The sequence below is a fragment of the Mesorhizobium sp. M0217 genome, assembly GCF_040321955.1.
In the GTDB taxonomy this organism is placed as follows: Bacteria; Pseudomonadota; Alphaproteobacteria; order Rhizobiales; family Rhizobiaceae; genus Mesorhizobium.
In genome coordinates this window covers 161,552-217,240 of sequence record NZ_JAMYSN010000007.1, presented here as the reverse complement: position 1 = coordinate 217,240, position 55,689 = coordinate 161,552, and the positions used below count along the sequence as shown (strand labels likewise).

General features: G+C 63.7%; 55 protein-coding genes and 1 tRNA gene (2 of these 56 only partly in view). 37 read left to right on the top strand and 19 right to left on the bottom strand.

From position 1 onward, the window contains the following. From NKJ18_RS14825 to NKJ18_RS14790, 8 genes are all read left to right on the top strand, one after another. Positions 1 to 98, top strand: partial view of an arginase family protein gene (locus NKJ18_RS14825; RefSeq protein WP_352519342.1) — the end only. 739 nt of this gene lie to the left of the window's left edge; 98 of the gene's 837 nt are visible here — the last part of the coding sequence; its start codon lies off the left edge, out of view; the stop codon is at positions 96 to 98. Beyond that, complete coding sequence (gene hisF / locus NKJ18_RS14820; protein ID WP_352758556.1) at positions 95 to 901, top strand: imidazole glycerol phosphate synthase subunit HisF; 807 nt, start codon at positions 95 to 97, stop codon at positions 899 to 901. Before NKJ18_RS14825 ends, hisF begins: the two co-directional genes overlap by 4 nt. Before the next feature lie 8 nt (positions 902 to 909). Further along, complete coding sequence (locus NKJ18_RS14815) at positions 910 to 1,233, top strand: phosphoribosyl-ATP diphosphatase (protein ID WP_023681408.1); 324 nt, start codon at positions 910 to 912, stop codon at positions 1,231 to 1,233. Positions 1,234 to 1,365: 132 nt separating this feature from the next. Beyond that, positions 1,366 to 2,325, top strand: a complete 960-nt coding sequence (gene coaA, locus NKJ18_RS14810) for a type I pantothenate kinase (RefSeq protein ID WP_023672313.1) — start codon at positions 1,366 to 1,368, stop codon at positions 2,323 to 2,325. A 146-nt stretch (positions 2,326 to 2,471) separates the two neighbouring features. Then, entirely contained in the window at positions 2,472 to 3,422 is a 951-nt protein-coding gene (locus tag NKJ18_RS14805) for a glycosyltransferase family 2 protein (RefSeq protein ID WP_352758534.1), read from the top strand. Continuing rightward, a complete protein-coding gene (locus tag NKJ18_RS14800; protein WP_352758532.1) occupies positions 3,422 to 4,192 on the top strand; it encodes a class I SAM-dependent methyltransferase in 771 nt (256 codons plus the stop codon). The genes NKJ18_RS14805 and NKJ18_RS14800 overlap by 1 nt, the downstream gene beginning before the upstream one ends. After that, complete coding sequence (locus tag NKJ18_RS14795; RefSeq protein ID WP_352758530.1) at positions 4,158 to 4,616, top strand: GtrA family protein; 459 nt, start codon at positions 4,158 to 4,160, stop codon at positions 4,614 to 4,616. The genes NKJ18_RS14800 and NKJ18_RS14795 overlap by 35 nt, the downstream gene beginning before the upstream one ends. Further along, entirely contained in the window at positions 4,613 to 6,226 is a 1,614-nt protein-coding gene (locus NKJ18_RS14790; RefSeq protein WP_352758528.1) for a hypothetical protein, read from the top strand. The genes NKJ18_RS14795 and NKJ18_RS14790 overlap by 4 nt, the downstream gene beginning before the upstream one ends. On the opposite strand, the gene NKJ18_RS14785 is transcribed toward NKJ18_RS14790, so the two are convergent. The 3 genes from NKJ18_RS14785 to NKJ18_RS14775 all read right to left on the bottom strand — a co-directional run bounded on the left by NKJ18_RS14785 (position 6,189) and on the right by NKJ18_RS14775 (position 9,111). Next, positions 6,189 to 6,821 (bottom strand): alpha-ketoglutarate-dependent dioxygenase AlkB family protein, encoded by a 633-nt coding sequence (locus NKJ18_RS14785; RefSeq protein WP_352758526.1) that lies wholly within the window; start codon positions 6,819 to 6,821, stop codon positions 6,189 to 6,191. The two genes, NKJ18_RS14790 and NKJ18_RS14785, sit on opposite strands and share 38 nt — an antisense overlap. Before the next feature lie 158 nt (positions 6,822 to 6,979). Next, positions 6,980 to 7,414 (bottom strand): alternative ribosome rescue aminoacyl-tRNA hydrolase ArfB, encoded by a 435-nt coding sequence (gene arfB / locus NKJ18_RS14780; protein ID WP_352758525.1) that lies wholly within the window; start codon positions 7,412 to 7,414, stop codon positions 6,980 to 6,982. Positions 7,415 to 7,500: 86 nt separating this feature from the next. Further along, positions 7,501 to 9,111 (bottom strand): phosphoenolpyruvate carboxykinase, encoded by a 1,611-nt coding sequence (locus NKJ18_RS14775; protein WP_352758523.1) that lies wholly within the window; start codon positions 9,109 to 9,111, stop codon positions 7,501 to 7,503. 346 nt (positions 9,112 to 9,457) lie between these two features. On the opposite strand from NKJ18_RS14775, the gene NKJ18_RS14770 reads away from it, so the two are divergent. The 13 genes from NKJ18_RS14770 (at position 9,458) to NKJ18_RS14710 (ending at position 27,590) form a co-directional block, all read left to right on the top strand. Beyond that, entirely contained in the window at positions 9,458 to 10,159 is a 702-nt protein-coding gene (locus NKJ18_RS14770) for a response regulator transcription factor (protein WP_010912942.1), read from the top strand. Between the two features lie 84 nt (positions 10,160 to 10,243). Beyond that, positions 10,244 to 12,025, top strand: coding sequence for a sensor histidine kinase (locus tag NKJ18_RS14765; protein ID WP_023672307.1), 1,782 nt, complete (start codon positions 10,244 to 10,246; stop codon positions 12,023 to 12,025). 12 nt (positions 12,026 to 12,037) lie between these two features. Then, the gene (locus NKJ18_RS14760) at positions 12,038 to 12,499 is read left to right on the top strand and encodes an HPr kinase/phosphorylase (protein ID WP_352758522.1); all 462 of its coding nucleotides are present in this window, start codon (positions 12,038 to 12,040) and stop codon (positions 12,497 to 12,499) included. Between the two features lie 164 nt (positions 12,500 to 12,663). Next, positions 12,664 to 13,065, top strand: a complete 402-nt coding sequence (locus NKJ18_RS14755) for a PTS sugar transporter subunit IIA (RefSeq protein WP_023672304.1) — start codon at positions 12,664 to 12,666, stop codon at positions 13,063 to 13,065. Then, positions 13,062 to 13,352 carry an HPr family phosphocarrier protein gene (locus tag NKJ18_RS14750; protein ID WP_023672303.1) on the top strand — a complete coding sequence of 97 codons (291 nt, stop codon included), beginning with the start codon at positions 13,062 to 13,064 and terminating at the stop codon, positions 13,350 to 13,352. The genes NKJ18_RS14755 and NKJ18_RS14750 overlap by 4 nt, the downstream gene beginning before the upstream one ends. 207 nt (positions 13,353 to 13,559) lie before the next feature. Further along, positions 13,560 to 14,960: an adenosylhomocysteinase gene (gene ahcY / locus NKJ18_RS14745; protein ID WP_352758521.1), complete on the top strand. Its 1,401-nt coding sequence runs from the start codon at positions 13,560 to 13,562 to the stop codon at positions 14,958 to 14,960. Positions 14,961 to 15,268: 308 nt separating this feature from the next. Then, positions 15,269 to 17,833 carry a sensor histidine kinase gene (locus tag NKJ18_RS14740; RefSeq protein ID WP_023672300.1) on the top strand — a complete coding sequence of 855 codons (2,565 nt, stop codon included), beginning with the start codon at positions 15,269 to 15,271 and terminating at the stop codon, positions 17,831 to 17,833. A gap of 8 nt (positions 17,834 to 17,841) precedes the next feature. Beyond that, positions 17,842 to 19,353 (top strand): tRNA (adenosine(37)-N6)-threonylcarbamoyltransferase complex ATPase subunit type 1 TsaE, encoded by a 1,512-nt coding sequence (tsaE, locus tag NKJ18_RS14735; protein ID WP_023672299.1) that lies wholly within the window; start codon positions 17,842 to 17,844, stop codon positions 19,351 to 19,353. A gap of 14 nt (positions 19,354 to 19,367) precedes the next feature. After that, complete coding sequence (locus tag NKJ18_RS14730) at positions 19,368 to 20,072, top strand: nucleotidyltransferase family protein (RefSeq protein ID WP_027049083.1); 705 nt, start codon at positions 19,368 to 19,370, stop codon at positions 20,070 to 20,072. Next, positions 20,069 to 23,206, top strand: a complete 3,138-nt coding sequence (addB, locus tag NKJ18_RS14725; RefSeq protein WP_352758519.1) for a double-strand break repair protein AddB — start codon at positions 20,069 to 20,071, stop codon at positions 23,204 to 23,206. Before NKJ18_RS14730 ends, addB begins: the two co-directional genes overlap by 4 nt. Next, positions 23,203 to 26,721, top strand: a complete 3,519-nt coding sequence (addA, locus tag NKJ18_RS14720) for a double-strand break repair helicase AddA (protein WP_023744913.1) — start codon at positions 23,203 to 23,205, stop codon at positions 26,719 to 26,721. The genes addB and addA overlap by 4 nt, the downstream gene beginning before the upstream one ends. 73 nt (positions 26,722 to 26,794) lie before the next feature. Continuing rightward, positions 26,795 to 27,118: a thioredoxin gene (trxA, locus tag NKJ18_RS14715; RefSeq protein WP_023672297.1), complete on the top strand. Its 324-nt coding sequence runs from the start codon at positions 26,795 to 26,797 to the stop codon at positions 27,116 to 27,118. A gap of 190 nt (positions 27,119 to 27,308) precedes the next feature. After that, positions 27,309 to 27,590, top strand: coding sequence for a cupin domain-containing protein (locus tag NKJ18_RS14710; RefSeq protein ID WP_023672296.1), 282 nt, complete (start codon positions 27,309 to 27,311; stop codon positions 27,588 to 27,590). 438 nt (positions 27,591 to 28,028) lie between these two features. On the opposite strand, the gene NKJ18_RS14705 is transcribed toward NKJ18_RS14710, so the two are convergent. The 6 genes from NKJ18_RS14705 to NKJ18_RS14680 form a co-directional block, all read right to left on the bottom strand. Beyond that, a complete protein-coding gene (locus NKJ18_RS14705; protein WP_023681395.1) occupies positions 28,029 to 28,448 on the bottom strand; it encodes a VOC family protein in 420 nt (139 codons plus the stop codon). Positions 28,449 to 28,474: 26 nt separating this feature from the next. Next, positions 28,475 to 29,800, bottom strand: a complete 1,326-nt coding sequence (locus NKJ18_RS14700; protein WP_352758517.1) for a bifunctional folylpolyglutamate synthase/dihydrofolate synthase — start codon at positions 29,798 to 29,800, stop codon at positions 28,475 to 28,477. Positions 29,801 to 29,862: 62 nt separating this feature from the next. Then, entirely contained in the window at positions 29,863 to 30,789 is a 927-nt protein-coding gene (accD, locus tag NKJ18_RS14695; protein ID WP_352758515.1) for an acetyl-CoA carboxylase, carboxyltransferase subunit beta, read from the bottom strand. Between the two features lie 101 nt (positions 30,790 to 30,890). Then, entirely contained in the window at positions 30,891 to 31,730 is an 840-nt protein-coding gene (trpA, locus tag NKJ18_RS14690; RefSeq protein ID WP_023710427.1) for a tryptophan synthase subunit alpha, read from the bottom strand. A gap of 2 nt (positions 31,731 to 31,732) precedes the next feature. Then, on the bottom strand, positions 31,733 to 32,983 hold the full coding sequence (trpB, locus tag NKJ18_RS14685; protein ID WP_352758513.1) for a tryptophan synthase subunit beta: 1,251 nt from the start codon (positions 32,981 to 32,983) through the stop codon (positions 31,733 to 31,735). Between the two features lie 90 nt (positions 32,984 to 33,073). Continuing rightward, a complete protein-coding gene (locus NKJ18_RS14680) occupies positions 33,074 to 33,733 on the bottom strand; it encodes a phosphoribosylanthranilate isomerase (protein WP_023681392.1) in 660 nt (219 codons plus the stop codon). A 109-nt stretch (positions 33,734 to 33,842) separates the two neighbouring features. Between NKJ18_RS14680 and NKJ18_RS14675 the strand changes: the two genes are divergently transcribed. Beyond that, complete coding sequence (locus NKJ18_RS14675) at positions 33,843 to 34,061, top strand: hypothetical protein (RefSeq protein WP_023672288.1); 219 nt, start codon at positions 33,843 to 33,845, stop codon at positions 34,059 to 34,061. A gap of 18 nt (positions 34,062 to 34,079) precedes the next feature. Here NKJ18_RS14675 and NKJ18_RS14670 read toward each other — a convergent pair whose 3' ends face one another. The 4 genes from NKJ18_RS14670 to NKJ18_RS14655 all read right to left on the bottom strand — a co-directional run bounded on the left by NKJ18_RS14670 (position 34,080) and on the right by NKJ18_RS14655 (position 37,559). Then, a complete protein-coding gene (locus tag NKJ18_RS14670) occupies positions 34,080 to 34,838 on the bottom strand; it encodes a M48 family metallopeptidase (protein ID WP_023693065.1) in 759 nt (252 codons plus the stop codon). Between the two features lie 198 nt (positions 34,839 to 35,036). Continuing rightward, positions 35,037 to 35,522 carry a DUF2852 domain-containing protein gene (locus NKJ18_RS14665; protein WP_023672286.1) on the bottom strand — a complete coding sequence of 162 codons (486 nt, stop codon included), beginning with the start codon at positions 35,520 to 35,522 and terminating at the stop codon, positions 35,037 to 35,039. Between the two features lie 117 nt (positions 35,523 to 35,639). After that, a complete protein-coding gene (locus NKJ18_RS14660) occupies positions 35,640 to 36,782 on the bottom strand; it encodes a benzoate/H(+) symporter BenE family transporter (RefSeq protein ID WP_352758511.1) in 1,143 nt (380 codons plus the stop codon). A gap of 6 nt (positions 36,783 to 36,788) precedes the next feature. Then, the gene (locus NKJ18_RS14655) at positions 36,789 to 37,559 is read right to left on the bottom strand and encodes an alpha/beta hydrolase (protein ID WP_352758510.1); all 771 of its coding nucleotides are present in this window, start codon (positions 37,557 to 37,559) and stop codon (positions 36,789 to 36,791) included. 247 nt (positions 37,560 to 37,806) lie between these two features. On the opposite strand from NKJ18_RS14655, the gene infC reads away from it, so the two are divergent. The 8 genes from infC to NKJ18_RS14615 all read left to right on the top strand — a co-directional run bounded on the left by infC (position 37,807) and on the right by NKJ18_RS14615 (position 44,909). Beyond that, positions 37,807 to 38,343 carry a translation initiation factor IF-3 gene (gene infC, locus NKJ18_RS14650; protein WP_023744911.1) on the top strand — a complete coding sequence of 179 codons (537 nt, stop codon included), beginning with the start codon at positions 37,807 to 37,809 and terminating at the stop codon, positions 38,341 to 38,343. A gap of 132 nt (positions 38,344 to 38,475) precedes the next feature. Continuing rightward, the gene (locus NKJ18_RS14645; protein WP_023755491.1) at positions 38,476 to 39,114 is read left to right on the top strand and encodes a methyltransferase family protein; all 639 of its coding nucleotides are present in this window, start codon (positions 38,476 to 38,478) and stop codon (positions 39,112 to 39,114) included. 184 nt (positions 39,115 to 39,298) lie between these two features. Continuing rightward, a complete protein-coding gene (gene rpmI / locus NKJ18_RS14640; protein WP_006201248.1) occupies positions 39,299 to 39,502 on the top strand; it encodes a 50S ribosomal protein L35 in 204 nt (67 codons plus the stop codon). A gap of 39 nt (positions 39,503 to 39,541) precedes the next feature. Continuing rightward, positions 39,542 to 39,943 carry a 50S ribosomal protein L20 gene (rplT, locus tag NKJ18_RS14635; protein WP_023672281.1) on the top strand — a complete coding sequence of 134 codons (402 nt, stop codon included), beginning with the start codon at positions 39,542 to 39,544 and terminating at the stop codon, positions 39,941 to 39,943. 251 nt (positions 39,944 to 40,194) lie between these two features. After that, positions 40,195 to 41,292 carry a phenylalanine--tRNA ligase subunit alpha gene (gene pheS, locus NKJ18_RS14630; RefSeq protein ID WP_023696008.1) on the top strand — a complete coding sequence of 366 codons (1,098 nt, stop codon included), beginning with the start codon at positions 40,195 to 40,197 and terminating at the stop codon, positions 41,290 to 41,292. Next, positions 41,289 to 41,735 (top strand): GFA family protein, encoded by a 447-nt coding sequence (locus NKJ18_RS14625; protein WP_023696009.1) that lies wholly within the window; start codon positions 41,289 to 41,291, stop codon positions 41,733 to 41,735. The genes pheS and NKJ18_RS14625 overlap by 4 nt, the downstream gene beginning before the upstream one ends. Positions 41,736 to 41,737: 2 nt before the next feature. Further along, positions 41,738 to 44,146: a phenylalanine--tRNA ligase subunit beta gene (pheT, locus tag NKJ18_RS14620; protein ID WP_352758508.1), complete on the top strand. Its 2,409-nt coding sequence runs from the start codon at positions 41,738 to 41,740 to the stop codon at positions 44,144 to 44,146. A 160-nt stretch (positions 44,147 to 44,306) separates the two neighbouring features. Next, positions 44,307 to 44,909, top strand: coding sequence for a nucleotidyltransferase family protein (locus NKJ18_RS14615; RefSeq protein ID WP_023672277.1), 603 nt, complete (start codon positions 44,307 to 44,309; stop codon positions 44,907 to 44,909). Between the two features lie 148 nt (positions 44,910 to 45,057). On the opposite strand, the gene NKJ18_RS14610 is transcribed toward NKJ18_RS14615, so the two are convergent. Further along, positions 45,058 to 46,053, bottom strand: a complete 996-nt coding sequence (locus tag NKJ18_RS14610) for an aldo/keto reductase (RefSeq protein WP_023732738.1) — start codon at positions 46,051 to 46,053, stop codon at positions 45,058 to 45,060. Positions 46,054 to 46,149: 96 nt separating this feature from the next. Between NKJ18_RS14610 and NKJ18_RS14605 the strand changes: the two genes are divergently transcribed. The 4 genes from NKJ18_RS14605 (at position 46,150) to NKJ18_RS14590 (ending at position 49,479) form a co-directional block, all read left to right on the top strand. Continuing rightward, entirely contained in the window at positions 46,150 to 47,040 is an 891-nt protein-coding gene (locus NKJ18_RS14605; RefSeq protein WP_023687444.1) for a LysR family transcriptional regulator, read from the top strand. 151 nt (positions 47,041 to 47,191) lie between these two features. Next, the gene (locus NKJ18_RS14600; protein ID WP_352758507.1) at positions 47,192 to 47,770 is read left to right on the top strand and encodes a cytochrome b; all 579 of its coding nucleotides are present in this window, start codon (positions 47,192 to 47,194) and stop codon (positions 47,768 to 47,770) included. 68 nt (positions 47,771 to 47,838) lie between these two features. Then, entirely contained in the window at positions 47,839 to 48,414 is a 576-nt protein-coding gene (locus NKJ18_RS14595) for a YceI family protein (protein WP_023681381.1), read from the top strand. A 78-nt stretch (positions 48,415 to 48,492) separates the two neighbouring features. Beyond that, a complete protein-coding gene (locus NKJ18_RS14590; protein WP_023732740.1) occupies positions 48,493 to 49,479 on the top strand; it encodes a Gfo/Idh/MocA family protein in 987 nt (328 codons plus the stop codon). An 84-nt stretch (positions 49,480 to 49,563) separates the two neighbouring features. Here the strand turns inward: NKJ18_RS14590 and NKJ18_RS14585 are convergent, their stop codons facing one another. Together NKJ18_RS14585 and NKJ18_RS14580 are read right to left on the bottom strand one after the other, a co-directional pair. Continuing rightward, entirely contained in the window at positions 49,564 to 50,412 is an 849-nt protein-coding gene (locus NKJ18_RS14585; protein WP_245260738.1) for an alpha/beta fold hydrolase, read from the bottom strand. A 53-nt stretch (positions 50,413 to 50,465) separates the two neighbouring features. Next, positions 50,466 to 50,831 (bottom strand): VOC family protein, encoded by a 366-nt coding sequence (locus NKJ18_RS14580; RefSeq protein WP_352758505.1) that lies wholly within the window; start codon positions 50,829 to 50,831, stop codon positions 50,466 to 50,468. A gap of 147 nt (positions 50,832 to 50,978) precedes the next feature. On the opposite strand from NKJ18_RS14580, the gene NKJ18_RS14575 reads away from it, so the two are divergent. Together NKJ18_RS14575 and NKJ18_RS14570 are read left to right on the top strand one after the other, a co-directional pair. Next, the gene (locus NKJ18_RS14575) at positions 50,979 to 51,287 is read left to right on the top strand and encodes a hypothetical protein (protein WP_352518988.1); all 309 of its coding nucleotides are present in this window, start codon (positions 50,979 to 50,981) and stop codon (positions 51,285 to 51,287) included. Between the two features lie 32 nt (positions 51,288 to 51,319). After that, the gene (locus tag NKJ18_RS14570) at positions 51,320 to 52,210 is read left to right on the top strand and encodes a sigma-70 family RNA polymerase sigma factor (RefSeq protein ID WP_023728830.1); all 891 of its coding nucleotides are present in this window, start codon (positions 51,320 to 51,322) and stop codon (positions 52,208 to 52,210) included. Between the two features lie 30 nt (positions 52,211 to 52,240). Here the strand turns inward: NKJ18_RS14570 and NKJ18_RS14565 are convergent, their stop codons facing one another. Then, entirely contained in the window at positions 52,241 to 52,969 is a 729-nt protein-coding gene (locus NKJ18_RS14565) for a GntR family transcriptional regulator (protein WP_352758503.1), read from the bottom strand. Between the two features lie 147 nt (positions 52,970 to 53,116). Here NKJ18_RS14565 and NKJ18_RS14560 point away from each other — a divergent pair, with 147 nt between their 5' ends. After that, positions 53,117 to 53,659 carry an autotransporter gene (locus NKJ18_RS14560; RefSeq protein WP_352758501.1) on the top strand — a complete coding sequence of 181 codons (543 nt, stop codon included), beginning with the start codon at positions 53,117 to 53,119 and terminating at the stop codon, positions 53,657 to 53,659. 311 nt (positions 53,660 to 53,970) lie between these two features. On the opposite strand, the gene NKJ18_RS14555 is transcribed toward NKJ18_RS14560, so the two are convergent. Beyond that, a tRNA-Arg gene (locus NKJ18_RS14555) sits at positions 53,971 to 54,047 on the bottom strand. Positions 54,048 to 54,242: 195 nt separating this feature from the next. Continuing rightward, positions 54,243 to 55,689: the 3' portion of an ATP-binding protein gene (locus tag NKJ18_RS14550; RefSeq protein ID WP_023728827.1), read on the bottom strand. Its footprint extends 86 nt past the window's final position; the window shows 1,447 of its 1,533 coding nt (coding positions 87-1,533); its start codon lies beyond the right edge, outside the window — the gene reads right to left on this strand; it ends in the stop codon at positions 54,243 to 54,245.

Below are 55,689 nucleotides of genomic sequence, written 5' to 3'. Positions count from 1 at the left end.
TTTCCGCCTATGATCCGGCGTTCGATGCGCAGGCCGAGGTTCCGCCGCTGGTCGGCGAACTGCTAAGCGAGTTGCTGGCGACGATGGACAAGGGCTGATGCTGAAGGCCCGAGTCATCCCTTGCCTCGACGTCAAGAACGGCCGCGTCGTCAAGGGGGTCAATTTCGTCGACCTCATCGATGCCGGTGATCCGGTCGAGGCGGCCAAAGCCTATGACGCGGCCGGCGCTGACGAGCTTTGCTTTCTCGATATCACCGCGTCGTCCGACAACCGTGAAACCATCTTCGACGTCGTCGCCCGCACCGCCGAACAATGCTTCATGCCGCTGACCGTCGGCGGCGGCGTGCGCCAGGTCGCCGATATCCGCAAACTGTTGCTGGCCGGCGCCGACAAGGTGTCGATCAACACTGCGGCGGTGAAGAATCCCGATTTCGTCGCCGAAGCCGCCGACAAGTTCGGCAACCAGTGTATTGTCGTCGCCATCGACGCCAAGAGGGTGTCGGCGCCCAAAGAGCCCGGCCGCTGGGAGATCTTCACCCATGGCGGCCGCGAAAAGACCGGCATCGATGCGGTCGAGTTCGCGCGAAAAATGGTTGATCGCGGCGCTGGCGAGATTCTTTTGACCTCGATGGACCGTGACGGCACCAAGGCCGGCTACGACATTGCGCTGACCCGCGCGATAGCCGATGCGGTTCGCGTGCCAGTCATCGCGTCGGGCGGCGTCGGCACGCTCGACCATCTGGTCGAGGGCATTCGCGACGGCCATGCCGGCGCCGTGCTCGCCGCCTCGATCTTCCATTTCGGCACTTACACGATTACGGAAGCCAAGGCGCATATGGCCGAGGCCGGGCTGCCGATGCGCCTGGACTATCCGGTTCAATCCACTCCACAAAGGCTGTAGGCTGCGCCATGGCTGAATTTTCGCTGTCCGATCTGGAAACGATCATTGGCGAACGCGCCCGTTCCGGCGACCCGGACTCGTGGACGGCAAAACTGTTCGCCAAAGGCATCGACAAGGCGGCGCAGAAGCTTGGTGAAGAGGCAGTCGAGACCGTCATTGCCGCCGTCAAGGGCGACGAGAAAGCCCTCGTTTCCGAAAGTGCCGATCTCATATACCATTGGCTCGTCGTGCTTGGCATGGCCGGCGTTTCGCTGGGCGAGGTGCTGAAGGAGCTTGAGGGCCGCACCGGCCGTTCGGGCGTCACTGAAAAGGCATCCCGGCCGAAAGGCTGACCGCTAGAGCCGGATGATTTCGGGCCGAGGCCTTAAATCTGAATCCGTCTCTAAATTGATAGAGGGAGCATGATGTCGCCCGAAAACCGCTTCACACTTTTCGGCATCATGCTCTAGAGGGCAGGAAACTCGATGGACCAGCTCGCTCCGACCGAGAAATATTCCCCCTATCGTTTCTTCTCGGCCGAGCAATGGTCGAACTTCCGCGCCGACACGCCGATGACGCTGGGCGAAGACGAGATCAACCGTCTGCGCTCGCTGAACGATCCGGTCGACCTGGAAGAAGTTAAGCGCATCTATCTGTCGCTGTCGCGGCTGCTTTCGGCGCATGTCGAGGCCAGCCAGCTGCTGTTTCGCCAGCGCCAGGCCTTCTTCAACGCGCTGGATGTGGTCAAGACACCGTTCATCATCGGCATTGCCGGTTCGGTTGCGGTCGGCAAATCGACCACGGCGCGCGTGCTGAAGGAGCTTCTGGCGCGCTGGCCGTCGAGCCCCAAAGTCGATCTGATCACCACCGACGGTTTTCTCTTACCCAACAAGGTGTTGCGGCGCGACAATCTGATGGAGCGCAAGGGCTTTCCTGACAGCTACGATGTCGGTGCGCTGCTGCGTTTCCTCTCGGGCATCAAGTCGGCGCAGCGCAATGTCCGCGCGCCCGTCTATTCGCATTTGACCTATGACGTCATTCCCGGCGAGTTCGTCACCATCGACCGGCCAGACATTCTGATCTTCGAAGGCATCAACGTTCTGCAACCCGGCAAATTGCCGAAGGACGGCAAGATCGTGCCGTTCCTGTCGGATTTCTTCGATTTCGCCATTTATATAGATGCCGACGAGAAGCTGATCCACCAATGGTACATCGCCCGCTTCATGCGCCTGCGCGAGACGGCCTTCCGCAATCCGGACTCCTTCTTCCACCGCTATTCGCAGCTTTCGGAAGACGCCGCGCGCGCCATTGCGGAAGGCTTGTGGGCCAACATCAACCTGAAAAACCTGCGCGAGAACATCGTGCCGACACGGGCGCGGGCCGACCTCATCCTGCGCAAGGGCGCCAATCACCTGGTCGAGGAAGTGGCGCTCAGGAAACTGTGAAATCCTGCCCTATCGGTTGAAATCAAAGGCTATAACTTAAAGTCATCTTAACCCAGACTCGCCTATTGTTGCGCGTGATCCGCGGGCTTGGGCAGGCAATGAACGCGCCATTCCTTCATATCGATCGGCCGGCAGCAGGCCCCCCCGTGCGTCCGCAGGACGGGACGGCGACCGTTGCGCTGATCGTGCCGGTGCACAACGAGGAAGCCGCGATCGCTCCGTTTCTCAAGGCGGTCTGCGCAAGCATCGACCCGCTGAAGGAAACGTTCGAGCTCATCTTCGTCAATGACGGCAGCACGGACGCCACGCTGGAGCGGCTGATCGAGGCGCAGCGCGCCGATCCGCGCATCCAGGTGATCGACCTGTCGCGCAATTTCGGCAAGGAAGCCGCGATGACCGCCGGGCTCGATTGCTGCGACGCCGATGCCGCCATCCCGATCGACGTCGACCTGCAGGATCCGCCGCATGTCATTCCGCTGCTGATCGAAACATGGCGCGAAGGCTTCGAGGTGGTCCTGGCCAAGCGCACCGACAGGTCGAGCGACAGTTTCGTCAAGCAGCGCTCTGCCTCGATGTTCTACCGCGTCCACAACTGGATCGCGCAGCAGAAGATTCCGCACGATGTCGGCGACTTCCGGCTGATCGACCGCCAGGTGATCGAGGCGCTGCGTTCGCTGCCGGAGCGTCGCCGCTTCATGAAAGGCCTGTTTGCCTGGGTCGGGTTCCGCACCGCAACGGTCGAGTATGTCCGCGACCAGCGCATCGCCGGGCAGTCGAAATTCTCCGGCTGGAAGCTGTGGAACTTCGCGCTTGAGGGCATCACCAGCTTCTCCACCGCGCCGCTTGAGATCTGGACCTATGTCGGCGCTGTCATCTCGGCGCTGTCGTTCCTGTACGGCTTGGTGATCGTCGCCAAGACGATGATCTTCGGTATCGACGTGCCCGGCTATGCTTCGCTGCTGGTCAGCGTGCTGTTCCTCGGCGGCATCCAGCTGCTCGGCATCGGCATTGTCGGGCAGTATCTCGGCAGGGTCTATGCCGAGATCAAACAGCGCCCGATCTACATCGTGCGACGCACATTCGGGGGCACCGACTGATGGAACTCGACGCCTATCGCAACATGGCAGCGACCGAAGACAAGCACTGGTGGTTCTGCGGCCGCCGGGCCATTGCCGAAGCCGTCATTCGTGGTCTTGACCTGCCGCAGGTCGCGAAAATACTTGAAATCGGCGCCGGCACCGGCGGCAACATCGCCATGCTGGAACAGTTCGGTAAGGTCTGCGCAGTCGAAATGAGCGATCTCGCGCGGCAGATCGCGCGTGAGAAGACCGGCCACGACTTTCTTCCCGGTCACCTGCCCGACAACATCCCGGTCGCACCGGCAAGCTTCGATCTCATCTGCCTGTTCGACGTGCTGGAGCATGTCGCCGAGGACGAGGCCTCCCTGGAGGCGATCCGCCACATGCTGAAACCGGGCGGCCGGGTGGTGCTGACGGTTCCGGCGCATCAGTGGCTGTGGAGCACGCATGACGTCGGCCTGCATCACATGCGCCGCTATTCGCGCAGCCTGCTGCGTGGGCGCATCGAAAAGGCCGGGTTCGCGATCGACCGACTAAGCTATACCAACGCCGCGCTCTTTCCCGTCGCGGCACTGGCACGGCTGATGGACAGAGTGCGCAAGCCGCCCCGGCCAGCAGGCCATGCGACGCCGCCGAAGCCCATCAATGCAGCGATGAAGGCAATGTTTTCGGCTGAGGGCCATATCGTGCCGAATGCAGCGCTGCCGTTCGGCGTTTCGTTGCTGGCGGTGTTTCGCAACGACGTAGCGTCCGATGGCCGTCGCTTCGGCGACCGGCTGGCGGCCTGACCGCATCATGCCCGGCGTTGGCTTGTATCGTCGCCTGTCGCGCTTTGCCCTGATTGGCATAGCATCGACGCTGATTTATGCGATTTGCGCTTTCCTGCTGTCGGCACTTCCGGGCTCCGCCTTGCCGGCGGCGTCGGCTTCGGTCGTCGCCTACATCATTGCGGCGTTCTTCTCCTATGCCGGCCATAAATACGTGACCTTCGTCTCGTCGGGTTCGCATGGATTCGAAGCCCCGCGCTTCTTTCTGCTGACAGCACTTGGGCTCGGTTTTTCCTGGTTGTTGCCGCTGATCCTGGTCAATGGTCTTGGTGCCAAACCGGTGCTGTCGATCGCTGTGATCTGCGTCGTCGTGCCGGCGTTCAATTATTTCGTCCTCGATCGGTGGGTGTTCGCGCCCGGCGCCAGGATACGGGCAGCATCATGAGTGTCTCGAACGACGTTGGTGCCCTGAACGGCTGGCGCAGCCATGATCTGGCGACGTCATTGCTTTCCAATCGCAATCTCCTCGCCATCGCCGCCATCACGATCTTCTCGGTCGTCTATCAGACGCGTTGGGGAACGATACCGGACACGAGTTGGCTGATCACGGTCTGCGAACGTATGCTCTCCGGCGAGCGACTTTATTCCCAAATCTACGAGACCAATCCTCCGTTCAGCGTATGGCTTTATTTGCCGCCAGTGGCTGCGGCCAAGGCGCTGGGAATCGCTCCGGAAATTCTGGTTCAGGCCTGGACATATCTGGCTGCACTTGTCGGGCTTTCGTTCTCGGGCGCGATCGTCAAGCGCGCCGGCTTTGCCGAAACGGCATCGCTGTTTGCGCTGGCGCCTGCCTTCTACGCGATGCTGGTGATCTTTCCCGGCAATGCCTTCAGCGAGCGCGAGCACATCGGCATTGCGCTGTTCATGCCGCTGTTGGCGCTTCACGCCTGGCGCGCACGGGAAGATGCGGCGGCGCCACCGAGCGCGGGTCTTGCCGTTCTTGCCGGCCTGTCGGGCAGTGTGCTGCTTCTTGTCAAACCCTATTATGCGATCATGGTGCTGGCGCCGGCGCTGCTCGTTGCAGCGCGTCGGCGCAGCTTGAGGCCCGTTTTCGCCCTGGAGCACTGGGTCATCGGCGGGGTCTGTGTTGCCTATGGCGGGCTGATCACACTGATCTACCCGGAATTCCTTCGCGACGTTTATCCGCTGCTGGCGGAGGTCTATTCAAATATCACCATTTTCTGGCCTATCATCGGCCGCTACATTTTTGCGTGGTTTTTTTTGCTGACCTCAGTTTGTCGGATGTGGCCAGCCAGGCGGTTTCCCGAGTTGGCGGCGGTAGCGTTGACCGCATCTATCGCCGCTATGTTACCGTTGTTCTATCAGGCGAAAGGTTGGCCCTATCACGCCTATCCAGTCAATTTCTGCATGGTGGCATCCATTATTTGTTTGCTGGCAATCCCGAAGTCCGAGCGGCAATCGTCGACTTTGTTGCCCTTTTTGTCAGGTCCAACACGTGCTCTGGGGTTGGCGGGCCTGGCGGTCGCCTTCCTTCCGTATTGGATCACGCTGAAGCCAGATGCCGCGATGGTAGCCACCACGCGTGCCGCGACCTATCGACCGACGGTCGCGTTGATGGGTTCCGACCTATCGGCCGGACATCCACTGGTTCGAATGATCGACGGGCAGTTCGTTTCTACCCATGTAAGCGATTGGCTGGGAGCGTTCTCGCTCTATCTGTCCATGGCGGCGATCCTTTCCGGTGATACCGCCAAAGCGACGCACTATGATGCGATCGTGGTGCGCTATGCTGAAAGCAAACTAGAAGAGTTCGAGCGCCTGCGTCCTGATATCATCGTCTTCGAGAAAGACGACACTTACTGGACAGACCGACTGAAGAAACGCTTTGGCTTTGGCACCATCCTGACCCAATATCATTGGCTCGCGGAAAACGACGCTGTGCGCGTTTATCTGCGCAACGACTACATCCGTCCCACCCCTCCGCCAGATAAGCTCGTCATATCGCTCTCGTCACCCGCCGCAGCGTCAGATTGATCCGGCCGCCATTTTTCAGCAGCGCCGAGGTCGACGGGTAGATGCGGTCGACGCCATGGAAGCAGAGCCGGCCTTCGCCGCCGAGCACGACGACGTCGCCGCTTTTCAGGCGGAACGATTTGGTGCCGCCGTCGCGTGTGGCCCCCCTGCCCGTCACTTGGCCGACCCGGAACAGGCAATCGTCGCCAAGCGACACCGAGACCACTGGGGCCGAGAAATCGGCTTCGTCGCGATCCTGGTGCAGACCCATTTTGGCGTCCTGCGCATAGAAATTGACCAGGCAGGCCTCCGGCGGATTCGGATAGGCGGCGACCTCCCGCCACAATTGCAGCAGCGCGTCCGGGATCGGCGGCCATGGCTCTCCGGTGAGTGGGTGCGTTGGCTGGTAGCGATAGCCCAGCTCCTTGTCGGTGACCCAGCCGAGCGTGCCGCAATTGGTCATGCGCACGCTCATCTCCTTGCCGGTCCGCGGCATCGCCGGCACGTACAGCGGCGCCCGCTGTACAATTGTCCTCACCTCTTCCACCAGCGCTTCCTGCGCCGCGCGGGACAGATAGCCGGGCATATGGCGGACGCCTTTGGGCAGAACGAGCATGACTTCGCCTCCGGTTGATACTGAAACCATGCCACCGCCAATCAGAGACGGCGACCCGAAAGCCACCGTTGTCGGTCTCCCTTGCTGTGGCAATGGTGAAACCTTGCGTCTGCGGTTCCGAAGGGGAGGCCGCTTTATGCACGCAGTCGGCGCGGTCCTTAGTCGTTCTCTACCCGGCCGCGCAGCTTTTTGATCGTGCCGCGCCCTGCCTTGCTTTGCAGCCGCCGCTCCACCGAGCCTTTCGACGGCCTGGTCTTCTTGCGCAGCGGCGGCGGCGGTTCCGCGGCCTTGGCGACCAGCGCCGTCAGCCTTGCCCGGGCATCGGCCCGGTTCTGCTCCTGGGTGCGGAAGCGGCCGGCCTCGATGACGATGACGCCGTCCTTAGTGGCGCGCTGGCCGGCGAGCTTGATCGTGCGCGCGCGCACGCGTTCGGACAGGCCAGCCGCATTGGCGGCGTCGAAGCGCAATTGGACGGCGGTCGCCACCTTGTTGACGTTCTGGCCGCCGGGACCCGACGAGCGGATGAAATCCTCGTGCAGGTCGCCCGGATGGATTACGGCTTCGTCTGATATGATGATGTCGTCGATAGGCATGCCGCAGTCATGGCGCGGCGGACCAAAAAAGAAAAGGCCCGATCGAGATCGCGCCTTTCAAGGATGCTTCGGTGAAGACGCCTCGACTATTCCGCAGCTTCCTGCAGGCGGGGTGCTGCGCCGAGCACGACGGCATCGACATGGCTCTCGAATTTCTCGAAGTTGACGGCGAACATGCCGACCAATCGCGCTGCCTGCCGGTCATAGGCTGCCTTGTCAGCCCAGGTCGAACGCGGGTCGAGAATGGCGCTGTCGACGCCAGGCACAGCAACCGGCACCTCGAAGCCGAAATTGGCGTCGGTGCGGAAACCGGACGCCTTCAACAAACCGTCAAGCGCTGCGGCCAGCAAGGCGCGCGTCGCCTTGATCGGCATGCGCTTGCCGGTGCCGTAGGCGCCGCCGGTCCAGCCGGTGTTGACCAGCCAGCAATCGGCGCCGTGGCGGGCGATCAGCTCGCGCAGCAGATTGCCGTATTCCTTGGGGTGGCGCGGCATGAACGGGGCGCCGAAGCAGGTCGAGAAGGTCGCTTCCGGCTCGGTAACGCCCTTCTCGGTGCCGGCCACCTTGGCGGTGTAGCCGGAGAGGAAGTGGTACATCGCCTGCGCCGGGGTCAGCCGGGCGATCGGCGGCATGATGCCGAAGGCATCGGCGGTCAGCATGATGATGTTTTTCGGGTGGCTGGCCCGTCCGCTCTTCGAGGCATTGGGGATGAAATCCAGCGGATAGGCGCAGCGCGTGTTTTCGGTGAGCCGGCCGTCGTTGAAGTCCGGCACGCGGTCGGCGTTGAGCACTACATTTTCCAGCACCGTGCCGAAACGCTGCGTGGTGGCGAAAATCTCCGGCTCGGCCTCGGCCGACAGCCGGATCGTCTTGGCGTAGCAGCCGCCTTCGAAGTTGAAGATGCCGTGCGGTCCCCAGCCGTGCTCGTCGTCGCCGATGAGCGTACGTGACGGATCGGCCGACAGCGTCGTCTTGCCCGTCCCGGAAAGCCCGAAGAAGATCGCTGCGTCGCCGCCCGGGCCCTCATTGGCCGAGCAGTGCATCGGCATGACGCCCTTTTCCGGCAGCAGATAGTTGAGCATGGTGAACACCGATTTCTTCATCTCGCCGGCATAGGAAGTGCCGCCGATGAGCACGATCTTGCGGGTGAGATCGACCGCAATCACCGTTTCGGTGCGGCTGCCGTGGCGGGCCGGATCGGCGCGGAAGGACGGCAGGTCGATGATCGTCATCTCCGGCACGAAATCCTCAAGCTCGGCGGCCTGCGGGCGGATCAAAAGATTGCGGATGAACAGCGAGTGCCAGGCGAATTCGGTGATGACCCGCGTCGGCAGCTTCAGCTCGGCATCGGCGCCGCCGACGAGGTCCTGCACATAGAGATCGCTATTCGCGGCGTGGACAAGGAAATCGGCGAGCAGCATTTCGAACTGGCCCGCCGAAATCGCCTTGTTGTTGTCCCACCAGACATGGGGCTCGGTGGCGCCATCGCGGACGACAAACTTGTCCTTGGGCGAGCGGCCAGTGTGCTGGCCGGTCTCGGCAAGCAGCGCGCCGCCGGCGGTCAACCGGGCCTCGCCACGACGGATCGCTGCCTCATAAAGGGCTGCCGCACCAAAATTATAATGCACCGTGCCGGTGGTTTTCAGGCCGATACGATCGATCGCGCAAGCAGAATTGCGTTTGCCGACTTCCGACATCAAGGGTCCCTTCTTCTGGATTCGCCGCACTTTGCCGGCGCGTTTCCGGCGAGCCCGCGTTAGGGGCTGAGACGGTGAGAACCAGAAAACTCGAATGATATCAAATCATTAATCGATTTAAAAATTTTGAAAGTTGTTTAAATCGTTTATATGTGCAAAAAATCACGGTGGTTGCCCAAAGGATTGGCACACAGTGTTCGTCCAACCCGTGTAGAGGTTCCGATGGGGCCGCCGGCAAGCCGTCCGCGACAGCGGGTGGAGCCTGTGCCACGTTTTGTACCTAATTTGTCCTGCAAAAGCCCCTTCTCTAAGACAGAAGGGACAGCTCATGAGGGAGCCGCTTGAAATGGCAACAATCGCGCTTGTCGATGACGACCGCAACATTCTGACATCGGTGTCGATCGCCCTCGAGTCCGAGGGGTATCGCGTCGAGACCTACACGGATGGTGCGTCGGCGCTGGAAGGCCTGGCGGCGCGGCCGCCGAATCTCGCCATCCTCGACATCAAGATGCCGCGCATGGACGGCATGGAGCTGTTGCGCCGGATGCGGCAGAAGTCCGACCTACCGGTGATCTTCCTGACCTCGAAGGACGATGAGATCGATGAGCTTTTCGGCCTCAAGATGGGCGCCGACGATTTCATCCGCAAACCGTTCTCGCAGCGCCTGCTGGTCGAGCGGGTGCGCGCCGTGCTGCGCCGCGCCAGCGCCCGCGAAGCTGCGGCAAAGGCGCCCAGCCAGCAGGCCCGTTCGCTGGAACGCGGCCAGCTGGTCATGGACCAGGAACGCCATACCTGCACCTGGAAGGGCGAGCCGGTGACGCTGACGGTCACCGAATTTCTCATCCTGCACTCGCTGGCGCAGCGCCCCGGCGTGGTAAAAAGCCGTGATGCGCTGATGGATTCGGCCTATGATGAGCAGGTCTATGTCGACGACCGCACCATCGATAGCCACATCAAGCGGCTGCGCAAGAAGTTCAAGGCCGTCGATGACGACTTCGAAATGATCGAAACCCTTTACGGAGTCGGATACCGGTTCCGCGAAGCTTGAGTTGATGCATGTCGCCCAAAAGTGGTCGCGTTTTTGGGACGACGACATGCATAAAACCAAAGACTAGGCGGGAGCTGCTATTCGATGGCAGTGGATGTACAGCGGAGCAGACGAACGAGCGCTGTCAGGCGGTCGCGGATTCTGCCCGCATTCCTGTCGAGGTTGACGGTGCCGATGCGCCGCTTCCTCGGCCACCACATCTTTTCCAGCCTGACCCGGCGCATCCTGTTCCTCAACCTGGCCGGCCTCGCCGTGCTGGTCACCGGCATCCTCTATCTCAACACCTTCCGCGACGGGCTGATCGACGCCCGCGTCGAAAGCCTGATGACGCAGGGCGAGATCATCGCCGGCGCCATTGCCGCGTCGGCAACGGTCGAGACCGATTCGATCAGCATCGATCCGGAAAAACTGCTCGAACTGCAGGCCGGTGAAAGCCTGGGGCCGGGCTCAGACCAGCTCGACAATCTGGATTTCCCGATCAATCCCGAGCGCGTCGCGCCGGTGCTGCGGCGGCTGATTTCGCCGACGCGCACCCGGGCCCGCATCTATGACCGCGACGCCAATCTGCTGCTCGATTCGCGCCATCTCTATTCGCGCGGCCAGATCCTGCGCTACGACCTGCCGCCGGTCGAGGACGAGCAGCCGGATATGCTGGAGCGCGTGCAGAAATTCGTCTTCGACTTCTTCCGCAACAAGGACCTGCCCGTCTACCATGAGCAGCCCGGCGGCAACGGTGCGGCCTTCCCGGAAGTGGTCAAGGCGCTGACCGGCAGTCCATCGACGATCGTGCGGGTGAGCGAACAAGGCGAGCAGATCGTTTCGGTGGCGGTGCCGATCCAGCGCTTCCGCGCCGTTCTCGGCGTGCTGATGCTGTCGACGGAAGGCGGCGACATCGACAAGATCGTCGCCGCCGAGCGCAAGGCTATTTTGCGCGTGTTCGGCATCGCCGCCCTGGTCACCGCCATCCTGTCGATGCTGCTCGCATCCACCATCGCCAATCCGCTGCGCCGGCTATCGGCGGCGGCAGTGCGGGTGCGGCGCGGCGTCAAGAGCCGCGAGGAGATCCCCGACTTTTCCGACCGCCAGGACGAGATCGGCAATTTGTCGGTCGCGGTGCGCGACATGACCAATGCGCTCTATGCCCGCATCGAGGCGATCGAAAGCTTCGCCGCCGATGTCTCGCACGAGCTGAAGAACCCGCTGACCTCGCTGCGCAGCGCGGTGGAGACCTTGCCGCTGGCCAAGAACGACAATTCACGCGGCAGGCTGATGGAGATCATCCAGCACGATGTCCGGCGTCTCGACCGGCTGATCACCGACATTTCCGATGCCTCGCGCCTCGACGCCGAACTGGCGCGTGAGGATGCCGCCACGGTCGATTTGAAGAAATTCATTACCGATCTCGTCGCCGTGTCGCGCGAAGCGACGCGCAACAAAAAGGCTGTCGAGATCGAATTCAAGGCCGCCAAGCTGCCGCAAGGCGTCAAAGGCTATTTCGTCACCGGCCATGATCTGAGGATCGGCCAGGTCATCACCAATCTGATCGAGAATGCCCGCTCCTTCGTGCCGGAGGACCACGGCCATATCGCCATTTCCCTGGCACGCTCGGGCAAGGTCAACATCGTCACCGTCGACGACAACGGCCCCGGAATCCGCGCCGACGCCATCGACCGCATCTTCGAGCGCTTCTACACCGACCGCCCGGCGGGCGAGGCGTTCGGCCAGAATTCGGGGCTTGGCCTGTCGATATCCAGGCAGATCGTCGAAGCCCATGGCGGCACGCTGACCGCCGAGAACATCCCCGGCACCAAGCCCGGCGACATCAAGGGCGCGCGCTTCGTCGTTACGCTGCCGGCCGAAGGCTGATCGCGGCTGCGCATGCCCGATCCCACCGCGGAACCCGAGAACATCCATGCCACCGCAGTCCTGATTGGCGAGCGGGGCGTCCTGATCACCGGGCCGTCCGGCTCGGGCAAGACAACGCTGGCGCTGGCGCTCATCGACCATTTCAGCCGGCTCGGGCTGTTTGCGCGGCTGATCGGCGACGACCAGCTGTTTGTCGCGGCGCGTTTCGGGCGGCTGGTCTGCCATGCGCCCGCCAGCATCGCCGGCCTCACAGAGGTGCCCGGACTTGGTCCGAAGCCGCTTTTGTTCCAACCTGTTGGGGTCATCGACCTTACGATCCAGCTGGTTGCCGCAAACGCTGTGGAGCGTTTCCAGGAAGAGTCGAGCGCGACCATTGCCGGCTGTGTGGTGCCGCGCATCGACCTCGTTCAGCGCAACGTCACTGCGGCTTTGCCGGCGGTAATGGCGCGGCTGGCGATTGCGCCTTTCGTATGATCCGCCGCCGGTTTTTTGCTGCAATGCGTCAAATTGGCCATGGCCGACGCAATTTTGGGCTTGTCAACGCGCCGCGCGTCGACAAGATAGCGCTCCCGCCGCCTGGGATGGCCGGCGAGCATAAAAAGCGCCTGTGAAGCGGCGATGACGGGAGCCACCATAGAATGATCGGACTCGTGCTTGTAACGCACGGTCAACTGGCCGCCGAGTTCCGCCATGCCGTGGAACATGTCGTGGGGCCACAAGACAATTTCGAAACCGTGGCAATCGGCGCCGATGACGATATGGAGCAGCGTCGGCGCGATATCGTCGACGCCGTCGGCCGCGTCGACACCGGGACCGGCGTCATCGTTCTGACCGATATGTTCGGCGGCACGCCTTCCAACCTCGCCATTTCGGTGATGGAATCCGGTCGCACCGAGGTCATCGCCGGCATGAACCTGCCGATGCTGATCAAGCTGTCGTCGATCCGCAAGGGCGACAACATGGCGACCGCGCTCGACGAGGCGCAGGCCGCGGGGCGCAAATACATCAACGTCGCAAGTCAGCTGCTGAGCAGCAAATGAACGCGCTGTCGCCCGGTGAGATCGTGCGCGAGTTCCCGATCGTCAACCAGCGCGGCCTGCATGCGCGCGCCTCGGCGAAGTTCGTCCAGGTCGCCAGCGGCTTCGACGCCACCGTCCATGTCGAGAAGGATGGTCTCAAGGTCGGCGGCACCTCGATCATGGGGCTGATGATGCTGGCGGCGAGCCCCGGTTATTCGATCCGCGTCACCGCCAGCGGCGCTGAAGCCGCAGCGGCGATGGACGCGCTGGAGCAGCTGGTCGCCTCGCGCTTCGGCGAAGAGTGCTGAAGTTTTTGCTTTGAACGCCGTTGTCCCAAAACCGCGGGATACTTTTGGGCGGCATGCATCCCCGTAAAACACATACGCGCATAAAGATTTCTTTATATCCCATTGTCGTCTTGGCGGCGATCTGCTAGTCAGGCCGGCATTCCGCGCCCTTCGACGCGCCGTGTGGCGCAGGCGCATTCTGAAGACAAATCACACCGGAGCACTGCCATGACAGGTAGCAAGGACTATGTGGTCGCCGACATCTCGCTTGCCGGCTGGGGCCGCAAGGAACTCGATATCGCCGAAACCGAAATGCCGGGCCTGATGGCCTGCCGCGAGGAATTCGGCGACAAGAAGCCGTTGAAAGGTGCGCGCATCACCGGCTCGCTGCACATGACCATCCAGACTGCGGTGCTGATCGAGACGCTGAAGGCGCTTGGCGCCGATATCCGCTGGGCCTCGTGCAACATCTTCTCGACCCAGGACCATGCGGCCGCAGCCATCGCCGAGGCCGGCATCCCGGTGTTCGCCGTCAAGGGCGAGTCGCTCGAGGAGTATTGGGACTACACCGACAGGATCTTCCAGTGGGCCGATGGCGGCCTCTCCAACATGATCCTCGACGATGGCGGCGACGCCACCATGTACATACTGATCGGCGCCCGCGCCGAGGCCGGCGAGGACGTGCTGTCCAACCCGCAGAGCGAGGAAGAGGAATACTTCTACGCCCAGGTCAAGAAGCGCCTGAAGGCCTCACCCGGCTTCTTCACCAAGCAGAAGGAAGCCATTCGCGGCGTCACCGAAGAGACGACGACGGGCGTCAACCGTCTCTACCAGCTGCAGAAGAAGGGCCTGCTGCCGTTCCCCGCGATCAACGTCAACGACTCGGTCACCAAGTCGAAGTTCGACAACAAATATGGCTGCAAGGAATCGCTGGTCGACGGCATCCGCCGCGGCACCGACACCATGATGGCCGGCAAGGTTGCGGTCGTCTGCGGCTATGGCGACGTCGGCAAGGGCTCGTCGGCTTCGCTCAAGGGCGCCGGCGCCCGCGTCAAGGTCACCGAAGTCGATCCGATCTGCGCGCTGCAGGCGGCGATGGACGGCTTTGAAGTCGTCACGCTGGAAGATGCCGCACCAACCGCCGACATCGTCATCACCACCACCGGCAACAAGGATGTCGTCACCCTCGACCACATGCGCTCGATGAAGGACATGGTGATCGTCGGCAATATCGGCCACTTCGACAATGAGATCCAGGTCGCGTCGCTGCGCAACCTGCAATGGACCAACGTCAAGCCGCAGGTCGACATGATAACCTTCCCGGACGGCAAGCGGATGATCCTGCTGTCCGAGGGGCGCCTGCTCAACCTCGGCAACGCGACCGGTCATCCGAGCTTCGTGATGTCGGCTTCGTTCACCAATCAGGTGCTGGCGCAGATCGAGCTCTACACCAAGCCCGGCCAGTACCAGAACCAGGTCTATGTGCTGCCCAAGCACCTCGACGAGAAGGTGGCGCGTCTGCATCTCGACAAGCTTGGAGCCCGCCTGACCGAACTTTCCGGCGAACAGGCCGCCTATATCGGCGTGACCCCGCACGGTCCGTTCAAGCCGGAACACTACCGCTATTAGCCAAAGCGGCGTTTACCACTAGATATTGAAGCCGGGCGATTGACTTTTCGCCCGGCTTCTTTTTTGCGCGGATGATTCTTCACGCCGATTCCAGCACGCGCTATTGTGCTGATTCGTGGGCCGGGGACGAGGCCGGCGTACGCATCGAGAGCATGATTCGAACCGAAGGACCGCGTCAGCGAAAAGTGGGAAGCGGTTTTCGGAAAAGATCATGCTCTTTAGAAAAGAGTTAGGTCAGAAGGGCGTTTCCATCAAACGTGATCCTGATCTAGGCGGTCTTGCATTCAGGCGGCGAAGAGGACCAAGGCATGCCGGGGGAAAACCCGCCTCGCGCGGGATCGGCCGTTTCCGGCGGCCATGACGATTCCGATAGCAATGGCTCCGTCACGACAGGCGGTGGCCTGAAGAGGCGCGTTGGCGCCCGCACCGCCGGCTTTCTTGCCACCTCAGCTCTTGCCGGCCCGCTCACCTCGTTTGCCGCCCATGCCGAGCCGGCCATTGCGCAGAAGGCCGGACTGTCGGTCAGCGCGGTCGAAGTCATCCAGCTCGCCATGTTCGTCGGCGTCATGGGCGCGGCACTGGTCTCGGCCATCTTCCTGATCCGCGAAAGAGCCCGCACCTCGGCGCAGAATGTCGAACTCAGAGCCCGCATTGCCGACATCAATGCGGCGCTGCAGCGCTCCGAGGCGCTGCTCAATCTGCGTGACCAGCGCGTCATCGTCTGGGCGTCGGAGAACAAGAAGCCGGAGCTGATCGGCACGCTGCCGCTGGAAAGCGGTGCGCCGGACGACCGTGCAGCCTTCCTCGCCTTCGGCCGCTGGCTGATGCCGCGCTCGGCGGCGGCGCTCGAAAATGCCGTCGCTGGTCTGCGCGAGAAAGCGAAACCCTTTGATCTCGTGATCGAATCGCAGGCCGGGGCGCCGCTTGAAGTGCATGGCCGCAAGAGCGCCGCGCATGTGCTGGTGCGCTTCGTCTCGCTGTCGGAAACTCAGAGGAGCCAAGCCAGGCTGAAGATCGAGAACCAGCGGCTGGCCGCCGACTACGAGACCATGATCGGCCTGCTCGACGCCTTGCCGATGCCGGCCTGGCTGCGCGCCACCGACGGGCGGCTGAAATGGGTCAACCGTGCCTATGCCGGAGCGGTCGAGGCACCGAACGCCGAGACCGCGGTGCGCGAAGCCAAGGAATTCCTCGGCGCCCAGGCGCGCGAACAGATCGCCGCGCAGCACAAATCGCGCCCGATCTTCGAACAGACGCTGTCGACGGTGATCGAGGGCGACCGCCGGGTGTTCGCCGTCACCGACTTCGCCGGTGCCGACGGCTCGGCCGGTCTTGCCTGCGACACCAGCGCCACCGAAACCATTCGCGGCGAATATGAGCGCACGGTGCGCAGCCATGCCGACACGCTCGACCAGCTCAACACGGCGGTGGCGATCTTCGATGCCAACGAGAAGTTGCGCTTCTTCAACCAGGCGTTCCAGAAACTGTGGGGGCTGGACCCGGGCTTCCTGCACAGCGCGCCCGACAATGCGCTGCTGCTCGACCGGCTGCGCAGCGAAGGCAAGATCGCCGAGCAGCCGGAATGGCGGCGCTGGAAAGAAGGCCTGCTTGGCGCCTACCGCGCGGTGGAATCGCAAGAGCATTGGTGGCATCTGCCCGACGGCAAGACCATCCGCGTGGTGGCCAACCCGCAGCCGAAGGGCGGCGTGACCTGGGTGTTCGAGAACCTGACCGAGAAGATGGACCTCGAAAGCCGCTACCAGACGGCGGTGCGGGTCCAGGGCGAAACGCTCGACAATTTGGCCGAAGGCGTCGCCGTGTTCGGTCCCGATGGGCGGCTGCGCCTGTCGAACCCGGCCTTTGTCGCGCTGTGGGGACTGAGCCAGGATGTGATCAAGCCCAACGTCCATGTCTCGGCGATCCGCGATCTCAGCGACCAGCGCGCCGTCGACAGCCCGTGGGGCGGGTTCGTCGCCGCCATCACCGGTTTCGACGACGAGCGCCGCGACCGCCATGGCCAGACCGAACTGAAGAACGGCACAGTGCTCAGCTACGCCGTCATCCCGCTGCCCAACGGCCAGGTGATGATGACCTTTGTGGACGTCACCGACAGCGTCAATGTCGAGCGCGCGCTGAAGGACAAGAACGAAGCGCTGCAGAAATCCGACCAGCTGAAGAACGAGTTCGTGCAGCATGTCTCCTACGAGCTGCGCTCGCCGCTGACCAACATCATCGGCTTCACCGAGCTTCTGTCGCTGCCGGCGACCGGGCCGCTCAGCCCAAAGCAGCGCGAATATGTCGAGCATGTCGGCTCGTCATCCTCGGTGCTGCTCACCATCGTCAACGACATACTCGACCTCGCCACCGTCGACGCCGGCATCATGCAGCTCGACATTTCGGAAGTAAGCGTCGAGCGCACCATCGAGGCCGCGGCCGAACTGGTCGCCGACCGGCTGCAAGAGCATTCGATCAAGCTCCGGATCGACGCCGCTGCGGCGCCGAAGAGTTTTCACGGCGACGAGACCCGGGTTCGCCAGATCCTCTACAATCTGCTCAGCAACGCCGCCAATTACGCGCCGGAGGCGAGCACTATCACGCTTGCCTGCCGGCATTTGGAGCAAGGTGTGGAATTCTCCGTCCATGACAACGGCCCCGGCATGCCGCCGGACCTGCTCGATTCGGTGTTCCGCCGCTTCGAGCCGCGCACCAATGGCGGGCGCCGGCGCGGTGCGGGCTTAGGCCTGTCGATCGTCAAGAGCTTTGTCGAGCTGCACGGCGGCAGCGTGCGCATCGAGACCGGCAAGGACAAGGGCACCACCGTCATCTGCACCTTCCCCGATGCACCGTCGGGCATCCGCGCCGCGGCCGAGTAGCGCGCTCGATGACCGTTGTTGTGCTGGAGCGTTTTCTCGCCGACGAGGCTGCGACCGCAAGGCTCGGCGAAGACCTGGCCATGGCGCTGCGGCCGGGCGACGTGCTGGCGCTCAAGGGCGATCTCGGCGCCGGCAAGTCGACGCTGGCGCGGGCCCTGATCAGGGCGCTGGCCGATGATGCCGGCCTCGATGTGCCGAGCCCTACCTTCACCTTGGTGCAAAGCTACGACACGCGCATCCCCGTGCACCATTTCGATCTCTATCGCCTGTCCTCGGCCGGCGAGATGGACGAGCTGGGTTTCGACGAGGCGCTGCTGCAGGGCGCTGCCCTTGTCGAGTGGCCGGAACGGGCGGAGGCCGCTCTTCCGAGAACGTCGATCTGGATCGAACTCGTCCATCAGGACGAAGGACGATTGGCGAAACTATCGGGCCAAGGCGTTGCCTTCGAACGCGTGGCCCGATCGCTGGCGATGCGCGATTTCCTCAAAACGGCCGGTTGGGGCGACGCCGCGCGGCGCCATTTCGTCGGCGACGCCTCGGCGCGCTCTTACGAGATTGTTTCGCTCGCCGGCCTTGCGCCGCGCGTGCTGATGAATTCGCCAAGGCTGGTGCTGGGGCCGCCGGTGCGCGACGGCAAGCCCTATGCCGTGATCGCCCACACGGCGCAGTCGGTCACCGCTTTCGTCGCCATCGACAAGGCGCTGCTGGCGCAAGGTGTCAGTGTCCCAAAAATCCATGCCGAGGATCTCGAACGGGGCTTTCTGCTGCTGGAGCATCTGGGCTCGGAAGGTTTTCTCGACGGCAATGATGAGCCGGTGGCCGAGCGCTACGCGGCAGCGGCCGAATTGCTGGCGATGATGCATGGGAAGACCTGGCCGCAGCGCATGGAGGCCGTGCCGGGCGTCTTCCACGAGGTGCCGCCCTTCGATCGCGCCGCCATGCTGATCGAAGCCGATCTCTTGGTCGATTGGTATGTGCCGATGGTGACCGGCAGCCCGGCAAGCGAGGCTTTACGCGCCGGCTATCACAGGGAATGGAACGCGGTTCTCGATCGGCTGGACACACAGGAATACACGCTGATGCTGCGCGACTTCCATTCGCCCAACATCATCTGGCGCGGTGACCGCAAAGGCCACGACCGGCTGGGCATCGTCGATGTCCAGGACGCGCTGATGGGTCCGGCGGCCTATGACGTTGCGTCGCTGGCCATGGATGCCCGCGTCACCGTTTCGCCCGATATCGAGCAGCGGACCGTGGACGCCTATGTCGCTGCGCGCCACGCCGCCGGCGGCTTCGATGAGGACGCCTTCCGCGCGGCCTATGCGATCATGGCGGCGCAGCGCAATTCGAAGATCCTCGGCATTTTCGTGCGGCTCGAAAAGCGCGACGGCAAGCCCTATTATCTCCGACACCTGCCGCGCATCCGCGATTATCTCAGGCGGGCGCTGGCGCACCCGGCGCTGGCTCAGTTGAAGGAGTTTTACATGGCACATGGCCTGCTGGAGGAACGGCTCCCGTGACCTTGACCACAGCGATGGTGCTGGCGGCTGGTCTTGGCAAGCGCATGCGGCCGATCACCGACACCATGCCGAAGCCGCTGGTGCGGATCGCCGGCAGGACCTTGCTCGACTGGGGGCTGGACAGTCTCGAAGCGGCCGGCGTCGAGAAAGCCATCGTCAACGTGCACTATCTGCCGGACCAGATCGTCGCCCATATCGCCCACAGGCGGGCGCCAAAGATCGTCATTTCCGACGAGCGCGACGCACTGCTGAATTCGGCGGGTGGCATCGTCAAGGCATTGCCGCTGCTGGGCAGCGACCCCTTCTACATCATCAACGCCGATACGTTCTGGATCGACAGCGGCCAGCCCAGCCTCGAGCGCCTTGCCCTTGCATGGGACGGCGCGAAAATGGATATTCTGCTGATGCTTACCGATCTCGACTCGGCCACCGGACACGGTGTCGGCACGGATTTCCTGATGGCGCCGGATGGCGGCCTGCGGCGCTCGAAAGGCGATCCGGCCGGGTTGATCTATGCCGGAGCGGCAATCGTCAATCCCGCCATCTTCAGGGATGCGCCGGCCGGGGCGCATTCGCTCAACACCCATTTCGACAAGGCAATCGCCTCTGGCCGTCTGTTCGGCATGCAGATGCGCGGAAGCTGGATCACCGTCGGCACTCCCGACGCCATTCCGCAGGCGGAAGCGGCCGCCGCCGAAGCTCTCGCGAAGGTGGTATGAGCGGCGCGCGCCGCGTTCTTTCGATCCCGCCCGGAGCGCCATTCCTGCCGACTCTGGCCGAGGCCTTGCTGGCCGGACGGCTGGTGCCCGGCTTCCGGTTCGACGGCGATCCGCTGGCGCTGGCTGATGTCACCATCTATGTGCCGACACGGCGCGCGGCCCGTGCGCTGCGCGGCGCTTTTGTCGACGCGCTTTCGGGACCGGGGGGGAGCCGCCGTTCGGCGATCCTGCCGGTCATCCGCCCGCTCGGAGAGTTCGACGAGGACGAAGCCGCCTTCGACGCCGGCACGCCGACCGAGCTTGAAATGGCGCCGCCGATCGCAGCCATCGAACGCCTGCTGCTACTGGCGCCGCTGGTGCGGGCCTGGAAGCGCACCTTGCCGGCGCATGTCCTTGATATGTTCAACGAAGAGATCGTCGTGCCGGCCTCCGCCGCCGATGCGATCTGGCTGGCGCGCGACCTCGCCCGGCTGATGGACGAGATCGAAACCGAAGGCACGGACTGGACCAGGCTTGCCGATCTGGTCACCGGCAATCTTGCCGGATGGTGGCTTGTGACGCTCGATTTCCTCCGTATCGTCACCGAGGCCTGGCCGAAATTGCTGGAGGAGCGCGACCGCTCCAACCCGGCCGCGCACCGCAATGCGCTGATCCGGCGCGAGGCGAAGCGGCTGGAACGCAACCCGCCCAAAGGCCCGGTGATCGCCGCCGGCTCGACGGGCTCTATTCCCGCCACGGCCGAACTGCTTGCCACGGTCGCCAGCCTGCCCAACGGCGCCGTGGTGCTGCCCGGGCTCGATGGGATGCTGGACGAACCGTCTTTTGCCGCGATTGGGGCGCCCGGTGCGCGGCCGGCACTGCTTGGCCACCCGCAATACGGCATGGCCAAGCTGATCGGCAAGATTGGCGTGCTGCGTGGCGATGTCGAGGAAGTGGTCTCCGCCGAGCCCGCACTGGCGCTCCGCGCGGCCCTTGTCGGCGAGGCGCTGCGGCCGGCCGAGACCACGGAATTATGGGCCGAGACCCGCATATGCTTCAACGCCGTAGACATCGCCGAGGCCTTCGCCGACGTGACGCTGGTCGAAGCCGCCAGCGAACGCGACGAGGCGGCGGCGATCGCCATCGCGCTGAAAACCGCCGTGGAACAGCCGGGGCACAGGGCAGCGCTCGTTACCGGCGACCGCGGGCTGGCGCGGCGCGTCTCGGCCGAGCTGTTGCGCTTCGGCGTGATCGCCGACGATTCCGGCGGCACGCCGCTCGCCAACACGCCTGCAGCCAGCCTGCTGCGGCTCACACTTCACGCGGTATTCCGGCCGGGCGATCCCGTCGGCCTTTTGTCGCTGCTCAAGCATCCGCTGCTCGGGCTCGGACTTGAGCGCACCGGCGTGCGCCATGCCGCCGAGCTCATCGAACTCGTGGCGCTGCGCGGCGGCACCGGACGCCCCGACATCGCCGCCTTGCCAGCACTGTTCGAGGAGCGTCTCGCCGGGCTGAGCGGGGACAAGCGCCAGCCCTTCTGGTTTTCGCGCCTGAGCGTGCGCGGCATCGACGATGCCCGCGAGCTGCTGAGCCGGCTTGTGGCGGCGCTGGCGCCGCTGACCGCCTTTCGCGGTGAAGAGAATGCCGATCTCGTCGCGTTGACCAGAGCGAGCGTCGCCGCGCTGGAAAATCTCGGCCGCACGGCGGAGGGCAGCCTGGCTGAATTTTATGCCGGCGACGCCGGCGAGAAACTCGCCGAGCTGCTGCGCGGTGTGGTCGCCGCGTCTGCATCGTTCGACTTCCCGGCCGACGAATGGCCTGATGTGATGGACGCGCTGGTAGCACCGGAAACGGTCAAGCCGGGGCAAGGCACAGACCGCAACATCGCGATATGGGGCGCGCTGGAGGCACGGCTGCAGAATGTCGACACGCTTGTCATTGGCGGGCTGAACGAAGGCGTGTGGCCACGCAAGCCGGAAAGCGATCGCTTCATGTCGCGGTTGATGAAGACCGGCATCGATCTCGAGCCGCCAGAGCGCCGTATCGGCCTTGCCGCCCACGACTTCCAGATGGCGATGGGGGCGAAAAAGGTGGTGCTGACGCGCTCCGCCCGCGCCAGCGACGCACCGGCGGTGCCTTCGCGCTGGCTGCAGCGCATCCTCACCTTCATCGGCAAGGATCCTGCAGCCGCACTGCGCGGACGCGGCGACGAATTGCTTGCCTGGGCGCGCGCGCTCGATGCCGGCGAGCGGCAGCATTTCGCGCCGCGACCGCAGCCGAAACCGCCGCTGAGCATGCGGCCCACCCACTTCTCGGTGACCGAGATCGAGACGTTGCGACGCGACCCCTATGCGGTCTATGCAAGGCGTATTCTGAGCCTTCTGCCGCTCGAGCCGGTGATCCGCGATCCCGGCGCGGCCGAGCGCGGCACGCTGTTTCATGACATCCTGCATCTGTTCTCGACAGAGGTTGCGGACCCGCGCGCGCCGGAAGCCCTGGAGCGCCTTATCGCCGCCGGCCGGACCTGCTTTGCCGAGATCGCCCTGCCCGCCGATGTCGAGGCTGTGTGGTGGCCGCGCTTCGAAAAGCTTGCCGCCAACATCATCGAATGGGAGCGCGGCCGCGCTCCCGCCGTCGCCCGGCGGCATGCCGAGGAGCGCGCCGAAAAGACCGCTGTCGGCCGCACCGGCGTGACGCTGTCCGGCTATGCCGACCGCGTCGACCTTTTGGCCGGTGGCATGGCCGACATTCTCGACTACAAGACCGGCTCGTCCCCGTCCAAGGCGCAGGCCCACACGCTGCTGGCGCCACAGCTGGCGCTCGAAGGGGCGCTGCTCCGGCGCGGCGCCTTCAAGGGGCTTGGCGCGCGCGAGCCCTCCCAGCTCGCATTCGTGCGGCTGAAGCCGAATGGCGAAGTGTTCGAGGAATCCATCCTCGACTACAACCGCCAGCCTCGGACCGCCGAAGACCTCGCCGAGGAGGCTTGGGCGCGGTTGGAAAAGCTGCTGGTCCACTATGCCGATCCGACGACCGGCTATCTGTCGCGGGCGCTGCCTTTTCGCGAGGGCGAGAGCGATGGCGATTACGACCATCTGGCGCGCGTGCTCGAATGGTCGGCCGGCGGCGACAGCGATGACGAGGCGGGGGAGGCATGAAAAAAGCCTATCCCATCCCCAGCGAAACCGCCGCCAGCCAGGCGCGCGCCTCCGACCCGAAGAACTCGGCCTGGGTGTCCGCCAATGCCGGCTCGGGCAAGACGCATGTGCTGGCCCAGCGCGTCATCCGGCTGCTGCTCAACGGCACCGATCCGTCGAAGATCCTGTGCCTGACCTATACGCGGGCGGCCGCCGCCAACATGTCGAACCGCGTGTTCTCGACCCTGTCGGAATGGACGGCGCTCGGCGATGCCGAGCTTGCCACAAAGATTGAGGCGGTGGACGGCCGCCGACCCGACCGCGACACGATGCGGCGGGCGCGCCGGCTGTTTGCCGAAGCGCTGGAAACGCCGGGCGGGCTGAAGATCCAGACCATCCACGCCTTCTGCGAATCGGTGCTGCACCAGTTTCCGCTGGAGGCCAACATCCCGGCGCATTTCGAAATGCTCGATCCGCAGATGGAGGCCTCGCTGTTTGCTGGCGCCCGCCGGGACATGATTTCGGGCACGTCAGCCGGAGACACCGGACTGGCCGAGGCCTTTGCCACCGTGCTGGAGCGCGGCGGCGAACACGGACTCGATGCGCTGCTCGCCGAAATCGTGCGCAAGCGCGACGGCTTACGCGGCTTCATCGGTGCGGTCCGGCGCGACGGCGGCGGCTTTCAGGCCCTGTTCGACGAATTCCATTTTCGCCCCGGGCGGAGCGCCGAAGACATAGCGGCATCGGTATGGCCGCTGCCGGGTTTCCTGCCGGACTTCTTTGCAGTGTTCGCCAGTGCCGCCGAGGCCGCCGACGCCCGCACCGTGCTCAACAATCTCTTGCCCTATGCCCGGTTGGCCTTTGCCGAGACGGACCCGACCCGCCGGCTGCAGATGCTCGGCAAAGCCTTTCTCAAGGCCGATGGCGACCCCTATGATCCCTCAAAGTTGTTCAAGAAGGCGCTGCTCGGCCGGCTGCCCGACCTTCCCGAGCGCTATCTGGCGGCCGTCAAGTCGATAACAGACGTCTCCGACCGGCTGGCGCTGTTCCGGATGCTGGAAGGCACGGTCGCGGCGTTGACCATAGCCGACTGGCTGATCGTGCGGTACGAGCGCCTGAAGCGCAGCCGCGGCTTTCTCGATTTCAACGACCTCATCACCCGCACCGTCAACCTTCTGGCGCGGCCCGATGCCGGCCCCTGGGTGCAGTACAAGCTCGACCAGGGCATCGACCACATCCTGCTCGACGAGGCGCAGGACACCAGCCCCGACCAATGGGAGGTGGTGAAGCGGCTGGCGGAGGAGTTCTTTGCCGGCCACGGCCAGCGCGGCACGGCCAATCGCACGGTGTTTGCCGTCGGCGACGAAAAGCAGTCGATCTATTCCTTCCAGGGTGCCGCACCGGATTCCTTTGCCGACAGCCGGCTCTTGTTTTCCGGACGCGTGAACGCAGCCAATGCTTCGTTTGCCGACCTGAAACTGACCTGGTCGTTCCGTTCGACCGACGACGTGCTTGCCGCAGTCGACCGCGTCTTTGCCGATCCGGGCGTGCGGCGCGGCATCAGCCACGACCCCGATCCGCTCGACCACAAGGCGATCCGCAACGACGCGCCTGGCTATGTCGAGGTCTGGCCGTCGCTCGGCGCTGACGCCGTCGAGGAGCCCGACGACTGGACGTTGCCGGTCAATCATGCCAGCGCGCCGGCTGTGCGGGTGGCCGAGCACGTGGCTGCGACCATCCAGACCTGGCTCAAGGACCGCGAGATCATCGAGGGCAAGGGACGCAGGCTGAGGGCCGGCGACATTCTTGTGCTGGTGCGCAAGCGCGACCGCTTCGTCCATGCGCTGTCGCGCGCGCTGAAGGACCGCGATATTCCCGTCGCCGGCGCCGACCGGCTGAGCCTGCCCGGCCACATCGCGGTCAAGGACCTGATCGCACTCGGCCATTTCCTCATCCAGCCGCAGGATGACCTGTCGCTCGCCGCCGTGCTGCGCAGCCCGGTTTTCGACGTGTCGGAGGAGACGCTTTTTACGCTTGGCGCCGGACGGCCAGCCGGAACATCGCTGATCGCCTCATTACGCCAGCATGCTGGCGACAATACCGCGCTGACCGATGTCGTTGCCCGGCTCGACGGCTGGGCCAACGAGGCGGCGTTCCGGCCGGTGTTCGAATTCTACGCCGGGGTGCTGGCGCGCGACGGCCTGCGCAAGAAGATGATCGCCCGGCTTGGACCGGAAGCCGGCGATATTCTCGACGAGTTCCTGAGTTTCTGTCTGGCCGAAGAACGCACCGGCTTGCCGGGGCTGGAGGCTTTCCTGGCGACGCTGGAAAACACCGGCCCGGAGATCAAGCGCGAGATGGACCAGACGCGCGACGAGGTCCGCGTCATGACCGTGCATGCCGCCAAGGGCCTGGAAGCGCCTGTTGTCTTCCTGGTCGATGGCGGTTCGGCGCCGTTCAGCGACCAGCATCTGCCGCGGCTCATGCCGTTCGACGCTTCGGGCCGCAATTTCGACGGCAAGGGCTATCTCTGGCGCTCGGCCGCCGATGTCGCCAACGGCTTCTCCAAGGCGGCCTCGGCCAGGGCGCGGGAGCTTGCCGACGACGAATACCGGCGGCTGCTCTATGTCGGCATGACGCGCGCCGAGGACCGGCTGATCGTCTGCGGCTATCACGGCAAGCGTCAGCCCAGCACCGGCACCTGGCATTCGATTGTCAGCCGCGCGCTGCTTGCCGCGCCGGAAAGCACGGAGCGCCGCCACCCCGCCAGCAGCGAGCCGGTGCACCGTTTCGTCATGACCAAGCTTCCGCCGGTGGCGCAAGCGGCAGCCGACGAGTCGCGGCTGCCGCAACAGGTGCCGCCGCTGCCGGTGGGCTTGTTCCGGCCCTTGCCGCCTTATGAGGAGCTGCCGCGCCCGCTGTCGCCTTCCGGCGCGTCGGCGCTGATCGACGAGGCCAAGGAAGCTGTTGTCGATACCCGCTCGCCGGTGCTGGACAGCGAGGCGGAGCCGGGCTTTGCGGTGATGCGCGGGCTGGCGCTGCACAAGCTGCTGCAGATGCTGCCCGGTTTTGCCGAAGACGAACGGCAAGGCGCGGCGGCGCAGTATCTCATTCGAGCCGGCGCCGACTGGCCGGAGGCCGAGCGCAACAAGGCGCTGGCTTCGGTGATGGCGATCCTCAGAGATTCGCGTTTTGCCGGGCTGTTTTCGCCGTCGTCCCGCGCCGAAGTTGCTGTGATGGGCAGCCTTGAGGTCAAGGGCAGGCTGCGCTCGATCTCCGGCAAGATCGACCGGCTGGCGGTGACGCCCGGGCGCGTATCGATCGTCGACTACAAGACCAACCGGCCGGCGCCCGCAGGCCTGGCCCAGGTGCCGCCGGCCTATATCCTGCAGCTGGCGCTCTACCGCGCGCTGCTCCAGCCGCTTTACCCCGGCCGCGCGGTGACGGCAGCACTGCTGTTCACCGAGGCACCGAGGCTTATCGAACTGCCGGTGCAAGCGATGGATGACGCCCTTGCCCGACTCACGGGAGCGTGACACAAGTTCTGCTTGAAGAAGGGCTGCTGAACCACCACATTTGGTGCGAGATAAATTTCGAAAGGATTTTCGTATGGCCACCGTCAAGGTCGACAAGAGCAATTTCCAGGCCGATGTGCTCAACGCCTCGCAGCCCGTCGTCGTGGATTTCTGGGCCGAATGGTGCGGCCCCTGCAAGATGATCGGTCCGTCGCTGGAAGAGATCGCCAACGAACTCGGCGACAAGATCAAGATCGCCAAGCTGAACATCGACGAGAACCCCGAGCTTGCCGCCCAATTCGGCGTGCGCTCGATCCCGACGCTGATGATCTTCAAGGGCGGCGAAGTCGCCGACATGAAGGTCGGCGCCGCGCCGAAGACCGCGCTGTCGCACTGGATCAATGGCAGCCTCGCCTGATCTGGCTTTGTTTTGATGCATGTCGTCCTCCCAAAACCGGGACCACTTTTGGGCGACCTGCATTAGTTCCCGAGATCGAAGCCCGGCCCTCGCGCCGGGCTTTTTCTTTGGCGTCATCGCCCGGCCGCCTCTGGCCCTCGCATCGGCGCACTCCATGTCATCTGCTTGAGGCAGGACAGGGAGAAACAGAATGACCGGATCCGCCAAGGCCACCGTCTTCATCGACAATGAGCGCGTCATCGTCACCGAATACCGCTTCCAGCCCGGCGACAACACCGGCTGGCACCGGCATCGCCATGACTACGTCGTGGTGCCGCTGATGGACGGCAAGGTGAAGCTGGTGACCAAGGACGGCGAGAGTTTTGCTGAAATGAAGAAGGGCGCGCCCTACTTCCGCAAGGAAGGCGTCGAGCACGACGTCATCAGCGCCAATGACGGCGAATACGCCTTCATCGAGATCGAGCTGAAATAGGCCTCAGACTGGTGCCGCGGCCGCCGATGTCTATTTAGTTTGAGCCACGGTTTTTTTGGCCTGCCTAGGCTTGCCGGGCTTCCGTCCGGTCGCGGGCTTCAGGACCTGCCCATATCCCTCTATAGCGCCCGTATACACACGATAGAGAAACGTCTCTCGGCTTACGAAATACGCGACACTGGGCTGGCCGGATGCATCATTGGGGCGCGTCGGTCTGTGGGCCACTCGAACAATTGGGTGCGGTGGCTCGATGGCTCCCGGTAACATCACATGATCGCCGACCCGCGGAGCATATTCAAATATCAGCTCCTCCGGCGGGTCGTTGTCGACGGTAACAAGACACTTCACAACCATTCGAGCTTGCCTCCATGCTTGGCCAAGCATATCGGGGCTTCTGCCCGAGGGGCAACCGCCCGATAGATTCCCCGGGCCAAAATACTACCAGTCGGCGATGCGGTCGCCTCCGGTAAATTGCGCGCTTTTTGCGGTGTATTCGAACAGCTCGATCTTCACGCCGTTGGGGTCGCGGATCCAGGCCTGAAAAGTGTCGTCGCAGGCGTGCTTCTTGGCGGTGACGTCGATGCCCTTCGATTTGATATGGGCGATCGCCGCGTCGAGATCTTCGACTTCCAGGCAGAAATGGTTGATCTGGTTCTGCTCGCTGTATGCAGTGCCGTCCTTCTGGAACACCTCGACATGGCTGCGGCCGCCGCAATTGAGGTAGAAGCCGAAGACCTTGTCGTCGCGCAGGAAATTGAACTGCGTGTCGAGGCCAAGCACGTCGCGGTAGAAGCTTCGCGTCGCCTCCAGATCATGCGCGAAGATGCAGACATGGGCGAGTTGCTTGACCTTGATCATGATGGGCTCCTCGCAGTGAAATGGCTTCAGGTTGGCGGCGTGCCGTTTTCGGCCAGCACCGCGCCGGCGAGATATAACGACCCCCCGATCAGGATGCGTGGCGCCGGCCCGTCCCAGGTGTCGCGCAGCAGCATCAGCGCACTGGCGACGGAACTGACCGGTTCGGCCGTGAGGCCGGCTTCGGTCGCCCGCACCGCCAGCTCGTCATTCGGCACGCCGGCATCGCTCATGCTCACCGGCACGGTGTAGACGTGCCGAGCCAGGCCCTTGAAGGCGCGGAAATAGCCGCTCTGGTCCTTGGTGTTGATCATGCCGGCAATCAAAAACAGCGGCCGCGGGTTCTTTTCCTCCTGCTCGGCCAAGGCTTCCGCCACCACCACGCCGGCGCCCGGATTGTGACCGCCATCGAGCCAGATGTCGGCGCCCTTGGGAGCGAGGTCCGCCAGCCGGCCCTGTGCCAATTTCTGCATGCGGCCCGGCCATGCGACGCTCGCCATCGCCTTCTCAGTGGCGCGATGACTGATTTCGAAACCGGCGGCCTTGACGGCGGCAATCGCTGCCGCCGCATTGGCGAACTGGTGGCGCCCGGGCAGGCGCGGTGGCGGCAGGTCCATCAGCCCGTCCTCATCCTGATAGACCATGCGGCCGTTTTCCTCGAAGGCGAGAAAATCCTGGCCGTAGACGAAGGTCGGGCAATCCAGCCGCTCGGCGGTTTCGATCAGCACTTGCAGCGCCGTCTCGCTCTCCTGCGCGCCGATGACCACCGGGCAGCCGCGCTTCATGATGCCGGCCTTTTCGGCGGCGATCAGTTCGACCCGGTCGCCGAGATAGGCTTCGTGATCCATCGACACCGGCATGATCACCGACACCGCCGGCCGGGCAACGACATTGGTGGCGTCGAAGCGGCCGCCAAGGCCGACCTCGATGATGGCGGCGGCAGCCGGATGTTCGGAAAACAGGATGAAGGTGACGGCGGTTAGGATTTCGAAGACGGTGATCTTCTGGCCTTGATTGGCCCGGGCGACGCGGGCGATGGCCTCGGCGAAGGTCTCGTCGTCGACCAGCCGGCCGCCGCCCTCGGCCGCCAGTCGGTAGCGCTCGGCCCAGTTCACCAGATGCGGCGAAGTGTGGACATGGACAAGGTGGCCGCCGGCTTCGAGCAGCGCGCGCGAAAAGGCCGCGCACGAGCCCTTACCGTTGGTGCCGGCGATATGGATGACCGGCGGCAGCCGCTCCTGCGGATTGCCGAGGCGTTCGAGCAGCCTTGTGATGCGGTCGAGCGAAAGGTCGAAGCCTTTCGGATGCAGCGCCATCAGGGCTTCGATTTCACGATCTGCGGCAAGCGTGGTCATGAGCGAATCCTACGCATGCGCGCAGGTGCACGCAATCGCGGTTTGCGGCCAGAAATGTCGTCTCAAGCCTGCGGGCGGGCTTCCGTCGGGATGACCGACGGCGGCAGGATTTCCGGCTCCAGCGGCTTTTGCTCCTGCGGCAGTTTGAGCAGGATTTTCAACAGCCGTGAAATCGTGTCGCGCAGTTCCAGCCGCGACACCACCATGTCGACCATGCCGTGCTCCATCAGATATTCGGAGCGCTGGAAACCGTCCGGCAGTTTCTCCCGGATGGTCTGCTCGATGACGCGCGGGCCGGCGAAGCCGATCAGCGCGCCGGGCTCGGCGATATGCACGTCGCCCAGCATGGCGTAGGAGGCGGTGACGCCGCCGGTGGTCGGGTTGGTCAAGACGACGATGTATGGGAGGCCGGCTTCCTTCAGCCGATCGACGCCGATCGTGGTGCGCGGCAACTGCATCAGCGACAAGATGCCTTCCTGCATACGCGCGCCGCCGGAGGCGGCAAACAGGATCAGCGGCCGCTTGCGCTGCAAGGCGACCTCGAAACCGTGCACAATGGCGTCACCCGCGGCCATGCCGAGCGAGCCGCCCATGAAGGCGAAATCCTGCACCGTCACTACAACCGGCAGGCCCTCGACCGTGCCCAGCGCATTGATGATGGCGTCTTCCAGGCCGGTCTTGGCCTTGGCGTCCTTCAAGCGGTCGGTGTAGCGCTTCTCGTCGCGGAACTTGAGCGGGTCCTGCATGACCTTGGGGTTCTCAAGCTGCTCGTATTTGCCGTCGTCGAGGAAGAATTTCAGCCGTTCCTTGGCCGAAATCTTCATGTGATGGCCCGATGACGGGATGACGAACTGGTTGGATTCCAGGTCCTTGTGAAACACCATCTCGCCGGTCTCGGGATCCTTGATCCAGAGATTCTCGGGCATGTCGGTGCGCCGGCCGAGCATCGAATTGATCCTCGGGCGAACGTAATTGGTGATCCAGTTCATCGCTTCGGCTCCTGTCCTGACGAAGAGTTGGCTCGTGCATGTCGCCCAAAAGTGGGAACCGGTTTTGGGATAACGACTTGCACAAGGCCTAAGTAGGGAAACTATTCGGCAGCAGCAAGGCGGGCCGAACGCACGCCCTGAGACAGTCCGCTGACCAGGGTGGCGACGGCCTCGGCCGGGTCGGCGGTCTTCTCGCCCTTCGGTCCCAACACATTGGCGACCGCGTTGACGATCGCGGTGCCGACGACGACGCCATCGGCATTGGCGCCGATAATGCGCGCCTGCTCGGCGGTCTTGACGCCGAAGCCGACGCAGACTGGCAAGTTGGTGTGGCCCTTGATGCGCTTGACCGCGGCGGCAACCTTGCCGGTGTCGGCCAAAGCCGAGCCGGTGATGCCGGTCATCGACACGTAATAGACGAAGCCCGACGTATTCTGCAGCACCTTGGGCAGGCGCTTGTCATCGGTGGTCGGCGTTGCCAGGCGGATGAAGTTGATGCCGGCCTTCAGCGCAGGGATACAGAGTTCCTCATCCATTTCCGGTGGCAGGTCGACGACGATCAGCCCGTCAATGCCGCTGGCAATTGCGTCCTTGAGGAAGCGGTCGACGCCGTAGATGTAGATCGGGTTGTAATAGCCCATCAGGACGATCGGCGTCTCATTGTCGCCAGCGCGGAAATCAGCCGCCGTCTTCAGCGTCTTGACCAGCGTCTGGCCACCTTTCAGCGCGCGCAGGCCCGCGGCCTGGATCGCCGGGCCGTCGGCCATCGGATCGGAAAACGGCATGCCCATTTCGATGATGTCGGCGCCGGCCTTCGGCAGCGCCTTCATGATCGACAAAGCGGTGTCATAGTCGGGGTCGCCGCTCATGAAATAGGTAACGAGCGCCGGGCGTCCCTCGGCTTTCAGTTTCGCCATGCGGCGGTCGATGCGGGTCACCATGATCAGATCTCCATGCCCAGCATCGAGGCCACTGTGTGCACATCCTTGTCGCCGCGTCCCGACAGGTTGACGATGACGATCTGGTCCTTGTCCATATCAGGCACGATCTTCACCGCATGCGCGATGGCGTGGGCGGATTCCAGCGCCGGGATGATGCCTTCGACGCGCGTCGTCAGCTTGAAGGCTTCCAGCGCCTCGTCGTCGAGGATCGGCACATATTCGACGCGGCCGGAATCGCGCAGCCAGGAATGTTCGGGGCCGACGCCGGGATAGTCGAGGCCGGCCGAGATCGAATGGCCGTCCATTATCTGGCCATCGGCGTTCTGCAGGAGATAGGTGCGGTTGCCGTGCAGGACGCCTGGCGCGCCGGCATTCATCGAGGCGCAATGCTCGATGCCGTCGAGGCCGCGGCCGCCGGCTTCGATGCCGATGATGCGGACTTGCCTGTCGTCGAGGAAAGGATGGAACAGGCCGATGGCGTTGGAGCCGCCGCCGACAGCCGCGATGATGGTGTCGGGTAGCCGGCCTTCCTGTTCGAGGATCTGGGCGCGCGCCTCGATGCCGATCACCGACTGGAAGTCGCGCACCAGCTCCGGATAGGGATGCGGGCCGGCGGCAGTGCCGATCAGGTAATAAGTGTCCTCGACATTGGTGACCCAGTCGCGCAACGCCTCGTTCATGGCGTCCTTCAGCGTGCCGTGGCCGGCGGTGACCGGCCGCACTTCGGCGCCGAGCAGCTTCATGCGGAAGACGTTGGGGCTTTGGCGGGCGACGTCGGTGGCGCCCATATAGACCACGCAGGGAAAGCCGAAGCGCGCCGCGACTGTGGCCGCCGCCACGCCGTGCTGGCCGGCGCCCGTCTCGGCGATGATGCGCTTCTTGCCCATGCGCTTGGCGAGCAGAATCTGACCGAGGCAATTGTTGATCTTGTGCGAACCGGTGTGGTTCAGGTCCTCGCGCTTGAAATAGACCTTGGCGCCGCCCCCGAGGCCCTTCGCCGAGGAAACCTCACGAAGATGTCTGGTCAGGCCTTCGGCGAAATACAGCTTTGACGGCCGCCCGGCATAGTGGGTCGAGAGGTTGGTCAACTCAGCCTTGAAGTCCGGATCGTTCTTGACCTCGTTCCAGTGCCGCTCGAGGTCGAGGATCAGCGGCATCAGCGTCTCGGCCACGAAGCGGCCCCCGAAGATGCCGAACATGCCCTGTTCGTCGGGTCCCGTGCGGAAGGAATTGGGTGTCGCCGGCTTGTTCATCGCCGATCTCCTGGTCTTGGTTCTGAGCATGTCTTATCGGAAAACCGGTTCCCACTTCTCCGGAACATGCTCGGGTTCGAAAGAAGTGCCTCAGGCAGCGCGGTCGTCGCGCGCGGCCCTGACGGCCCGGAAGAACTGCTCGATCAGCGCCGGATCCTTGACGCCCGGGCCGCTTTCCACCCCCGACGAAATGTCTATCGCGGGCGGATTGGCTGATATCAGGGCGTCGCCGATATTGGCGGCGTTGAGCCCACCGGAAAGCATGTAATCGAGCCCGGCGTCAAGGCCGGCCAGGATGCGCCAGTCAAAGGCGACGCCATTGCCGCCCGGAAGTTGCGAGCCCTTTGGTGGCTTGGCATCGAACATGAAGCGATCGGCAACGCCGATGAACGGCTTTAGCCGCTCGAGATCGGCTACCTCACTGACGGAGAACACCTTCATGACAGGCAGGCCGTAGCGAGCTTTCACCTCGGCCACCCGCTCGGGCGTCTCCGTGCCGTGCAACTGCAGCATGTCGGGGCGCATTTTGGCGACGATCTCATCCAGGAACGCGTCATCGGCATCGACGGTCACGGCGACCGCCCTGGCCTTGCCGATTGCCGCCTCGCGCAGGCGGCCGGCTGCCGCAGGCTCGACATAGCGCGGGCTTTTAGCAAAGAAGATGAAGCCGACATGGCTGGCGCCGCCGGCCAATGCCGCTGCCATTGCCTCATCGGTCTTCAATCCACAGATCTTGATATCGAGCGCCATGGCGCGGGGCTTGGCACGAAACCGGCCAAGAGTCGAGAAAAAGCATGCTGTTTGCCGGCAACGCCAAAGGCGCTACCTATTGATGGGAGAAGCAAGGCGGAGCAGACGAATGGCCGACCAGAGCATAGCCGAACTCAGGCAGAAGATCGCGCAAGCGCGCGACGTCATCGCGCATCTGATGCAAAAGGCCGCCTTCGACGGGGCAGAAGCGCACCGGGTCCTGGATTATTTCGGCAGCGATGCGTTCGAGCAGAATTTCCTGCCATGGCCGCGCCATGGCGACGAAGGGCTGCGGCCTGAAGAGCTTAATGCGGCCAATGATGATTGAGCGCGGCGCTGGCGCAGGCTAATCGAACACAATCGCCTGCAACGCCCCACCATTCCTCTTCAGCCAGTCCTTGCAGCGGTCGGTGTCGGGGCAGAGCTGCTCGCACAGTTTCCAGAATTTCGGGCCGTGGTTCATCTCCTTGAGATGCGCCACTTCATGCGCGACCAGGTAGTTTATCACCGGCGTCGGCGCCATCATGATGCGCCATGAGAAGGACAAATTGCCGTCGGAAGTGCAGGAGCCCCAGCGGCTCGACGTGTCCTTGAAGCGGATCGCCTTGGCGCGCTTGCCGATGGCTTCGGTATGCTTGACCACCAGCTTCTCGATGTCCTTCTTGGCCTCGCGCTTGAGGAAATCGGCGATGCGGCGCGGCAAATGTATGCGCTCGCCATGGACGATCAGCAGCGGACCGCGCTCGTCGCGCGACACGGTGACGGTGCCGCGTTTCGACGGTTCGTGGACGATGCGATGCGCGACGCCGCGTATCGGGATCTTGATGCCGGGGCGCACTTGCGGCCGTGTCGGGACCTTGGCCAGACGCTGCTCCAGCCAGCCCTGGTGGCGGTGAAGGAATTTCTCCACCTCGCCGCGGCGCAGGCCCGGCGGCACGGTGATGCGCAGCCCCTGGCCGCCCGAATCGATGCGAAGCGTCAGCCGCCGTGCGCGGGCGCTCTCGACGATCCTGAGCGGCAGTGTGCGGCCGGCAACGACGTGCTCTCGCTCTTCGACAGGCGAGGGTTTTGGTTTGGTTAGGTTGCGGAAAAAGCCGAAGGACATGGCTGAACGATACGCGATTCGAGGAAAACGACCAGAACAAAAAAGAAACGGCGCCGCTCGCGCGACGCCGTCCATCATGCCAAGGCCTGTCTTACAGCGCCGCGCGTCTCTGACGCGCACAGGACGCTGTAGCACTCTAATTTGGCGCATGAACCTTTCCGAAAATCGGTTCCGATTTTCGGGGTCATGCGCGCAGCCTCAGTCGTCAAGCAGGTTCGGGCCCTTGCGCTTGGGGGTCGCGGGCTTGGCCGTTTCGGCCGAGCCTGTTTTCGCAGGCGCCGTCGACTTGTTTCGGTTGGCCATGAAGCGGTCGAACTCGTCCTGGTCCTTGGCGCGGCGCAATTCGCGGGCGTACTCATCGAACTCGCTCAGCATCTCGTCGAGCTTGCGACGCTCTTCGGCGAGGCGTTCGAGTTCCTTCTCGCGCCAGTCGTCGAAAGCGACATTGCCGGTGCGGGCCGAACCGTGGCCCCAGCGCGCGGCCTTGTCGGAACCGCGGCGGCAGCCGGCGAAGATGCCGTCCGTGGCGCGGTTGACGTCGCGCTTGAAGCCGTCAAGCCGGTCGCCCCAGATGATGTAGGCGAGCATGGCGAAGCCAAGCGGCCAGAACACCATGAAGCCGATCACCATCAACGCGATGGTCGCCGGCGTCCAGGCCGGGCGGATCAATGCGGATGTGTTCATTTTCTCCCATTCCTTCGGTTGGAGACAGCCAAGAGCGGCTGCGTGGATTCGAAATGGGATGAGAAAAACGGCGATTCAAGACAACGCCCGCCAAAACCGGACAACAGCCTGAAATGATTATCGCTTTTTGAGCGCTTCGAGGAAAAGCACAAGGAGGCCGGCGACCAGGCCCCAGAAGGCGGCGCCAACGCCGAACAAAGTCAGCCCCGACGCGGTGACAACGAAGGTGACAGTAGCCGCCATGCGCTGGTCCTCGTCCTTGAGCGCGATCGACAGCGCGTTGGCGAGCGATCCCATCAGCGCCAGGCCGGCGACCAGAACGATCAGGCTCTGCGGCAGCACTGCGAAGATCGCCACCAGCGAGGCGCCGAAAACCGCGAAAATCAGATAGGCAAGTGCATAGAAGGGTCCGGTCTTCCAGCGCTCGGCCGGGTCGGGATGGACGTCCGGCCCGGTGCAGATCGCCGCAGAGATCGCGGCCAGATTGGTGGTCGAGCCGCCAAACGGCGCCGACAGCAGCGAGAACAGGCCGGTGACGCCGATCAGCGGGCCGGGTTCGGGGTGATAGCCGGCGGCGCGCAAGACGGCGAGACCCGACAGGTTCTGCGACGCCATGGTGACGAGGTAGAGCGGCAGCGCCAGGCCGATGACAGCTGCGGCGCTGAAATGCGGGGCAATCAGCGTCAGCGTCGACAGTTCCGGCGCCGGCAGTCCGCCGACACGGCCTGTCAGGAATGCGGCGATGCCGCCGCCGATCAGCACCGCCAGCACCGACAGCGCCGGGTTGAACAGGCGAATGACGAAGAAGGCCGCGATCGGCGGCAGGATCAGCCAGGGATCGACCGGAATGGTCTTGACGGCATTGAGCGCGAAGGTGACGACGATGCCCGCCAGCATGCCGGACGCGACTGACGCCGGTATCCTTGATATCAGCTGGGTCAGCGGCTTGAACAGGCCGGTGGCGATCAACATCAAGCTGGTGACGATGAAGGCGCCGACCGCATCAGCCATGGTAAACCCGCTCGATGCCGCCATCAGCGCCAGGCCCGGTGTCGACCAGGCGGTGATGATGGGTATTTTCGTGCGCCAGGACAGCCACAAGCATTCGATCGCCATCGCCACGCACACTGCCGTCACCCAGCTCGCGGTTTCGGCTTGCGTGGCGCCAACCGCCTTGGCGGCGGCAATGACGACGGCCAGCGTGCCGCCGAAGCCGACGATTGCCGCGACAAAGGCGGATATCGGGATGGAAATGCGCATTCTTGCCTACCCCGCCCGCTGAACCATGTCGCCCACCGCCCTCAGCAGCATGTCGAGATCCTGCGGCCGCGACAGCCGGTGGTCGCCGTCGGGAATGAGCGACAAGGTGACGTCGTCGGCCGGCAGCAGCGAGACCAGCTTCAGCGCATGGCTTGCCGGCACATCGGCATCGGCCAGGCCCTGCAGGATGTGGACGGGGCAATGGGTATCGATCGGCCCGGTCATGACCCGGTTCGCCCTGCCGTCCTCGATCAGCGCGCTTGTGTAGATGTAAGGCTCGGCGGAATAGTCCGAAGGTTCTTCGAAAAAGCCTTTCTCCCGGAGGTCGCGCCTCTGTTCCTCCGTCAGAGCCGGCTCGACCAGCTCGGCGGTGAAATCCGGCGCCGGCGCGAGCAGCACCAGGCCAACCACATTGCTGTCGCCCGCCTTGCGCAGTTCCTGCGCCATGCGCAGCGCGATCCAGGCGCCCATCGACGAGCCGACCAGGATTTGCTTGCCCTCGGTGAAACGCCGGAAGACGGCGAGGCTCTCGCCAAGCCATTTCGAAATGGTGCCGTCGGCAAAGGCGCCGCCGGATTCGCCATGGCCGGAATAATCGTGGCGCAGATACGCGCGGCCTTCCCTTGCCGCCCAATACGATAGCGTCTGCGCCTTCGTGCCCAGCATGTCGGATTTATAGCCGCCGAGCCAGACGATGCCGGGCGTTGCGCCCGAGGAATGGCGAACCGCGATATCAATGCCGTCGACATCCAGCAGGGTTGGGGTGGTCGCGGTCATGGCTGTGGATCAATCCTGGTTCTGGGGGCCTGATTGCGGGAGCCTGATTTTACTCGCCGGTCTTTTGACACAGGCACAGGCGAGGCGGAAAGTGCTCGCGACATCCTTTGTTTGGTGCAGGCCTGCGATCAGGGTGATTTTCTGTCAGCGCTGTGCTATTGACTCCGCCCGCGCGCTAACCACATTGGCGCGTCCTGAACATTTCTAGATTGAAACCCTGAACGAAACGGCCAAGGAGACCACGACCATTCGCAGACCTTTCAAAGCAGCGGCGCCTACCAAAGATGGCCCGCGCTCCAACCGTGATATCCGGGTTCCCCGGGTCCAACTGATCGACGCCGATGGCCAGAACCGCGGCGATATTTCCATCAACGACGCATTGCTGCTCGCCGAAGAGGCAGGGCTCGATCTGGTCGAGATCTCGCCCAATGCGGTGCCGCCTGTCGTCAAAATTCTCGATCTCGGCAAATTGAAATACGCCAACCAGAAGAAGGCGGCCGAGGCGCGCAAGAACCAGAAGGTCATCGAGATCAAGGAGATCAAGATGCGCCCGAACATCGACAGCCATGACTACGAAACCAAGATGAAGGCCGTGCGGCGCTTCTTCGAGGAAGGTGACAAGGTCAAGCTGACGCTGCGCTTCCGCGGCCGCGAGATGGCGCATATGGAACTCGGCATGCAGCTCCTGAACAAGGTGCGCGAGGAGACGGCTACCATCGCCAAGGTCGAAGCCGAGCCGAAGCTGGAAGGCCGCCAGATGATGATGGTGCTGGCCCCGCGCTAGATCAGTTCGGGCGTTGCGCTCTAAATCCGCCTGAATCCTGTCTCATGGCGTCCCGGCGATCGGCGGGACGCCGATTCTCCTGTCCAGACGCCGCGATCGCCGGCAAAGCTTCTCGACGATCGGATTCCCGACATGGCCAATGAAATCAACCCTGCGCCCATCAAGGAGCTGGGCGGCTACCAGCACATGCGCCGGATGGTGCTTGCGGTGCTGGTGGTGGTGCTGTTTGCGGCACTGCTGTTCGGCCAGTCGACCTTCCCGCCCGATACCCCGGTGCATGAAACGATCGAGATGGTCGGCGTGCTGCTGATCTTCCTTGGCGTCGTCGGCCGCTTGTGGTCGACACTCTATATCGGGGGGCGCAAATCCTCCGAAGTGGTCACCGGCGGACCCTATTCGATCACCCGCAATCCTCTCTACGTGTTCTCGACCGTTGCCGCCGCCGGCGTCGGGGCGCAGATCGGCTCGTTCTCCGGCATCGTCCTGTTTGCGCTTTTGTGCGCCGGCGCCTTCCACATCGTCATCCTGCGCGAGGAACGGTATCTCAAGGAGGTTCTCGGCGCGCCCTACACAGCCTATCTGGCGCGGGTGCCGCGTTTCTTCCCCAAGCTGTCGCTCTACCAGGAAGGCGACACCGGCAGCTTCAAGCCGCGCCTCTTGCTGACCACCTTGCTCGACGGGCTGGTGTTTCTGGTGGCGTTGCCGGTGTTCGAGACCATCGATGGCGCCCAGCAATCGGGCATTCTGCCGGTGCTGTTCAGGCTGCCCTGATCGCGGACAGAGCGTCGCAGCCGCTCGGGTGTTGCGCGCCAGCCCGCTTTGACGTATAGGACCGCCGTTCCAAGAAAACCGCCCGGCAGGGCATGCCGTGGCGGTTTCATTTGCTTTTCGGGCTTTTGGTCCGCCCGAAGCGAACAAGAAGCGCGATTGTGCGCCACCAATACGGAGTAGCAAAATGCCCAAGATGAAGACCAAATCGGCCGCCAAGAAGCGGTTCAAGATCACAGGTACGGGTAAAGTCCTGTCGGCTGCGGCCGGCAAGCGTCACGGCATGATCAAGCGTTCCAACAAGTTCATTCGAAATGCCCGCGGCACGATGGTTCTGGCTGAACCGGATGGCAAGAAGGTCATCAAGAATTTTCTGCCGAACGGCCTCTGAGCATTCGGTTTCAGGAACAGCGTTTAAGGAGATCATGACATGGCACGCGTAAAAAGAGGCGTCACCTCGCACGCCAAGCACAAGAAGGTCCTGAAAGCCGCGAAAGGCTTCTACGGCCGCCGCAAGAACACCATTCGCATCGCCAAGCAGGCGGTCGAAAAGTCGATGCAGTATGCGTATCGCGACCGCAAGAACCGCAAGCGCTCGTTCCGCGCGCTGTGGATCCAGCGCATCAACGCCGCGACGCACGAGCATGGCCTGACCTATGGCCGCTTCATCGACGGCCTCAACAAGTCCGGTATCGAGATCGATCGCAAGATCCTGTCCGACATGGCCATCCATGAACCGCAGGCGTTCGCCGCACTCGTGGCCAAGGCCAAGGTCGCGCTCGAATATCTGAAGAACACCACCCCGAATGCTTTTGAAAGCGCTGTCGCCTAGAGCATGATGCCAAAAAGTTGCTGACTTTTTGGACAACATCATGCTCAGGGAAATTTAGCGAGGAGCGCGATCTTTCCGAAAAGTCTGCAACTTTTCGGGATCGGGCTCCGAGCCCAGCGCTTCCCAGCATTCGCAATTCTGATTGGGGAACCCGCGCTGGCACGGCTGGCGCGGGTTTTTCTTATGGCTGAACTTTCAACTTGAAAGTGACTTTCACCTCAAAGTTGACTCCCAACACAGCGAGTTTGACCGTGAACGACATAGCTACCGGCTTGGATACTCTCGAAAACTCCCTGCTTGCCGACGTCGCGTCGGCCGCCGATGAGGCTGCTATCGAAGCCGTGCGCGTCGCGGCTCTCGGCAAGAAGGGGTCGATCTCGGAATTGCTGAAGACACTGGGCGCGATGAGCGCCGAGGAGCGCCAGGTCAAGGGCCCCGCGATCAACGGCCTGAAGAACCGCGTCACCGAAGCGCTGACGACACGCAAGGCCGAGCTGAAGGATGTGGCGGTCACGGCGCGCCTTGCCGCCGAGACGGTCGACGTGACGCTGCCGGTGCGGCAATCGCCGGCCGAGCGCGGCCGCATCCATCCGATCAGCCAGGTCATCGACGAGATCGCGGCGATCTTCGGCGATCTCGGCTTTGCCATCGCAGAAGGTCCCGATGTCGAGAGCGACTATTACAATTTCACCGCGCTGAATTTCCCCGAAGGGCATCCGGCGCGCGAGATGCACGATACCTTCTTTTTCCAGCCGGACGAAAAGGGCGAGCGCAAGCTGTTGCGCACGCACACCTCGCCGGTACAGATCCGCACCATGGAGAAGCAGAAGCCGCCGATCCGCATCGTCATTCCCGGCAAGACCTACCGGCAGGATTCCGACGCTACCCACTCGCCGATGTTCCATCAGGTCGAGGGGCTGGTGATCGACAAATCGGCCAATGTCGCCAACATGAAGTGGGTGCTGGAAGAATTCTGCAAGGCTTTCTTCGAGGTGCCGCAGGTCAAGATGCGCTTCCGGCCGTCCTTTTTCCCGTTCACCGAGCCCAGCCTCGAGGTCGACATCCAGTGCGACCGCTCGCGGCCCGGCGAAGTGCGATTCGGCGAAGGCTCCGACTGGATGGAGATCCTCGGCTGCGGCATGGTCCACCCCAATGTGCTGCGCGCCGGCGGGCTCGATCCCGACGAATATCAGGGCTTTGCCTGGGGCATGGGCATCGACCGCATCGCCATGCTGAAATACGGCATGCCGGACCTGCGCGCCTTCTTCGACGCCGATGTGCGCTGGCTGTCGCATTACGGTTTCAGGCCGCTCGACATGCCGACGCTGTTCGGAGGTCTTTCCGCATGACGGCGCCGCACACGGGTGGCTGCCGCTGCGGCGCGGTACGGTTCGAGGCATCAGTCGAACCGCACCATATCAGCTATTGCCATTGCGGCGATTGCCGGCGCGCCAGCGGCGCGCCGGTGTCGGCCTTTGTCGGCTTCCTGACCGAGCAGGTGGCTTTCACCGGCAAGGCGCTGAAGATGTACGAGAACGGGCCGGTGACGCGCTCGTTCTGCGGCATTTGCGGCTCGCCTATCGCCTATGTCGACGAGCGGCTGGAAGACCACATCTATTTCATGCTGGGCGCCATGGACATGCCGGCCTATTTCCGGCCGACGCACCATGCCTATGTGCGCGAGCAGCTGCCCTTCGTGCATATGCCCGACGACTTGCCGCGCCATTTGAAGACAAGCGTACCCAGACCCGATGGACAAGGTCCGGGCGGGTACAGACAAAACGGAACATAGTGATGAAACTCTCCCTTTCCTGGCTCAAGGATCATCTCGACACCGACGCCACGCTCGACGAGATCGTCGAGAGGCTGACCTCGATCGGCCTCGAAGTCGAGCATGTCGACGACAAGGCCGGCCTGAAGCCGTTCGTCATCGCCAAGGTGCTGACGGCGGTGCAGCATCCCGACGCCGACCGGCTGCGGGTGCTGACCGTCGACACCGGCAATGGCGCAGCCCCTGTCCAGGTGGTGTGCGGTGCGCCGAATGCCCGCGCCGGCTTGATCGGCGCCTTCGCCGCGCCCGGCGCCTATGTGCCCGGTATCGACGTGACGCTGACCGTCGGCAAGATCCGGGGCGTCGAGAGCCATGGCATGATGTGTTCCGAGCGCGAGCTGGAGCTGTCGGATGAGCACAATGGCATTATCGACCTGCCGGCCGATGCGCCTGTCGGCACCAGCTTCGCGGCTTACGCGCATCTCGACGATCCGGTGATCGAGATCAATCTGACGCCGAACCGGCCGGATGCGACCAGCATTTACGGCGTCGCCCGGGACCTGGCGGCAAGCGGGCTTGGCCGGCTCAAGACCGCGCCGGTCGAAGCGGTCCTTGGCAAAGGTGAAACGCCGGTCAAGGTGACCATCGAGGCGCCGGAGCTCTGCCCCGGTTTCGCGCTGCGCCTGGTGAAAGGCGTGAAGAACGGGCCGTCGCCGAAATGGCTGCAGCAAAGGCTGATCGCCATCGGCTTGCGCCCGATCAGCGCGCTGGTCGACATCACCAACTACGTCACCTTCGACCGTGGCCGGCCGCTGCATGTGTTCGATGCCAAGAAGGTCGCCGGCAATCTCGTCGTGCGCCGCGCACGCGACGGCGAGAAGGTGCTGGCGCTTGACGGGCGCGAATACACGCTGACGCCGCAGATGTGCGTGATCGCCGACGACAATGGCGTCGAATCGATCGCCGGTCTCATGGGCGGCGAGCATTCCGGCTGCGACGAGAACACCACGGACGTGCTGATCGAATCCGCTCTTTGGGATCCGATCACCACGGCCCGCACCGGCCGTACGCTCGGCATCATCACCGATGCCCGTTACCGTTTCGAGCGTGGCGTCGACCCGGAATTCATTGTGCCCGGCGTCGAGCTGGCGACAAAGCTGGTGCTGGAGTTCTGCGGCGGAGAGCCGACCGAGACGGAGGTGGTCGGCTATGCCGGCTACAAGCCGAAGATCGTTTCCTTCCCGATCTCGGAAGTGAAGCGGCTGACCGGCATCGAGGTGCCGAAGGCGGAAAGCCTCGACATCCTGACCCGCCTCGGCTTCAAGCCGTCAGGCTCGGGCGACGTCGTCGATGTCGCTGTGCCGTCCTGGCGTCCTGACGTCGACGGCAAGGCCGACCTGGTCGAGGAAGTGATGCGCATCCACGGCGTCGACAACATCGCGCCGCAGCCGCTCGGCGCGCATGACGCGGTCAACTCCAAGATACTGACGACGCTGCAGGTTCGCACCCGCACTGCCAAGCGCTCGCTCGCCGTGCGGGGCATGCTGGAGGTTCTCACCTGGTCGTTCATCCCGGCCAAACACGCCGAACTGTTCGGCGGCGGCCAGACGGCGCTGAAGCTCGCTAATCCGATTGCAGCCGACATGTCCGATATGCGGCCCTCGTTGTTGCCCGGCCTGATCGTCGCCGCGCAGCGCAATGCCGACAAGGGCATCGGCGATGTCGCGCTGTTCGAGGTCTCCGGTACCTATGAGGGCGACGGCCCCGACCAGCAGCGGCGCGTTGCCGCCGGTGTGCGCCGCGGCACCGCCAAGCTCGACGGTTCCGGCCGCAGTTGGGCCGGCAATTCCGGTCCGGTCGGCGTGTTCGACGCCAAAGCCGACGCGATTGCAGCGCTGGAAGCCTGCGGCGCGCCGGTCGACAGGCTGCAGATCGAGCCAGGCGGTCCGGCCTGGTATCATCCCGGCCGCTCCGGCACGATCAAGCTCGGCCCGAAGACAGTGCTCGGCACCTTCGGCGAGTTCCACCCGAAGACGCTGGAGGGGTTGGACGTTTCCGGACCGATCTGCGGTTTCGAGGTCTATATCGACGCCGTGCCCGAGCCGAAGGCCAAGCCGACGAAAACCAAGCCAAAGCTGGAGCTGTCCGCCTTCCAGGCGGTGAAGCGCGACTTTGCTTTCGTCGTCGACAAGACGGTGGAGGCCGGCGCGCTGGTGCGCGCGGCGCTCGCCGCCGACAAGAAGCTGGTCACCGGCGTTTCGGTGTTCGATGTGTTCGAGGGGGCATCTCTCGGGACCGCCAAGAAGTCGATTGCCATCGAAGTATCTATCCAGCCGGTTGAAAAGACGCTCACCGACGAGGATTTCGAGGCGCTGGCCAAGCGCATCGTCGACAATGTTGGCAAGCAAACGGGCGGCATGCTGAGAACGTAGAGCGGCTAACGCCGCCCTACGTATTTCGACTTCACGCAATTCTTAGGGAAAGCGCGTCTTAGGGAAAGCGCGGCGCGCTTTCCCAGTAAAACCGCTACACACTTTTCCTGGAATTGCTTCTGAGGATTGCCGGCAGTTGCGAATCGCTCTCCAAAGGGCGATGGACCATCTGCGCTATTCCGGTCTGCCGTTCGAAGCCCAGCGCGAAGCGTTTCTCGCCATGGTGTTGGCGGATGCGCTCGTCAGCGACGCGCTGGAGCGGGCCCGCACGCTGGCGTTGCCGGACTGGCTGGTGGTGTCCGGCGCGCTCTACAACAGCGTCTGGAACCACCTGACCGGCAAGGCGCCGGGCTACGGCATCAAGGATGTCGATCTCTTCTACTTCGATGACAGCGACCTGTCCTACGAGGCCGAGGACGCGGTCATCCGTCGAGCCGCGCAGCATTTCGAGGGGCTGGCTCTGCCGGCCGAGGTGCGCAACCAGGCACGGGTGCATCTGTGGTATCCGCAGAAATTCGGCCAGCCCTGCCCGCGCTATACGAGTTCCAGCGAGTCGGTGAGCTATTTTGCTTCGAAGACGCATGCGGTCGGGGTGCGATACGATGCCGATGGGCAGCTTGAGGTCGTGGCGCCGTTCGGGCTGGATGACCTCTTCGCGTTTCGCATCACGCCCAACCGGCTGATGGATAACAGGCGCACGCATGAGGCCAAGGGGGCGAGGGCGAAGGCGTGCTGGCCGGAGATTACGGTGGTGCCTTGGTGAGACTTACCCTCCCCGTTGTGGGGAGGGTCGGCTCGCTGTCGCAGCGAGGCGGAGACAGAGAGACGGGGTGGGGGTGCGCCTCACGAGGACCCCCACCCCGAACCGCTTCGCGGATCGACCCTCCCCACAAGGGGGAGGGTAAAGGCACTCACCCATTCACCAGCGCCAGCAATTCCTCGGTGTACCGCTTACCCACCACCTTGTCCGGCGACAGAGCATCGCCGATCGCCGCCACTTCGGCCGCACTCAGCTCGATCCCGGCCGCCGCCGTGTTCTGCTCGAGATGGCGGATTTTCCGCGCGCCGGGGATCGGCACGATGAAGTCGCCCTGGTGCAGCACCCAGGCCAGCGCCAGTTGCGCCGAGGTGACGCCTTTTTCCGTCGCCAGCTTTTCCAGCGTGGCGATCACCTTGGCATTGGCCGCCATGGCGTCGGCCTGGAAGCGGGGCAAGGTGCGGCGCCAGTCGTCGTCGCTCAGGGCCTCGGGCTTGGCGATGGTGCCGGTAAGCAGGCCGCGGCCGAGCGGGCTGTAGGGGACAAAGCCGATGCCGAGTTCGCGGCAGAGATCTAACACCTCGTCTTCGGGGTCGCGGCTCCACAGCGAGTATTCGCTCTGCACGGCAGCAATCGGATGCACGGCGTGCGCCCGGCGGATGGTGGCGGCACTGACCTCCGACAGGCCCAGCGCCCGTACCTTGCCGTCGCGCACCAGTTCGGCCATGGCGCCGACCGTGTCCTCGATCGGCACGTTGGGATCGACACGATGCTGGTAGTAGAGGTCGATGACATCGGTATCGAGCCGCTTCAGCGAGGCTTCCGCCACCGCTTTGACGTGCTCGGGACGGCTGTCGACGCCGACCATGCGCCCGAGGCCCGAGCCTTCCTCGGAAATCTTGAAGCCGAATTTGGTCGCGATCGTCACCTTGTCGCGCACCGGCTTCAACGCCTTGCCGAGAAGTATCTCGTTCTCAAAGGGGCCGTAAACTTCGGCCGTGTCGAAAAACGTCAAGCCGATCTCGACAGCGCGGCGCAAAGTGGCGATTGCGTCGGCCTCTGCCTGACCGCCATAGGCGAAGCTCATGCCCATGCAGCCGAGGCCGACGGGGAAGACTTCGAGTTCAGTACCAAGTTTGCGGGTTTTCATGGCGCGTCTCCTTGTTGCGATGAAGGAGAGATAGTGCCTGGTCTTACGTTCGATAATTGGCTGTCATTCGCACGGGCTGTTCTATAAAATAGATCAATGAATCGAGCGCATCTTTCTCAACTGGCTGTGCTGGCGACAGTCGCCCAATGCGGCAGTTTTCGTGGCGCGGCGCGCGAATTGGCCATTGCGCCTTCAGCGGTGAGCCATGCCGTGTCCAGCCTGGAGGCGCGGCTCGGCGTGCGGCTTTTGGCGCGCAGCACCCGCAGCGTGGCACCAACGGAGGAGGGCGCGCAGCTGCTCGAACGGCTGCGGCCGGCGCTGTCCGAGATCGATCTGGCGCTGGAAACGGCGATCGAGGCGCGCGACCGGCCGGCCGGGAACCTGCGGCTGACCGTGCCGCGCACCGCGGCCCACCTGGCATTGACGCCCAGGCTCGGCGGCTTTGCCGCGGCCTATCCTGACATCGTGCTGGAAATCGTCATCGAGGATCGCTTCACCGACGTCGTCGAAGGCGGCTTCGATGCCGGCGTGCGGCTCGGTGAAAGCCTGCAGCGCGACATGATCGCGGTGCGCATCGGACCGGACCTTCGCGGCGCCGTGGTCGGCGCGCCATCCTATTTCGCGACCATGCCAAGACCCCGCCATCCGCGCGATCTTGCCGACCACCGCTGCATCCGCTTCCGTTTTTCCAGCGGCATTCTTTACCGCTGGGAATTCGAGAAGGATGGCGAAGAGATCGAGATCGCGGCGCAAGGGCCGCTGATCCTCGACGAAGACCATCTGATCGCCCAGGCGGCGGTCGACGGCGCTGGGCTCGCCTTCGTCTTCGACGATTATGTGCGCGCGCCGCTCGCCGACGGTCGCTTGATCCGCGTGCTGGAAGACTGGTGTCCGCCCTTCGACGGTTTCTTCGTCTACTACCCCAGCCGCCGCCAGATGCGCCCGGCGCTGCGGGCGTTTGTGGATTTCTTCAAGGTCGGTGCTTAGCCACCTCCCCCTTGTGGGGAGGGTCGATCCGCGTAGCGGATCGGGGTGGGAGTCTTCGTAGGGCGCTACCCCCCCACCCCGTCGCTTCGCGCCGACCCTCCCCACAAGGGGGAGGGTGGAAGAAAGCCCAGCTGCCATTCGTTCACCAGCCATGCCGGCATTCATCACCAACAACTCAACCCGCTACGGCTGGGCGGCGATCGTCCTCCACTGGCTGATCGGCATCCTGTTCATCGGCCAGTTCATGCTCGGCTTCATCATGGTGCGGTTGACCAGCCAGCGCACCGCCTTCGAGCTGATCCAGCTGCACAAATCCTTCGGCTTCCTGCTGCTCGGCCTCCTCATCCTGCGCATTGCCTGGCGGCTCGGCAACGCGGCCCCGGCCTTGCCGGCCTCGGTCGGAGGCCTGGAGCGTCGGACGGCGCCGCTGGCGCATCTGGCACTTTATGGCTTCCAGCTCGCGGTGCCGCTGTCCGGCTGGGCACTGGTTTCGGTGTCGATGCTGGAGATCCCCAGCATGCCGTTCAACCTTTTCGTGATGCCGAACCTGCCGCTCGGCCTGTCCGATGCGGCGGAAAACTTCTGGGCGGTAGCACACTGGTATCTCGCCTATGCCGGCATTGCCTTGGTTGCGCTGCATGCGCTGGCGGCGCTGCGGCATCATTTCTGGCTGCGCGACAGCGTGCTCACGCGCATGATCACGCCTTCGTCAGATCAGGACATGGAATAGCGCGCGCCGCGCATTCGTTCATTGGAGTGAGGGCGCAACACTTCGCCTGCCCCAGAAGGACAAAACCCATGTATGCGCGCATCTTCGGATTGGCGGCTGTTGCCGCTTGCCTTGCCATGCCTGTCTCCGCCGCTGTGGACCTCGGCGACGCCGCCGGCAGCTACACGGTCAACCCGGCCAGCTCCAGCATTCGCTTCTCCATCGGCAAGGTCGGTGGCGGCGGCCTCGACGGCGCCTTTGGCCGCTTCAAGGGCTCCATCCGCATCGACAACAGCGATGTCGGCCGTTCCGCGGTCAACTTCACCATCTATCCCGAAAGCGTCGGCACCGGCCAGGGCCGCATCGACGCCTTCCTGCGCTCCGATGCGGTGTTCGACGTGGCCAACAGCCCCGAAATCCAGTTCCGCTCGACCAGCGTAACCCGAACCAGCGACACCACGGCGCTGGTCAGCGGCCGGCTGACGGCGCGCGGCAAGACGTTTGCGGAAAAGTTCACTGCCGAGCTCGGCGGGCTGAAGGGCGGCGTCATTAAATTCCACGTCACCGGCAAGGTGCTGCGCTCCCGGTACGGCATGGATGTCGGCACGCCGATCTATTCGAATATCGTCAATTTCGACATGACGCTAACGGGCAAGCGAGGCTAGCAGGACCAGCGATCCGCATTGGCTTTTCCCGCAATTTCGGGCAAACCTCCTCGCCTGTAAATCGATAGGAGAAGCCTGATGTTCCGATGGGGTGTTTTGTCGACGGCCAAAATCGGCCGCGAGCAATTGTTGCCGGCAATCGTCGAGGCCGAGAATGGCGTTTTGTCCGCGATCGCCAGCCGCGACCTGTCGAAGGCCGAGGCCCTGGGCGAGCGGTTCGGCGCCAGACATGCCTTTGGTTCGTATGAGGAGCTGCTCGCTTCGAAAGACGTCGACGGCGTCTACATCCCGCTGCCGACCTCGCAGCATGTCGAATGGACGGCCAAGGCCATCGAAGCGGGAAAACATGTGCTGGTGGAGAAGCCGCTAGCGCTCGACGCCAAGGACATCGCGCCGCTGATCAAGCTGCGCGACAGCAAGAAGGTGCTGGTCTGCGAGGCCTTCATGGTCATCTACCACCCGCAATGGATCAAGGTGCGCGATCTCATCGCCTATGGCGCCATCGGCCGGCTGCGCCATGTGCAGGGCGCCTTCTCCTATTACAATGTCGATCCCACCAACATGCGCAACCAGCTCGATCTCGGCGGCGGCGCGCTGCCTGATATCGGCGTCTATCCGACGGTGTCGACGCGGTTTTCAACCGGCAAGGAGCCGCTCCGCGTGCAGGCGACGATCGAGCGCGACAAAAAATTCGGCACCGACATCTACTCCTCGATCCGCGCCGATTTCGGCGACTTCGAACTGTCCTTCTACCTCTCGACGCAGATGGCAGCGCGGCAGGTGATGGTGTTTCACGGCGAGAAGGGTTTCATCGAGGTGTTCTCGCCGTTCAATGCCGGGCTCTACGACCATCACCGCATCGAACTGCACAACCAGAACCATACGGAGGCGCAGGTGTTCCGCTTTCCCGGCACCCAGCAATACCGGCGCGAGGTCGAGACGTTTGCCAGGGCGGCACAGGGTGGCAAGGAGCGTGTCTTCACGCTGGAGGAGTCCGTGCTCAACCAGAAGGTCATCGACGCCATCTTCCGCGCCGGCGGCAAGGAAGGCTGGGAGGCCGTCTGATACAGCAATCTTAGCCGGTAATTTCATGGGAGAAGGGCGTCCGCATTGTGCATGCGGACGCCCTTTCCTATTGAACTGACGATCTCACGCGCCTCTGAGCGTCAGGTGCAAGGTCTCGGCGAAGCGGTCGGGATAGGGCGCAAAGCCCATGTGGTCGCCGGGGAAGGCGGCGCGCTTGCTGCCGAGCCTGTCGGCCAGCGCCTTGCCCATGCCGTCGATCGGCTGGCCGACGGACTCTTCGCCGATGCCGACCACGACCGGGCGGCCGCGCAGCGCCTCGATATCGGGACGATAGAGCGACAGCGGCATGACGCCATGCGCCAGCCAGTATTCGAAATTGCCGCTGACCCTGGCAAAGGTCTCGCCCTCCTCGGGCGACGGTTCGAACGAAGGCGGTCCGTCCTGCGGCCCGGCTTCATCCTGACCCGGCCCTTCCGACAGGCTGTTCTCGCTGAAGAATTTCTGCATCGCCGCCTCGACACCCTGGCTGCGATAGGTGTCGTGCAGGTCGCGCATGCCGGCCAGTGACGGCGACGGGTCGTCGAGCAGCATCATGCTGGGCGGCTCATGCGCCACCAGTGCACGAACCCGGCCGGGATGGCGGGCGGCGAGGTTGAGCCCGATCTGGGCGCCGCCGCTGGTGCCGAACACATAGGCCGGTCCGGCGCCAAGCGCCTCGATCAATCGCGCGGCATCGTCGCCATGGACATCGAGGTCCTGCTCTTGCGGCTCTCCGTCGAAGGTGCTGCGCGAATTGCCGCGCGGATCATAGGCGACCACCGTGTAGCGGTCGGCGAGGTGGCCCGCGACATCGGCGAAGACGCCGGCGTCCTGCGGTCCGCCGGGGATTATCAACAGTACGGGGCCGGAACCGCGCATCTCATAATAGAGGCTGGCGCCCGGTACTTTCAGCGTCGACGTTTGGGGGGTCATGTCCATCTCTCCTGTTGTTCTCATGTCAAAGTTCGGCTTTGCGCCGGGTCCGATCATTTGCTGGCGACAACCATGCGGTTGCCCTCGCTGTCGCGGAATTCGGCGACCGTGCGGCCCGGCTGCCAAGTCGCTTCCTGCGGCTCGGTGATGATTTCGACGCCGCGCGCCTTCAGGCCCGCGACCGTTGCCTCGACATCGCCATCAACGAGCACCAGCACGGGCTCAGTGCCCGGCGTGTCATCGGGGCGTTTGACGAAATGCAAATTGGTGACGGCGCCGGGAAATGTCAGCTCGATCCAGCGCCAGCCGCTGTCGCCCATCAGCTGGTCCTCCGCCACTTGGCAAGCAAGATGTCCGGTGTAGAAGGCCTTGGCGCGGTCCTGGTCGAACACCGGCAATTCGGCAAACTGGATGTGCATGATGGGTCTCTCCTGCTCCTGGACGGCTGCCGCGCAGCCGTCGACGGGAAAGACGATCCGGACGATCGAAAAGATTCGCCGGGCGACGAATCTTTTCGAGGCCGCGAAACGTCTTCTCTGTGCAGAGTTGAAAAACAGGAGACGACAATGGGCTACAATCTCATCCGCTACGGCGTGAAGGACGAAAGCATCGCCGAGAACCGTATGCTGGTTGCACAGGTGTTCGAGGCACTCGACGACACGAATCCGCAATCCGTGCGCTACCTCGTCCTGGAACTGGAGAATGGCGAGTTCATCCATCTTGTCAGCCAGGATGGCGACGGCCTGACCGGGCTCGCAGCCTTCAAGGCCTTCAGCGCCGATCATGCCGGACGCCGCTCGACGCCGCTTGCCAGATCGCCGGCAAAGATCGTCGGCAATTATCGTATGCTGGCCGGCGAGGTCGTGCCGGCTTGAATGCAAAGACCGGCATTTTGGGAACGGACAGGATGAACACAGCAAAACTCGACCGCGTTGCCCTGGAGGCGATGCTCGGCTCCTTGCGACCGAAGCTGCACCGCTACTGCGCCCGCATGGCCGGCTCGGTAATCGATGGCGAGGACATCGTCCAGGAGACACTGATCAAGGCACTGCAGGCCATCGACGGCGACGCCGCCGTCGAGCGTCCGGAGCAATGGCTGTTCCGCATAGCCCACAATGCCGCGCAGGATCATCTGCGCCGGCGCCAGCGGGAGCAGGCGCGCATGAGCGAGACCGACATGACGACGATCGAAGACCCCTCCGCAAGCGCCGATGCGAGGCTCGCCACCGCCGCCAGCCTGCGAAGCTTCATGCAGCTGGCAACAGTGCAGCGCAGCGCCGTGATCCTTGTCGACGTGCTTGGCCTCAGCCTGCACGAAACCTGCGAAGTGTCCGGCGCCACCCTGGCTGCGACCAAGGCAGCGCTCCATCGCGGGCGGTCGCAGCTGCGCCTGCTGGCGTCACAGGACGAGCAGGCGCCTGCCCCAAAGCTCGACGCCGACGACGAGCGGCGCCTGCGCCGCTATGTCGACCTGTTCAACGCGCGCGACTTCGACGCCGTGCGCGCGTTGATCGCCGAGGATATCCAGCTTGAAGTCGTCAACCGCACCCGCATGCGCGGCAAAGCGCAGGTTTCCAACTATTTCGGCAATTACGACCGTGTCCAGGATTGGGCGCTGTCGCTCGGCTTCGTCGACGGCAGGCCGGCCATCCTGATCCGCAACCCGCAAGCGGGAGATGACGCCGTGCGCGGCTTCATGCTGGTCGACTGGCAGGATGGAAAGGTCAGCCATATCCGCGATTTCCGCTACGCGCCCTATTGCCTTGCCGATGCGGACATCCGCTTCATCGACGGGTAAGCATCGGCCAGAGAGCGCAGGCTTCGTGCCTCAGGCGAAGCTTTGCAAATTGGCGTCCTGCAGCTTGGAGCCGGCGAGCAAGGTCCCGAGCACCTGCTTCTTGAGCGACAGGCACTGCGAACGGGCAAGCTTTGCGATGGCCGAGACTTCGGCCAGTTCGCAGGCAAGCACCAACTCCTTCTGCTGGCCGATGATCGCTTGCGTGAAGTCGCGCGATTTGAAGCCGAGATGTAGGACACGCTCCGACTGGTCGAGCGTTTGGTCGAGCAGGCGAACCAGCCGCAGATTGCCGGAGAGTTCAGCCAGGGCCAGGCGAAAGGCGCGGTCGGCCGCCAGAAAGGCGACATGGCTGCGCAGCGTCTCCGGCTTCAGCACCTTCTGCGCCGCCAGCCTGATGTCGTCGAGCCCGCGTTCGGTGAGGTTTGCCGCGGCCACCCGGAACACTTCCGGTTCGATCAGGCTGCGGACGTCGAAGATCTCGTTGACGTCGCGCAGGCTGAGCGGTGCGATGACATAGCCGCGGCGCGGCTCGCTCTTGATCAGCCCTTCCTGCGTCAGGCGGGCCAAAGCCGAGCGGATCGTCGCCTTTCTGATCTGGTAGCGGTCGCCGATCTGCTTTTCGGTCAGGCTTTCGCCGGGTTGCAGGACGCAGGCGACGATGTCGCTCTTCAGCTGCTCATAAGCTTCCTCGCTGCGCAATATGTCGGCGGTCGACGGCGCCTTGACGGCGGACGGTGACACTGATTTCGGAAGAGCCATATCTGCCTGCCCGTTTGGTCTGCCCGTTTGGTCTGCCCGCGTAGTCTGCTTGCCCGTTTCGACCATCCGGTTGACGGGTCTGTCGGCATTCGCTAGCCTGAGCATCTCAGCTGTATTGGTTGAGCTTCCAAATGGAGATGACGACAAATGTCTCTTGCCGCCAACTCGCCTCTCTACGCCGTAACCGCCGGTATCGTCAACGCAGCCAAAGGTGCTCATGCCATCGAACGGGTCAAGGCGGTGCTGCGCGAACACACCGACCGCTTCCATGCATCAGGCGTGCTCGCGCATGAGGAAGACGACGATGAGGTGCTGCTGCATGCCAGCCCTGACTTGACCATCTACCACATCACGCTGTCGCCCGGCCTGCGGTACCCGCCGCACAACCATCTGATGGATGCGCTGATCGGCATCTACAAGGGTAGCGAGACCAACTTCATCTATCCCGTCGACGGCAGCGAGATCGATGCGCCGGAACGCCACGACATCGCGGCGCCCGCGGTGGTGCACATGACCCCTGATACTGTGCACGCGGTGGCCAACACCGGCAGCGCCCGCTCAGGCGCCCTGCATGTCTATATCGGCAATCTTACCGAGACCCACCGCCACATGTGGAGCCCGGACAGCAACCAGGCAGAGCCGTTCGACAATATGCGGTATCTGGCTGGTGCGAGGCCGATTGGGCCTTGATCCGGGAAAGCGGAAGAAAAGTGAGCCTGCTGCGCGGCGGCGCGCGCGAGCGTTCTGACGTCGCCGCGCCCAGATAACAGTCCCCACGTACCGGCCATTTCAAGAACACCGCAGCGCGTTGATTAGCGCAGTTAGTGCGGCAGGCTGATGCTGGCGACTGGGGTAATATTTAAAGAAGCCTGGAATAGGCGGCGTCCAGTTCTCCAGCACTCGAATGAGGCGGTGCTCGGCAACGTGTTCCGCGACCTGCTCTTCATATGTGAGCCCAAGACCGGCTAGCGGATCGCAGGAAATCACAGTTTCGGCGGAAATGGCGCGCCCGAAGAGATTCGAACTCCTGACCCCCAGATTCGTAGTCTGGTGCTCTATCCAGCTGAGCTACGGGCGCGCAACAGGCCATGCTTTACATAGCCCCGCTAACCGATCCTGACGACCGGCCGCGACAAGACGTGTTCCCTAGCGACTGAATTTCCGAAAAGCAAGCCAATCCGGCAAAAGTTTTCTCGCAGCTGCTTTCGACGGTGCCGATCAAGGTGTGCTGAGATTCAGCTAAGTCCGACTTCGGCTGAATATCAAATACAGCTCAGGCCGGGCGGCGCAGGCCGCTGCGGGCCTGGTCGAGGCGGACCGGCTGGTCGGGGATGGTGACGGCGAAGGTGGTGCGGCCGCCGATCGATTCGACCAGTTCCACCGTGCCGCCATGGGCGCGGATCAGCTCGTGCGCGATGGCCAGGCCAAGGCCGGTGCCGCCGCTGCGGGCCGAGCCTCGAAACGCCGCGAACAGGTTTTCTCGCGCCTTCGCCGGCAGGCCGGGACCGGTGTCGGTGACAATGATGCGGCTTACGCTGCCTATGCGCTCGGCCGATACGGCGAGCCGGCGCACCAGCGCGCTCTCGGCGTCGGCCGCCATCGCCTGCACCGCGTTTCGGCACAGATTGGTGAGCACGCGAAACAGCTGGTCGGAATCGGCATCGACCTCGAAGGCGAGCTCGACGGCATTGACGAATTCGATGCCGTCCTCGATGTCGAGCAGGCCGTGGACGTCGTCGACCAGCTGGCGCAGCCGCAAGCGGCGGCGTGAGGGCGCCGGCTCCTGCGTGCGACCATAGTGGAGCACACCTTCGGAATAGGAGACGGCGCGGTCGAGCGCGCGCAACAGCTTTGGCGCGAAGGCCTGCACCGTCGGGTCCTTGACCAGGCGCAGGCGGTCCGACATCAGCTGCGCCGAGGCCAGGATGTTGCGCATGTCATGGTTGATCTTGGAGACGGCGAGGCCAAGATCGGCAAGATGCTTCTGCTCCGACAGCATCTTTTGCAGCCGTTCCTGCATCTGCGACAGTTCGCGCTCGGCAACGCCGATCTCGTCGGCACGGGCGGCCGGGTGGATGATGCGCCCTGGATCGTCGGGCGCCTCGGAGAAGGACAGCATCGAGCGCGTCATGGTGCGGATCGGGCCGATCATGATCAGGTCGATCGCGGCATAGACCAGCATTGCGGTGAACAGCGAGATCAGCAGCGAGACGAAGGCGACGTTGCGCGAATAGCGCAGCATGGCGTTGCGGAGGGAATAGTCGGGCATGATCAGCTCGAATTCCTTGTCGCTGTCGCCGACCGGGCCGAACACCCGCAGCATGCGCTTGCCGCCGAAGAACAGCGTATCCAGCGCCCCGGTCATGCCCTTGATCATGCCGACATTGGCGATGTCGATGTGCTCGTCGACCTGCGGCGGCATCTCGGCCACCACCAGCAGGCGCGATACGCCGCCGTCGCGCACCGCGATCGCCTTGGCGCCGATTGCCATCAGCACGTCGTTCTGGGCGGCGCGGGAGAGCGAATTGGGCTCACCCTGCACCAGCACGATCGACACCGCGGCAGCGGTGCTTAGCCTCTCCTTCAGCCAGGCCAGGCGGTAGCTGGCGATCCAGGGCAGGAAAATGAGGACTTCGGCCAGGAGCACGAAGACAATGGTGAGCAAGAGCAGCTTGGTCGACAGGCCGCGCGCCAAGGGCACTGAACGATTGGGCACCGAA

Coding starts and splice junctions, on each gene's coding strand:
- addB (WP_352758519.1), top strand. CDS start 20,069: ATGAGCGGCGCGCGCCGCGTTCTTTCGATCCCGCCCGGAGCGCCATTC.
- NKJ18_RS14785 (WP_352758526.1), bottom strand. CDS start 6,821: ATGCTCGTTCTGCCCAAAGGCGTCCGCCATATGCCCGGCTATCTGTCC.
- NKJ18_RS14755 (WP_023672304.1), top strand. CDS start 12,664: ATGATCGGACTCGTGCTTGTAACGCACGGTCAACTGGCCGCCGAGTTC.
- NKJ18_RS14730 (WP_027049083.1), top strand. CDS start 19,368: ATGGTGCTGGCGGCTGGTCTTGGCAAGCGCATGCGGCCGATCACCGAC.
- trpB (WP_352758513.1), bottom strand. CDS start 32,983: ATGAACAAGCCGGCGACACCCAATTCCTTCCGCACGGGACCCGACGAA.
- NKJ18_RS14610 (WP_023732738.1), bottom strand. CDS start 46,053: ATGAAAACCCGCAAACTTGGTACTGAACTCGAAGTCTTCCCCGTCGGC.
- NKJ18_RS14590 (WP_023732740.1), top strand. CDS start 48,493: ATGTTCCGATGGGGTGTTTTGTCGACGGCCAAAATCGGCCGCGAGCAA.
- NKJ18_RS14670 (WP_023693065.1), bottom strand. CDS start 34,838: ATGTCCTTCGGCTTTTTCCGCAACCTAACCAAACCAAAACCCTCGCCT.
- NKJ18_RS14750 (WP_023672303.1), top strand. CDS start 13,062: ATGAACGCGCTGTCGCCCGGTGAGATCGTGCGCGAGTTCCCGATCGTC.
- NKJ18_RS14580 (WP_352758505.1), bottom strand. CDS start 50,831: ATGCACATCCAGTTTGCCGAATTGCCGGTGTTCGACCAGGACCGCGCC.
- NKJ18_RS14680 (WP_023681392.1), bottom strand. CDS start 33,733: ATGGCGCTCGATATCAAGATCTGTGGATTGAAGACCGATGAGGCAATG.
- trxA (WP_023672297.1), top strand. CDS start 26,795: ATGGCCACCGTCAAGGTCGACAAGAGCAATTTCCAGGCCGATGTGCTC.
- ahcY (WP_352758521.1), top strand. CDS start 13,560: ATGACAGGTAGCAAGGACTATGTGGTCGCCGACATCTCGCTTGCCGGC.
- NKJ18_RS14605 (WP_023687444.1), top strand. CDS start 46,150: ATGAATCGAGCGCATCTTTCTCAACTGGCTGTGCTGGCGACAGTCGCC.
- NKJ18_RS14705 (WP_023681395.1), bottom strand. CDS start 28,448: ATGATCAAGGTCAAGCAACTCGCCCATGTCTGCATCTTCGCGCATGAT.
- NKJ18_RS14560 (WP_352758501.1), top strand. CDS start 53,117: ATGTCTCTTGCCGCCAACTCGCCTCTCTACGCCGTAACCGCCGGTATC.
- arfB (WP_352758525.1), bottom strand. CDS start 7,414: ATGCCTATCGACGACATCATCATATCAGACGAAGCCGTAATCCATCCG.
- NKJ18_RS14565 (WP_352758503.1), bottom strand. CDS start 52,969: ATGGCTCTTCCGAAATCAGTGTCACCGTCCGCCGTCAAGGCGCCGTCG.
- NKJ18_RS14800 (WP_352758532.1), top strand. CDS start 3,422: ATGGAACTCGACGCCTATCGCAACATGGCAGCGACCGAAGACAAGCAC.
- NKJ18_RS14665 (WP_023672286.1), bottom strand. CDS start 35,522: ATGAACACATCCGCATTGATCCGCCCGGCCTGGACGCCGGCGACCATC.
- NKJ18_RS14600 (WP_352758507.1), top strand. CDS start 47,192: ATGCCGGCATTCATCACCAACAACTCAACCCGCTACGGCTGGGCGGCG.
- NKJ18_RS14585 (WP_245260738.1), bottom strand. CDS start 50,412: ATGACCCCCCAAACGTCGACGCTGAAAGTACCGGGCGCCAGCCTCTAT.
- NKJ18_RS14775 (WP_352758523.1), bottom strand. CDS start 9,111: ATGTCGGAAGTCGGCAAACGCAATTCTGCTTGCGCGATCGATCGTATC.
- NKJ18_RS14655 (WP_352758510.1), bottom strand. CDS start 37,559: ATGACCGCGACCACCCCAACCCTGCTGGATGTCGACGGCATTGATATC.
- accD (WP_352758515.1), bottom strand. CDS start 30,789: ATGAACTGGATCACCAATTACGTTCGCCCGAGGATCAATTCGATGCTC.
- rpmI (WP_006201248.1), top strand. CDS start 39,299: ATGCCCAAGATGAAGACCAAATCGGCCGCCAAGAAGCGGTTCAAGATC.
- NKJ18_RS14660 (WP_352758511.1), bottom strand. CDS start 36,782: ATGCGCATTTCCATCCCGATATCCGCCTTTGTCGCGGCAATCGTCGGC.
- NKJ18_RS14760 (WP_352758522.1), top strand. CDS start 12,038: ATGCCCGATCCCACCGCGGAACCCGAGAACATCCATGCCACCGCAGTC.
- NKJ18_RS14710 (WP_023672296.1), top strand. CDS start 27,309: ATGACCGGATCCGCCAAGGCCACCGTCTTCATCGACAATGAGCGCGTC.
- NKJ18_RS14645 (WP_023755491.1), top strand. CDS start 38,476: ATGGCCAATGAAATCAACCCTGCGCCCATCAAGGAGCTGGGCGGCTAC.
- NKJ18_RS14790 (WP_352758528.1), top strand. CDS start 4,613: ATGAGTGTCTCGAACGACGTTGGTGCCCTGAACGGCTGGCGCAGCCAT.
- NKJ18_RS14700 (WP_352758517.1), bottom strand. CDS start 29,800: ATGACCACGCTTGCCGCAGATCGTGAAATCGAAGCCCTGATGGCGCTG.
- NKJ18_RS14595 (WP_023681381.1), top strand. CDS start 47,839: ATGTATGCGCGCATCTTCGGATTGGCGGCTGTTGCCGCTTGCCTTGCC.
- coaA (WP_023672313.1), top strand. CDS start 1,366: ATGGACCAGCTCGCTCCGACCGAGAAATATTCCCCCTATCGTTTCTTC.
- NKJ18_RS14740 (WP_023672300.1), top strand. CDS start 15,269: ATGCCGGGGGAAAACCCGCCTCGCGCGGGATCGGCCGTTTCCGGCGGC.
- addA (WP_023744913.1), top strand. CDS start 23,203: ATGAAAAAAGCCTATCCCATCCCCAGCGAAACCGCCGCCAGCCAGGCG.
- NKJ18_RS14795 (WP_352758530.1), top strand. CDS start 4,158: ATGGCCGTCGCTTCGGCGACCGGCTGGCGGCCTGACCGCATCATGCCC.
- NKJ18_RS14575 (WP_352518988.1), top strand. CDS start 50,979: ATGGGCTACAATCTCATCCGCTACGGCGTGAAGGACGAAAGCATCGCC.
- NKJ18_RS14570 (WP_023728830.1), top strand. CDS start 51,320: ATGAACACAGCAAAACTCGACCGCGTTGCCCTGGAGGCGATGCTCGGC.
- tsaE (WP_023672299.1), top strand. CDS start 17,842: ATGACCGTTGTTGTGCTGGAGCGTTTTCTCGCCGACGAGGCTGCGACC.
- trpA (WP_023710427.1), bottom strand. CDS start 31,730: ATGGTGACCCGCATCGACCGCCGCATGGCGAAACTGAAAGCCGAGGGA.
- NKJ18_RS14615 (WP_023672277.1), top strand. CDS start 44,307: ATGGACCATCTGCGCTATTCCGGTCTGCCGTTCGAAGCCCAGCGCGAA.
- NKJ18_RS14625 (WP_023696009.1), top strand. CDS start 41,289: ATGACGGCGCCGCACACGGGTGGCTGCCGCTGCGGCGCGGTACGGTTC.
- rplT (WP_023672281.1), top strand. CDS start 39,542: ATGGCACGCGTAAAAAGAGGCGTCACCTCGCACGCCAAGCACAAGAAG.
- NKJ18_RS14770 (WP_010912942.1), top strand. CDS start 9,458: ATGGCAACAATCGCGCTTGTCGATGACGACCGCAACATTCTGACATCG.
- NKJ18_RS14675 (WP_023672288.1), top strand. CDS start 33,843: ATGGCCGACCAGAGCATAGCCGAACTCAGGCAGAAGATCGCGCAAGCG.
- pheT (WP_352758508.1), top strand. CDS start 41,738: ATGAAACTCTCCCTTTCCTGGCTCAAGGATCATCTCGACACCGACGCC.
- NKJ18_RS14815 (WP_023681408.1), top strand. CDS start 910: ATGGCTGAATTTTCGCTGTCCGATCTGGAAACGATCATTGGCGAACGC.
- NKJ18_RS14765 (WP_023672307.1), top strand. CDS start 10,244: ATGGCAGTGGATGTACAGCGGAGCAGACGAACGAGCGCTGTCAGGCGG.